The organism is Nocardia cerradoensis NBRC 101014 (assembly GCF_000308535.1).
GTDB lineage: Bacteria > Actinomycetota > Actinomycetes > Mycobacteriales > Mycobacteriaceae > Nocardia > Nocardia cerradoensis.
On the sequence record NZ_BAFW01000202.1, the window covers coordinates 1 to 45,320 of the forward strand.

The window sequence follows — 45,320 nt, forward strand, 5'->3', positions numbered from 1 at the left end:
CGCGCCGAACTGCTGGCGGTCCTGGCCGCCGGGGTCGGGCCCGACGACGAGCCCCTGCTCGAATCCGCCCTCGACGACGCGCGGCCCGAGGTTCGCCGTACGGCCGCCGATCTCCTCGCACACCTGCCGGATTCGGCCTTCGCGGAGCGGATGCGCGAGCGCGCGAGCCGCTGGCTGATCATCCGGTCCGGCGCGCTCGAGGCGCACCTGCCGCACGATCTCGACGACGCGGCCCGCCGCGACGGACTCGGCGACCGGCTCGACCCGGTGGCCTACCGCCGCGACGGTGGGGCCGACGTGGATGCCGAACGGCTGCGCCGCCTGATGGCCGCCACTCCGTTGCGCCATTGGGAACACCTGTGCGGCTCACCGGAGGCGGCCACCGCGCTGCGGCTTCCCGACGACATCCTCGGACCGGTCGCCGCGGGCTGGTCGGAAGCGGCTCTCGCACAGGGTGATTCCTGCTGGGCGACGCCACTGTTCGAGGTGCTGACCACCACGCCGACCCTGGGTGCGGATCCGCGACTGCGGCAACAGTTGTTCGCGCTGCTGCCGGTCGAGCGGCGCGTGCGGTACCTGTGCGGCCTGGACAGCAGTTGGCTGGCCGAACTGGAACTGCTGGTCTCGGCGTTACCGCGGCCGTGGCCGCAGCCGCTGGCCGAACACCTGGTCCGGCTGCTGCTCGATCGGGCCCATCTGGCCGCCGCCCGTCCCGGAGCGGCCGGGCTGTCCCCCGCCTCCTATCGCACGCTGCTGCGCAGTGCCGCGATCAATTTCCCGGTCCGCGCGGTCGCGGCGGTGTCCGTCGCCGCCCGCCGCTGCGCTGACCCCTCCTGGCAAAGCGCCTTCGACCGCCTCGCCGATGATCTGACCCAACGCACCCTGATGCTCGAGGAGCTGGCATGACCACGACCCAGAACCCGCCCGCCGACCTGCTGCGCCCCCATGCCGAACAGGCCTACGCCGACGAACTGCGAGCCCTCGCCGCCGTCGACGACCGTCCGCGTCCACCGTCGTGGCGGCTCTCGCCGTGGGCGGTGGTCACCTACCTGCTCGGCGACACCCTGTCCGACGGCACGGTGATCACCCCGAAGTACGTCGGTCCGCGACGCCTGATGGAGGTGGCGGTGGCGACGCTTGCGACCGATCGCGCGCTGCTGCTGCTCGGCGTACCGGGCACCGCGAAAACCTGGGTGTCGGAACATCTTTCGGCGGCCGTCAGCGGCGCATCCACGCTGTTGGTGCAGGGCACGTCCGGAACCGCCGAAGAGGCGATCCGATACGGCTGGAACTATGCGCGCCTGCTCGCGGAAGGACCCAGCGACGGCGCCCTGGTGCCCTCGCCCGTCATGACCGCGATGCGCACCGGTGCGATCGCCCGGGTCGAGGAGCTCACCCGCATTCCCTCCGACGTGCAGGACGCGCTGATCACGGTGCTGTCGGAGAAGACCCTGCCGGTACCGGAACTCGGTATCGAGGTGCAGGCGGCCAAGGGTTTCAACGTCATCGCCACCGCCAACGACCGCGACCGCGGCGTGAACGAACTCTCCTCCGCGCTGCGCCGCCGATTCAACACCGTGGTGCTGCCGCTGCCCGCCGGCGAGGACGACGAGGTCGCGATCGTCACCCGGCGGGTCGAACAACTCGGCGCCGCACTGCAATTGCCGCCGATCCCGGCCGCGGCCGAGGAAGTGCGGCGCGTGGTACGGGTCTTCCGCGAACTGCGTTCCGGCATCACCGAGGACGGCCGGACCAAATTGAAGTCGCCGTCGGGCACATTGTCGACGGCGGAGGCGATTTCGGTGCTCACCAACGGCATCGCGCTCGCGGCGCATTTCGGGGACGGGGTGCTGCGCGCGAGCGATGTCGCCGGTGCGGTACTCGGCGCGGTGATCAAGGATCCGGTCGCCGACGCCGTCGTGTGGACCGAGTACCTCGAGGCCGTGGTCCGCGAACGCCCGGAGTGGTCCGATTTCTACCGCGCCTGCCGTGAGGTGCACGGATGAGCGGCGAATCCGTCGCGCTCGACGAGCCGCGGACGCAGGTCTTCGGGATCCGCCACCACGGCCCCGGGTCGGCCCGCTCGCTGTCGTGGGCGCTGGAGCGTTTCCGTCCGGATGCGATCCTGATCGAAGGCCCGGCCGATGCCGATCCGCTGGTCGGGTATGTCGCCGCCGAGGGAATGGCACCACCGGTGGCACTGCTGGCCTATGCCCCGAACGAGCCCTCGCGGGCGGCGTTCTGGCCGTTCGCCGTGTTCTCCCCGGAATGGCAGGCGCTGCGGTATGCGTCCGAACACGCTGTGCCCGTGAGCTTCTGCGATCTTCCGGCCGCCACCACCCTCGCCCTCGACACCGAGCCGGGTGACAGCGGTGATCCGCTGGCCGCACTGGCCGCCGCGGGCGGATACGACGATCCGGAGCGCTGGTGGGACGCCGTCATCGAATCGTCGTCTGCTCCCACCGGGGACGGCACCGAGATCTTCGACGCCATCACCGAGGCCATGGGCGCCCTCCGGGCAGCGGCCGGGCCGGCGGCGTCGGATACGGATCCGGGAGCCGCGGCGCCCGCACCGTCCATCCTGGATCAGCACGCCGAAGGTGCCATCGACGATGCGGGAGATGCTGCGCTACAGCCGGATTCATCCGCGTCTGCCCAGCTCCTGCCCGGCGGCATCGACCTGCGGACCCTGCAACGCGAGGCGTATATGCGACAGGTCATACGCCGGACACTCAAGAGCGGCGCCCGCCGGATCGCGGTGGTCTGCGGCGCATGGCATGCCCCGGCGCTGGCGGGCAAACTCGGTCCGGCAGCCGCCGATTCCCGTCTGCTCAAGGGTCTGCCGAAGGTGAAGGCCACACTGACCTGGGTACCGTGGACCCACTCCCGGCTGGCCGGCTCGTCCGGTTACGGCGCCGGTATCACCTCACCGGGCTGGTATCACCACCTGTTCACCCGCACCGACGAACCGATCGCGCGCTGGTTCACCCGGGTGGCCGGTGCGCTGCGCGCCCGCGACCTGCCGGTGTCCAGTGCGCACATCATCGAGTCGGTCCGCCTGGCCGAGACGCTGGCCGCGTTGCGCGGGCGCCCCGCACCGGGATTGTCCGAGGTCACCGATGCCACGCGGTCGGTGCTCTGCGACGGCGACGAGTCGATGCTGCGGTTCGTCAGCAGCGAACTGGTCGTCGGCGAGGCGCTCGGTTCGGTGCCGGAGAACACGCCGACCGTCCCGCTGGATGCCGACCTGCGCGCGCAGGCGCGCACCCTCCGGCTCAAACAGCAGGCCCTGGCCCAGCAGGTGGACCTGGATCTGCGCAAGGACCGCGATGTGGCCCGGTCGCATCTGCTGCATCGGCTGCGACTGCTCGGAATCGACTGGGGCACACCGATGACCGGCGAGGTGCGCAATACCGGCACCTTCCGCGAATCGTGGGCGCTGCGGTGGGAACCCGGCCTCTCCGTCGCGGTCATCGAGGCGTCGCGCTGGGGTACCACCATCCGCACCGCGGCCGAGGCGAAGATTCTCGACCGGGCCGGCGCCGCCGACGCCACGGTCGCCGATATCAGCGCGGCCCTGGAAACCGCGCTGCTGGCCGACCTCGGCGGCGCGGTGGACGGTCTGGTCGCCCGCCTGGAGGCGGTGGCCGCGCTGGATCACGACGTCACCCACCTGCTCGCCGCGCTGCCCGGGCTGATCCGCACACTGCGCTACGGCGACGTCCGCAGCACCGATGTGGGCGCGCTGGCCCGGGTCGCCGACGGCCTGCTCCTGCGCATCTGTGCCGGATTGCCGGGCGCCGTCACCGGTCTCGACACCGATGCCGCCACGCAGCTGCGCGGCCTGATCGATGCCACCCACGTCGCGATCGCGACCCGCGACGAGGCGCACGCCACCCGGTCCTGGCTCGCGGCACTGGGCCTGCTGGCCGACCGCGACGATGTGCACGGGGCGCTGGTGGGTCGCGCCGTCCGATTGCTCTGCGACGCGGGAATCATCGCCGACGCCGATGCCGCGCGCCGGCTGTCGGCGGCGCTGTCGATCGGCCACAGCCCGGCGGAGAAGGCGGCGTGGATCGACGGTTTCCTGGGTGGACGCGGCCTGCTTCTCGTCCACGACCGAGACCTGTTGCGGCGCATCGACTCCTGGCTGCGCGAGCTGGACGAGGAGCAGTTCGTCGCGACACTGCCGCTGTTGCGGCGGACCTTCGGCGCCTTCGAGGCGGGAGAACGCCAGGCCATCGCCCGCGCCGTCCGGGACGGGACGCCGGTGGCCGCACCGCATGACCGCTCCGGGCCGGACGCCGCTCGCGGCATCCTGGCCTTGCACGCGGCGACCGAAATCCTGGTAGGCGCACGATGATTCGAGCGAAGAGGAACCGACGATGACACAGATCGAATCGGACGAGGCGCAGGCCCGGCGCTGGCGGCTGGTCCTCGGTGCTCCCGCAGAGGCCGGACTCGGCGGGCTCGGCGCGGCCGAGGACGCGGCGATGGACCGGGCGTTGTCGGCGCTCTACAACGGCGACGAACACACCCCGTCGGACAAGCGCGCCGCCGGCCTGGGCGGTTCGGCGCCGAAGGTCGCCCGATGGCTGGGCGATATCCGCACCTACTTCCCGTCGACGGTGGTCGAGGTCATGCAGCGCGACGCCATCGATCGTCTGCAACTCACACAACTGCTGCTCGAGCCCGAACTGCTCGAAGCGGTCGAACCCGACGTCCAGCTCGTCGGCACCCTGCTCAGCCTCAACCGCATGATGCCCGAAACCACCCGTGCCACCGCACGAGTCGTGGTGGAGAAGGTGGTGCGCGATATCGAACGCCGGCTCGCCGCGCGCACCGTCGCGGCGGTGTCCGGTGCGCTGAACCGCGCGGCCCGGGTGTCTCGTCCGCGGCTGCGCGATATCGACTGGGACCGGACCATCCGCCGCAACCTCGCCCACTACCTTCCCGAACACCGGACGGTGGTGCCGCAGCAGCTGGTCGGCTACGGGCGCAAGGCGCAGGCGGTGCGGCGGGAGGTGGTGCTCGCGATCGATCAATCGGGGTCCATGGCGGCCAGCGTCGTCTACGCCTCCGTCTTCGGTGCGGTACTCGCGTCGATGCGCTCGCTGAAGACCTCCCTGGTGGTCTTCGACACGGCGGTGGTGGATCTCACCGAGCAGCTGTCGGATCCGGTGGATGTGCTGTTCGGCACACAACTCGGTGGCGGGACCGATATCAACCGGGCCATCGCCTACTGCGGGCAACGGATCACCCGGCCCGCCGACACCCTGTTCGTCCTGATCTCCGACCTCTACGAGGGCGGAATCCGCGACGAGATGTTGCGACGGGTCTCGGCCATGAAGGAGGCCGGCGTCCAGGTCCTGGTGCTGCTGGCGCTGTCCGACGAGGGCGCCCCGGCCTACGACCACGACAATGCCGCCGCCCTCGCCGCACTGGGCGTCCCCGCCTTCGCGTGCACTCCCGACCGCTTTCCCGATCTGCTGTCGGTGGCCCTCGACCGCGGCGATGTGGCGACGTGGGCCCGATCGCACGCGGGCGGCCGGTGAGCCGGGTCCCCGAGGCACGCCCGCATCCGCGGGCATCGAAAGGGGTTGCCGGGCCGTGGTTCTCACGGCCCGCACGACCGCGGCGCGACTACCTGCTGTTCTCGGCGCGGGGCGGGCTTTCGCCCCCGCGCGGGCCGCGCGGATCGGCGGGCCGCGCGTCGGCGCGGAAATCGACGCGATAACTTGGACCGGTGTTGAAGAATTCCGTGGCCACGACGGCAGGAGCATGGCGGGTAGGTGACGGCACTGCGGTGTCATTTCGCGAGGCGGCGGTGGCCTGGGCATTGGCCGCACATGCCGAACTGGCCGAAACCGCGACCGGATACGGGCATTTCATCACTGTGAACGAGTTGGCCGAACGGATTCAGGACGTGTCCGGTGTGCACACCGAGGCGCCGACGCGCACCTGGATGGCCGCGATTCTGCGGAAGGTCGCGCGGCGCTGCCACGGCGCCGGCGAGCCGCCGCTGACCGCGCTGTGCGTACGCCAGAACCACACCGTCGGCGACGACTACAAATACGTGCTCGAACTCGCCGGCCTGCCGATTCCCGACGATCTCGAACTACACGCGGCCTACGCCCGCTGGCAGTGCTATCAGCACTACGGTGCGGAGATGCCCGCCGAGGTCGGCGTTCCGCCGCTGACGCCGAAGGTGGACGCACGCCGCCGCGGTCGCGGTGCGACGAAAACCGTGGTGGCACAGGAGGAGAAATTCTCCGAGCCGCGACCGGCGGTCTGCTCGCAGTGCTTCATCCAGCTGCCCGCCGGCGGCGTCTGCCAGTACTGCGTCTGAGCCCGATCCGGGGCCGGCCGCTGAACGCACCTGCGTCCAGCGGCCGGGTTCCGCACGGGGCTCGTGCGTCACAGATCGGCGATCGCCGCCAGCGGTGGTGTGCGGGCGGCGCGCACGCCCGGCCACAGCGCCGCCAGCACACCGACCACGGCCGAGCCGATCAGCATGCCCACGATCTGACCCCACGGCACGGTGATCGTGCTCAAACCCAGATCCGACAGCGTGCGCAGGAATCCGACGCCGAGTCCGAGACCCAGGACCACCCCGACCACGGCGCCGAAGATCGCGATCAGCATGGATTCGAGATAGATCGTGCGCCGGACCTGTGGTCGCTGCATCCCCACGGCGCGGAGCATGCCGATCTCGCGCCGCCGCTCGACGACCGAGAGGGCCAGCGTGTTCACGATGCCCAGGATCGCGATCACCACCGCCAATGCCAGCAGCCCGTACAGGATGGCCAGCATGGTGTTGATCTGTTTGCCCTGTGCGCCTTTGAATTCCTCGCGGTCCTGCACCTGCACCACCACATAGGAGGCGGTCGCCTTCTCCAGGTTGCCCCGCATCGCGGCGACGTCGGCGCCCGGCGCGGCCTTGACCAGCACGATCAGGTCGGTGCGGAACGCCACCGGCATCACCTGGTTGTAGAGGTCCGGCGCCACCACCAGGGGTCCGAGCAGCTGGCTGTCGGCATAGATGCCGGCGACGGTCACCGAGAACTTCTTGTTGTCCACACTGGTGACCTCGACGCGGTCGCCCGCATGCCAATGACGGTCGCCCGCTTCGGTTTCCGACACCAGCAGGGATTCGCCGGTGACCGGTTGTCGGTGCCTTGGCGGATGTCGTAGTGCAGGACCTGTCCCATCGGCGCGTCCGGCGAGGTGCCGGTGACCTGGTCGTCCCCCACGCGCAGCGCGACGCCGCGGAAGGCCACCACATCGGATACGTCCGGAACCGAGCGCGCCGCCTCCGCGGCGCCCAGCGGCACCCCGATCATCTGCGGTCCGGCCAGCACGTAGTCGGCGTTGACACCCTTGTCGACGAGTTCGCCGACGCTGGCCTTCGCCGAGGCGCCGAGCATGCCGATCGCCGAGACCAGCATCAGTCCCAGGGTGAGCGCGAACGCGGTGGCGGCGGTGCGGCGTGGATTGCGCACGGCGTTGTTGCGCGCCATCGCGCCGATCGCGCCGAACGGACGCACCAGCAGGCCCAGCGCCCCGACCACCGGCCGCGACAGCGCGGGTGAGGCGAACAGCACCGCGAAAATCAGTGCCGCGGCGCCGATTCCGACCGTGGCCGCGGCGTTGCCGCCGGTGTTGCGCGCCCCGAGCACCACCAGGACGACCCCGATCACCGCCAGCACCGCACCGATCACCGTGCGCACGCGCAGCGATTCACCGACCGAGGCGAACTCCTCTCGCATCGCCTCCACCGGCGGAATCTTGGCCGCCCGCCGCGCGGGTGCGTAGGCGCTGGCCACGGTCACCACGAGGCCGATGCCGATCGCCGCCAGCACGGTTCGCGGCAATACCTGCATCGTTCCGGTGGGCAGTCCGAGGTCGAAGGCATTGAGCAGCGCGGACAGTCCGAAGGCCAGCCCGATACCACCGGCCAGTCCGAGCAGGCTGCCGATGAGGCCGATCACGAAAGCCTCCGCCACCACCGACAATCCGACCTGACGCCGTCCGGCCCCGACCGCCCGCAACAGCGCCAGCTCCCGCAACCGCTGCGCCACGATCATCGAGAAGGTGTTGTAGATGATGAACGTGCCGACCAGCAGCGCGATCGCACCGAAGGCGAGCAGGAAGTAGTTGACGAATTTCAGCGCGTTGCCGACCTGCGCCTTCAGGTCGGCACGGACCTGATCGCCGTCCATGACCTTGTAGTCCGGCGCCACCTTCGCGATCCGGTCGCGCAGCGTATCCGGCGAAACTCCCGGCACGGCGGCCACATCCACGTAGGCGACATGCGCTCCGTCGGTGAACAGTTCCCGGGCCTGCGCGTCGTCCAGGAGCAGCCCGATGAATCCGCCGGTATCCGAGGACACGGTGTAGATGCCGCTGACGGTCATATCGATGGTGCCGCGAGAGGGAATCAGCACCTTGGCCTTGTCCCCGACGTGCAATCCGGCTCGGTCGGCCCCGCCGGAATTGATCGCGATCTGCCCCGGTGTCACCGGCGCGACGCCGTCGACGAAATGCTCCGGGTCGGCGATCGCCTTGTCGGGCGGCAGATACGACCGCCCCCAGCTCGGTGCGCCGCCCGTCTGGACCGCATGCCCGTCCTTCAGCAGGACGACCGGCCCCTGCACCGCCGGCGCGACCGCGCGCACGCCGTCGGTCGCGGCGACCTTCGCGACGAGGTCGTTCGGAACCCCCAGCGACTGTGTGTGTTTCGGCTCCACCCGCACGTCGACACCCTTCGCCTGGTCGGCGAAGATGCCGTCGAAGGTGCGCTGCAGGGTGTCGGTGAAGACGAAAGAGCCTGCGACGAAAGCGGTTCCGAGCACGACGGACAGCAACGTCAGCGCCAGCCGCACCTTGTGCGCGGCGAGATTGCGCAAGGCCACCTTGCGCATCGGCGATCCAGCCATGACCTATCCCTCCAGGGACTTCATGCGGTCCAGCACCGAATCCGCTGTCGGATCGCGCAATTCGTCGACGATGCGCCCGTCGGCGAGGAAGATCACGCGGTCGGCGTAGGAGGCGGCATGCGGTTCGTGCGTCACGATCACGACCGTCTGACCGAATTCGTCGACCGCCGCGCGCAGGATCGACAGCACCTCACCGGAGGAGCGGGAATCGAGATTGCCGGTCGGCTCGTCGCCGAAGATGATGTCGGGCCGGCCGACCAGCGCCCGCGCGCATGCGACGCGCTGCTGCTGCCCGCCCGACAGCTCACTCGGCCGATGGTCGAGGCGATCTCCCAGACCGAGACGTCCGATCACGGTGTCCAGCCACTCCTGATCGGGTTTGCGGCCCGCGATATCCAGCGGCAGGGTGATGTTCTCGAGCGCGGTCAGCGTCGGCACCAGGTTGAACGCCTGGAAGACGAAGCCGATGCGGTCGCGGCGCAGGCGCGTCATCTGTTTGTCCGACAGTCCGGTCAGCGCGGTGTCGCCGATGTGCACGGTGCCGGAGGTGGCGCTGTCGAGCCCGGCCAGGCAGTGCATCAACGTCGATTTTCCGGAGCCGGACGGGCCCATGATCGCGGTGAACTCGCGCTGGGCGAAGTCGGCCGAAACCCCGTCGAGGGCGCGGACCTGGGTGTCTCCGGATCCGTACAGTTTCATCAGGTCGGTGGCGCGGGCCGCGAGCGTGGTCGCCGCGGCGGGTTCGGTGCCCAGGGCATCGGCAGTCATGGTCTCCAGTCTGGCCAAACCGGCGTGCGGGCGCCATCAGGATTTCCCCCCAATACCTGGGGCGCACACCCCCGGCCCGCCGGGATGCCGCAGTGCCGGGCGGCGACGCACATATCCTCGTGCCATGGCTGCGCTCACCCCGGTCCTGCTGATGCTCGTCGGCGGGATCGCGCTGGTGCAGCGGGGCATTCTGCGAGGGATGCCGGTGTTGGTGCTGCTCGTGCCGGCCGCGGCGCTCGGCGGCGCCGCGCAACTGAGCCACGACGTGGTCGACGGCGGCGGCGTCACCCGCATCGACCAGCCGATCACCGACTGGGTGGTCGACCATCGCCTCGGCTGGTTGAATCCGGCGATCAGTACCTTCACCGATGCCGGCGGCGTCGCGGCGATGACGACCCTGACCATCGTGGCCTGCGCGTGGTTCGGCGTCCGGCGGCGGTGGGCGCGACTGCTGACCACGGCCGCGGTGGGTATCGGGGTGGCGGTGATCGGTTCGGTGCTGAAGTCGGCGATCGGACGGCACCGGCCGCCCGCGGTCGATCAGCTGGTCACCGAGACCAGTCCGTCGTTCCCGTCCGGTCACACGCTGGGCAGTACCGCCGTCGTCGGGGTGCTCGCCGCCATGGTCGTGCTGTCGTCGCGCGGGCGCGCGGTGCGCGTCGCGGCCGTCGCGGCCGCGGCGCTGTTCGCCGTGGTGATCGGCCTGACCCGGATCTATCTGGGCGTGCACTGGGCAACCGATGTGCTGGCGGGATGGGCGATCGGCCTGGTCTGGCTCGCGCTGTGCCTCGGCCCCTATCTGTGGTGGCGGGCCCGGGTCAGCTCGACAGCGCGGCCAGCAGCACCAGAACCACCAGCAGCAGCACCACCGCGCCGACGATGATGCCGATGATCACCCCGGTATTCGATTTGGGCGCCTGGTTCTGCCGGATCTGATTCATCGGCGGCAGCGGCGGCCGGTGTCCGTAAGGCTGGTTGTACTGGTTGTACTGGCCGGACGCACCGTAGGGCTGTGGCTGATCGACCGGCCGCGCGGCGGTGGCCGGATACGGCTGGGGCACGGCGCCGTGCGGCGGCATCGGTTGCGGCCGGGCCGTGTGCGGCACCGACGGACCGGTCGCGGGCCGGTGCACAACCGGCTGTCCCGGCCCGGTTCCCGGCCGGCCCGTCGTCGGCATCGGCGGACCGGTGTAGGGGCGACCGACCGTCGGCATGCGCGGCGCGCTGGCCGGGGAGATCGCCTGGCGGGCGGCGGCGGCGAAGTCGGCACAGCTGCCGAATCGGTCGCCCGCGCGCTTGGCCATCGCCTTCAGCAGGACCGCGTCCAGACCCGCGGGCAGGCCGGGGCGCACACTGCTCAACGCCGGCGGCGGTCCCTGCAGATGGCCGCGGATCACCGCCGCCGGATTCGGCGCGTTGAACGGCCCCCGGCCGGTGAACAGCCAGAACAGGCTGCACGCCAGCGAGTACTGGTCCGAACTGCCGTCCAGCGGCGCGCCGGTGAGCTGTTCGGGTGAGGCATAGGCCAGGGTCGCGGTGAAGGTTCCGGTCTGGGTGAGATGACCGCCGTCGTCGCGCAGCCGGGCGATGCCGAAGTCGGTGAGATACACCCGCTCGCCTTTGCCGCCGGTGGAGCGCGCGAGCAACATGTTGCCCGGCTTCACATCCCGGTGCATGACCCCGTTGCCGTGCGCGTAGTCCAGCGCCTCGGCCACCTCGGCGATGATCTGCACGGCCCGCTCCGGCGGCAGCTTCTTCGGATCCACGCTGGCGGCGTCGATACCGTCGATGTACTGCATCGAGATCCAGAGCTGACCGTCCTCGAGGCCGCGGTCGTAGACCGTGACGACCTTGGGATGATCGAGTTGGGCGACCAGATCGGCCTCGCGCTCGAAGCGGGCCCGGATCTCCGGATCGGCGACCATCTCGCGGTTGAGCAGCTTCAGCGCGGTCATCCGCGGCAGACGCGGATGTTTGGCCAGATAGACCTGCCCCATACCGCCGCGGCCCAACAGTCGTTCGATGACGTAGCCCGCGAACACATCACCGTTGGCCAGCATGCCCCGCTCCCACTTCCCGTGCCGGAATCACCGAAACCATAGCAGTCCACCGGAACCGGCATTCTCGATCGATCGGGCCGCCGGCCCGCGTGAACGCCCGGTCCCCGCCTGTCGCTGCGGGCTGTCGGTGCGTACCGATACGCTCTCTGCCATGCGTATTGGAGCACACGTCCGTCAAGACAGTGATCCGATCGGCTTCGGCGAGCGATTGGGTGCCGACGTCATCCAGATGTTCGTGGTGGATCCGCAGGGCTGGGACAAACCGCAGCCGCATCCGCGCACGGAGGAGATCAAATCCAGCCCGATCGACGTGGTGGTGCATTCCTCGTATCAGATCAACGTGGCCAGCACGAACAACCGGTTGCGCATGCCCTCGCGCAACGCGGTCGCGCAGCAGGCGCAGGCCGCGGCCGACCTGGGCGCGTTCGGACTGGTCGTGCACGGCGGGCACGTGCGCTCCGATGCCGAGATCGAGGCCGGAATCGTCAACTGGCGCAAGCTGTTCGAGCGTCAGCAGGACAAGGGCGGCTTCGCGGTGCCGATTCTCATCGAGAACACCGCCGGCGGTAATCACGCCATGGCGCGCCATTTCGATTCGATCGCCCGGCTGTGGGACGCGGTCGGCGACTTCGGCGCCGGCTTCTGCCTCGACACCTGCCACGCCTGGGCGGGCGGCGAGGAGCTCATCGGGGTCGTCGACCGGATCCGCGCGATCACCGGCCGCATCGATCTGGTGCATCTGAACTCCTCGCGTGACGACTTCAACTCCGGCGCCGACCGGCACGCCAACTTCGCCGACGGCACCATCGATCCGCAGTTGCTCGCCGAGGTGTGCCGGACCGCCGATGCACCGGTGGTGCTGGAAACACCGGCCGAAGGTGTCGCCGAAGACCTCGCCTACCTGCGCGAACACGTCGGCTGAGCCACGTCGGCCGAGCACAGCGCCGGCACCGTCTTTGTGATCGCGCTGACCGTAAACCTGGTCGCGCTCGGGCCCCGATGGTGTGCTCGGAACGTAGCAAGTTCCGAGCGAAAGGCCCTCCATGTCAAGCGATCACGCAGCAGAGTCCGTGTCCGTGGTGAAACTCGGAACCCACATCGGCGCACGCATCGACGGTGTCCGGCTCGGCGGGGATCTGACTCCGGCGACGGTCGCGACCATCCGGGCGGCCCTCAACGAGCACAAGGTGATCTTCTTCCGTGATCAGCACCATCTCACCGAGGACGGTCAGCACGAATTCGCGCAGCTGCTCGGCAGCCCGACCACCCCGCACCCGACGGTCACGTCCAAGGGTGTGAAGAGCCTGGCGATCGATTCCCACCACGGCCGCGCCAACAGCTGGCACAGCGACGTCACCTTCGTCGACCGCATCCCGAAGGCCTCGATTCTGCGTGCGGTGACCCTGCCCAGCTACGGCGGCTCGACCACCTGGGCCTCGACCGTGGCCGCCTACGCCTCGCTGCCGGAACCGCTGAAGCGCCTGGCCGAGGAGCTGCGCGCCGTGCACACCAACAAGTACGACTACGCCGCCAGCCACGAGGAGCAGCCGGATCCCAACGCGCAGGCCTACCGCGAGGAATTCCAGTCGACCTACTACGAGACCGAGCATCCGGTGGTCCGGGTGCACCCCGAGACCGGTGAGCGGGCGCTGCTGCTGGGACATTTCGTCAAGCAGTTCGTGGGTCTGTCCACCAACGAGTCGCACGCCCTGTTCCGCCTGCTGCAGGATCGGGTGACCCGGCTCGAGCACACCACCCGGTGGAACTGGTCGCTCGGCGACGTGGCGATCTGGGACAACCGTGCCACTCAGCACTACGCGATCGACGACTACGACGGCGCCGAGCACCGCAAGCTGACCCGCATCACCCTGGCCGGCGACATACCGGTCGGCGTGGACGGGCGAACCAGCCTCAGCATCGCCGGTAACGCCGATCACTACTCGATCATCGAGGATCTGGCCGAGGTGGCCTGATCCGCCGGCACCGGCCGGTGGTTGAATCGGTACATGGAGATTCGACCGCTGGCCGGCGTTCGGGTACTGGAACTGGGCAACTACATCGCGGCGCCGACCGCGGGGCGCATTCTCGGCGATTTCGGCGCCGAGGTGATCAAGGTCGAGCGCCCGAAAACCGGTGACGAGCTGCGCAATTGGCGGCTCTACGGCGGCGACACCTCGATGCTGTATCGCACGGTGAACCGCAACAAGAAGTCGATCACCCTCGATCTGCGCACCGAGGCGGGCCGGGCGATCGTGCTGGATCTGATCCGGCACTGCGATGTGCTGCTGGAGAATTTCCGGCCCGGGATGCTGGAGAAGTGGGGACTGGGACCGGAGGCGCTCGACGAGGCCAATCCCGACCTGGTGATCACCCGTATCTCCGCCTACGGGCAGACCGGACCGCTGTCGCAGCGGCCGGGCTTCGCCGCGGTCGCCGAGGCGGTCGGCGGGCTGCGCGAACTGGTCGGCGATCCGGATCGGCCGCCGGTGCGGGTGGGCGTCTCGATCGGGGATTCCATCGCGGGGATCTACGCCGCCTTCGGCACGGTCCTGGCGTTGTTCCAGCGCAAGGGGGCCGCGGAGCGAATTCCGTTGCCACAACGCATCATCGATGTCGCGCTCAACGAGTCGATTCTCTCCGTGATGGAGTCGCTGGTTCCCGACTACGAGGCCTACGGCATCAACCGGCAGCGCGTCGGCGGGAGGATGGAAGGGATCGCGCCGAGCAACGCCTACCCGTGCGCCGACGGCACCAGCATCATCATCGGCGGGAACGGCGACGCGATCTTCCGCCGTTATATGCAGGTGATCGAGCGTCCCGATCTCGCCGAGGATCCGGAATTGCAGGACAACGCCGGCCGCTGGCGCCACCGCGACCGCCTCGACGCCGCGATCGGCGAATGGAGTGGGCGCCACACCCGCGACGAGGCGCTGGCGATCCTCGAGCAGGCGGGCATTCCGTGCGGCCCCATCTACACCGCCGCCGATATCGTCGCCGACGAACAGTATCGGGCGCGCAACATGATTCAGCACTTCCCGGTCGATGTCGGCGCCGCCGAACCGAAACAGGTCGCCTTCACCGGCATCGTCCCGGTGATCGGCGAGCGTTCGCTACCCATCCGCACGGTAGGCCCCGACCTGGGTGAACACACCCGCGAGGTGCTGTCGGAACTGCTGGGAATGTCGGACGCCGACATCGACGGCCTGGAGGCGGGATGAGCGACTTCGTGACCACCGCGGGCGCGCTGCGGGATGTGACTCTGCGGGATGGTCTTCAGTTGACCGGCAAGGTGTTGCCGACCGAGCACAAGGTGGAGATCGCTCGCACCCTGCTCGCCCTGGGCGTGCCGGAACTCGAGATCGGCTCGATGGCGCGCCCGGATCTGGTGCCGCCCATGGCCAACTCGATGGATGTCGTGGCCGCGCTGACTCCCGAAGAGCTGCAACGCTGTTGGGTGTGGGTGGCGACGCCGCGGCAGGTCGCGCGTGCGGCCGAGGCGGGGGTGCGGAAGTTCCAGTACTGCCTGTCGGTGTCGGATGCCCACAACAAGGCCAATATCGGCCGCACGGCCGAAGACAGCGTGGCCGCGATGCCCGAGGCGATCCGGCTGACCGAGGAGGTCGGCGGGTCGATTCAGCTGTGTCTGGCAACGTCTTTCACCTGCCCGTTCGACGGACCGGTGGATCCGGAACGGGTGCTGGCGATCGCCGCCGATCCGCGCACCGACGGGGCCGCGGACATCGTGATCGCCGATACGCTGGGCCAGGCATATCCGGCGCAGGTGCACGCGCTGATCGCGGCGGTGCGATCGGGAACTCCGCTGCGCCGCATTCTCTTTCACGGTCACGACACCTGGGGTATGGGTGTCGCCAACTCGCTGGCGGCACTGGCCGCGGGTGCCGATGCGGTGGATGGTTCCCTGGGCGGTCTGGGTGGCTGCCCCTTCGCGCCGGGTGCGAGTGGCAACACCGCCAGCGAGGACATCCTGTTCGCGACGCGCCCCGGCTGGTTCACCCCGGCGGCCCTGGCGACCATGGTCGACCTCACCGAACGGCTGCTGACCGACCTGGGCGAACCCAATCGCTCCCGCACCGCCGAAGGCGCTCGCTCCGAGGCTCGCGCCTTCGAATGGGTTGTGGCCCGGCCGGAATAGGCACGTTCCGGCCCTATCGGCCACCCGGTTCGTCGAGCCCCATACGCGCGGTGATGCCGTCGAGCAGGCACCGTAGTGTCCACACCACGGGGTCGGCCGGGCCGGAGCCGGTGCGGCCGTGGAACCACCGCGTGAAGGCGGGATAGCGGCCCTCTTCCAGGAGCGGCTCCACCAGTGGTTTCGCGGCCCGGGCGAGCTGGTCGTCGGTGGCCAGCCCCACGCGGGTGCGCATGCGTTGCTCCTCCGCCGCTTGCAGGGCGGCGCCGAACAGATGGCCGTCCACCGCACCGGTCAGCAGTGACAGGTCGTCGGCCGACAGACCCAGCGGTTCGAGCATGGCGAAGCGAAAGTCGAAGTAGCGCAGCGCGTTCGGACCCAGCGGCGGGCGGGTGTGGACGAGTTCGCCGAACCACAGGTGCCGTCGGATCACATCCCAGGTGTTCAGCGCCAGATGTTCCAGCGCGTCGCGCCACTGCGCCGTACTCGCCGAGTCCGGGCCCGCCGACAGCGGTACTTCGCCGTAGACGGCGTCGATCATCAGATCGACCAGGCCGTCCTTGCTGCCCACGTAGCGATACAGCGACATCGGCGTGGACGCGCCGACGGCCTGGGCCACCCGGCGCATCGTCAGCGCCCGCGCGCCCTCGGCATCGGCGATCGCCATCCCCGCGCGCAGAATGCCGGCCCGGCTCAGGTTCGTCGTCGGCCGGCCGGGCGGTTCCGGCAGGGACCAGATGAACGGTCCGGGCACTTCCTCGGTCACCGTGCACACCTCCTTGCCGGAATTCAACCATCGGTGTACAACGTACACATGATGTACGACGTACACGCAGACCCGGTCCTGATCGTCGGCGGCGGATTGACCGGCCTGACGGCCGCACTGTTCCTGAAGCATCAGGGCGTGCCGGTGGTGCTGGTCGAACGCCGGACCACCACCTCGGCCCAGCCGAAGGCGCGCCGGATCAATATCCGCACGATGGAACTGTTCCGCCGGATCGGTATCGCCGAGGCGGTCGAGCAGGCGGCCCGTGGACTCTCGGCGCATCAGGCGATGGCGGCGGGCCCCACACTGGCCCGGGCGCAGCGGCTGCCGTTCACATTCCCGGGCGGTCTGCCGGACTGGGATGCGATCACGCCCGCCTCGGCCTGCCTGTGCGCGCAGGATCGGCTGGAACCCGTCCTGCGCGAGCTGGCGCAGGCACGCGGCTGCGATGTCCGCTTCGGGGTCGAATGCGTCGACATCGCCGAGGACGCCACGGGTCTCACCGCGACACTGTGTACGGGCCCGGAACGCGTCGACACCGTGCGAGCGTCGTATCTCGTCGCGGCGGACGGCGCGCACAGCCCGATCCGCGAGCGGCTGAATATCGGCCGCCACGGCCGCGGCACCCTGGGCCGCGCGGTGAACGTGTATTTCCGCGCGGATCTGGCGGAGTTGGTGCGCGGCCGCGAATTCAACCTGTGCCAGATCGAGAACGACCGCATCCCCGGCGCTTTCGCCTCGGTGGACGGTGCCCGGCGATGGATCTTCACCAGTTCGGCAGAGGTCGACCGTCCCGCCGGCCGCTGGCCCGAACTGCTGCGTGAGGCGATCGGAGTCCCTGACATCGATGTCGAAGTGCTGAGCGTCCTGCCCTGGGAGCCCGGAATGTTCATCGCCGACACGTTCCGGTCGGGCCGGGTTTTCCTGGCCGGCGACGCGGCGCACGTGATGCCGCCCTACGCGGCCGCGGGCGCCAATACCGGTATCCAGGACGGCCACAACCTGGCCTGGAAACTGGCGCTGGTGCTGCGTGGCGCGGCGCCGGCACAGTTGCTCGACAGCTACGACAGCGAGCGCCGACCCGTCGGCCGGTACATCGCGGATCAATCCAGTATCCGAACCGCGAATCTGCGCACCATGACTCGCGAATCCACCGACGGCACACCGCTCGCCGACCCGATCGCCCTGATTCTCGGCACCCGCTACCCCGCGGGCGCGTTCATCGACGACGACAGTCCGCACACCATGGACCACCTGGATCTGACCGGGCAGCCGGGCACCCGGCTGCCCCACCGCTACCTCGCCGACGGCCGCTCCACTCTCGATCTGGTCGGAACGACGTTCACACTGCTGATCGGACCGGATTCGCCGGACTGGCAACTCGGCGATCAGGCCGTCGACATCGTCCGCATGGACCGATCATGCTGCGCCACCGTCGGTGCGACACCGACGGGCGCGCTTCTGGTCCGCCCGGACCAGGTGATCGCGTGGCGGGTCCCGGCCGCGCCGGACGATCCCGCCGCCGCCGTGCGCCGTGCTCTGTCCCGAATCCTGAACGGCACCGGCGACGCCATCGATCCGGCAGCCGTGCGCGCCGCCGACTTGACCTCGAGTTGAGTTGAGCTTCTAGGTTGGCTGTAGCCCGAGCGCCCGACGACACAGGAGCCAGCCATGACACACCGTCCCACCCTCGACGACCCGGCGGCCCGCACCACCGCACAGCGGGTGGCCGCCGATTTCGCCGCGGAGCTGCAACGCGCGGGCGAGACCGGCGATGCCGATCTCTACGACCACTCCTTCGCCGCGGATGTGCTGTGGGGCAGCCCGTTCGGCGCCACCGTCGTCGGCTACGACCAGCTCAATCCGATCCACCACCGCCTGATGGCCGGACAGGTGGCACCGCCCTCGACCTTCGAGGTGGTCACCGCGACCACGCCGGCGCCGGGCGTGGTGGTGGCCCAGATCCGCAGGCGGGCAGCCGATCCCGCCGGCTTCTCCGAGACGGCCCTGTACGTGCTGGTGGAACGCGACGGGCGGTGGTGGCTCGCGGCCGCTCAGAACACCCCGTTCGAGCCGGAGAAGTCGGCACTGCGGCGCACCGCCTAGCCGCCGTCACCGCGACGCGTCGAATACGAACCGCGGGAAATCGCCGACCGGCTCGAAACCGATCTCCTGATAGATCTTGTTCGAGGTCGGGTTGGCGAGATCGGCGAACAGGCACACCTGGGAGCCGCTGTCGCGCAGTACTTTCGACACCTGGGCGGTGGCGGCCGCAGCGTACCCGCGGCGGCGGAATTCGGGCGGAGTGTAGACCGGCCCGATGCGGGTCCAGCCGTATGCGCGCCGCTGATGCGCGACCACGGATACCGGCGTACCCGCGTCCTCCCACAGCCACCACTGCCCCGCGACGATCCGATCGGGGACCGCACGCGGGTCGGGACCGATATCCTCCTCGCGCCGCATGCGCTCGGCCCAGCGAACACACTGATCGATGTCGGCGTCGCCGGCGCGGCGGGCGATACCGGGCACGGCGGGGAGCCGCAGTTCCCCGAGGCGATAGAGCCGCGTCGTCCATTGCAACCGAAAGGCATTGCCGGACAGTCGTTGCCAATGGCCGGCGAATTCCGATGCGGAGCGCGGATCTCCCTCGACCGCGACGACGGCGGGGTCCCGGTCGAACAGGGCCGCGGCCACCCCGGGCAGCGCCGGTGCGGGTATATCACCCAGATATGCGCCGTGCCCGGGAGTGTCGAGGGCGACGCCCACCACCGCATCGCCGTCGCAGACCATGGCGAATACCGGTTCGATCGTCATCGCCCCGGCCACACCGTTGCGGACCATGGTGGCAATCACGGTGTGGCGCAGGGGGTCTCGCGCCAGACAGTGCCCGGCGCGGGTGTGGAACTCGAACGGGTCCGTGGTCAGCTCGATCCGCATGCCGACCAACGGTAGGCCCGTCGGAGCACGTCTCCCACCGATTTTTCCCGACGGGGCGACTCTCAGGCCGATGGTTGCCCGTCGGCGCGAAGTTTCAGCAGGACCAGACCGGCGGTGCAGGCCAGAATCAGTCCGGCGACAGTGATTTCGACACGAAGGCCCGCGATGCCGAGCACCGCACCGACCAATCCGCCGAGGAAGATCAACCAGGCCGCGATGCGGGAGGTGATCGTCCAGGCGCTGCGTCCGGATCCGGCGGCAGCCGAATCACCCTGTGACACCGCGCGCGTGGGGGATGTCGAATAAGCTCCCATCACTACTCCTCGATGACGCCCACCGAGACTGTCGAAACGTCCGTTTCGCCCGGCAAATAACACGCGTCTCACATGTAACTTCGCTCACACGGTACGTGCCCGTCACCGAATCTCCACGCGACACGTGCCCCCGACACGCCGAACGTAATTACTTCGTTATGTGAAGCGTTGGCTTTTCACGTTACCGTCCGGTATTTTGCGGACCGACCGGCATGCCTGGCCCCGGGTTGCGACTCTCGGTTACTGTGAGGCCACTCGGAAACAGTTTGAGGGAGCACCACATCCATGGACGACAGGGCGAGCACGGGGGATCGCGTCGATGAAGAGACCCCGGGCCGTCTGAACATGAAGGTCGCGGGGCCCGCAATGGCCGCCGGTGCGGTATCGCTGGGTTTGGTGTTGATCGGCGCGTGCGGGATCGGCCATAAGGACGTCTACGTCGCACCGCCACCGCTCGCCGCGGATCTGCAGGTGGCCACCACGCCGATCACACGCAGCGGCACCACCACCGCCCCCGCGGTGATCATTCCGCCCTCCCCCACCTGGCGCGTCGCGGTGAATACGCCGGCCCGGCGCACCACCTCCGCGACGTCCACCAGCACCACGACCGAGGCCGACCCGAGCTATACGGCGTTCGCACCGCCCGCGCCGACCACCACGACGCAGACTCCCGCCCCGACCACGGAACCGTCCGCCGGCGAACCCTCCGCCGATTCCGAGTCCCCGACGACCACGCGGCCACATCACACGCCGCGCACGGTCGAGGAATCCGAACCTACGACCGATTCCTACCGCGCGCCGACCATCGAGGACGCCGGCAACTGATCGGCACACCGAAAAGGGTGGCGGCCGCGCGGATTAGCGACGACCACCACCCTCACCGGTGTCCCGGCGTGCGGATCAGAGTTCGACCAGGCCGTAGTCCCCGACCCGGCTGCTCAGCACGCCCAGATGTTCGCGCCGGCCACCGAAGGTCTGGTCCACGGCGGTGAGCCGGGCGACGTAGTGGCTGACCGGATATTCGGTGGTGATACCGATTCCACCGTGCATCTGCACCGCTTCCTGCCCGATGTGGCGGGCGCCGCGGCCGACCTGGAGGCGGGCCCGCGACAGCGCGATCGGATCGACCGTGCCCTCGGCCAGCGAGGCGGTCGCGTAGAAGCTCATGCTGCGAGCCAGTTCCATCGCGACGTACATATCGGCGGCGCGCTGGGTCAGGGTCTGGAACTTCGAGAGCGTGACCCCGAACTGCTTGCGCGTCTTGAGATATTCGGTGGTCAGCCGCAGCGCCTCACCCATCGCGCCGATCGATTCCGCGCACAGGCTCGCCTGGGCGGTCGCGATGGCGGTGGCGACGGCCTCGGTGACATCGCCGGCCTCGGCGGCGCCGAGCAGTTCGGCCGGAGCCGAGGCGAATTCGATCTGCGCACCCCGGCGTCCGTCGAACGTGCGGTAGGCGGTGCGGGACACGCCCTCGGCACCGGCGGCCACCAGGAACAGCCGCAGTACACCGTCGGGTCCGACAGCGGTGACGACCAGCTCGTCGGCGCAATCACCGTGCGGCACCCGGCTTTTCACACCGGAGAGCCGATAGCCGTCGCCATCGGCGGCGGCCGTGGTCGCGACCGTGATATCCGGCCAGCGCGAACCGGCCTCCTCGTGCGCGAAGGCCAGCAGCCGGGATCCACCGGCCACCTCCGGCAGAATCCGCTGCCGCTGGTCGGCGGTGCCGAGCGAGGCGATCAGACCGCCGGGCAACAGGACCGCGTCCAGCAAGGGTTCGGGAGCGAGACGGCGGCCGACCTCCTCCATGACGACCATCGTCTCCACGGGCCCGGCGCCGACGCCGCCGTCCTCCTCGCTGAAAGACAGTCCGAGAACACCCAATTCGGCCAGCTGCGACCAGACGTCGCGACTCCAGCCGAGTTCGGTGTCGAGTACCTTCAGCCGGCTCTCCGGGTCGTAGGCACGGGCCAGCAGATCACGCACCGTCTCACCCAGCATGACCTGTTCATCGGTCAGTTCGAAATCCATGGCAGCGCCTCACAATCCGAGGATGGTGGAGGCGATGATGGTGCGCTGCACCTCGTTCGAGCCTCCGTAGATGCTGGTCTTGCGGTAGTTCAGATAGGTGGGTCCGGTGCGCTGCGCCCAGTCCGGCGCGGCGATGTCGTCGGCGCCGACCGGCACCGCGTCCGGGCCCGCCACATCGAGCATCAGCTCGGTGGCCGCCTGCTGCAATTCGGTACCCCGCAACTTCAGCACCGACGACACCGGATTCGGTTTGCCCTCGGCGGAATTGGCCACCACCCGCAACAGCGTCAGTTCGAGCGCCAGCAGTTCGTTCTCCAACTCGGCGACGCGGGCGGCGAAAACCGGATCCTCCAGCAGCGTGCCGGAGCCCGTCGGAATCTGTGCCGCATGCTTTTTCGCGGTGGCGATGACGACCTTGGTGCGGCCCACGCCGGCAATACCCGTGCGCTCGTTGCCGAGCAGGAATTTCGCGTAGGTCCAGCCCGCGTTCTCCTCACCGACCAGTTGATCGGCGGGCACCCGCACGTTTTCGAAAAAGACCTCGTTGACCTCGTGCCGGCCGTCGATCAATTTGATCGGCCGCACGGTGACGCCCGGTGAATTCATATCGAAGAGCAGCATCGAAATACCGGCCTGCTTCTTCGGCGCATTCGGATCGGTGCGCACCAGGCAGAAGATCCAGTCGGCGTACTGGGCCAGCGTCGTCCAGATCTTCTGGCCGTTGACGATATAGGAATCACCGTCGCGCACCGCGGTGGTGCGCAGCGAGGCGAGATCGGATCCGGCGTCGGGCTCGGAGAAGCCCTGGCACCACCAGATGTCGAGGGCGGCGGTCGGCGGCAGGAATCGCTGCTTGAGTTCCTCCGAGCCGAATTGGGCGATGACCGGGCCGATCATGTTCGCGTTGAAGGTCAGCGGCTCGGGCACGCAGGCCAGCTGCATCTCGTCTTCCCAGATATGGCGCTGCATCGAGGTCCAGTCCTGGCCGCCCCACTCCACCGGCCACTTCGGCACCGCGATGCCCTTGGCGTGCAGGAGTTTGTGGGCGGTGACGATGTCCTCGCGGGAGAGCTCCCGGCCGTTTTCGACCTTGTCCCGGATCTCGGCCGGTATCTCGGTCCGAAAGAACGTGCGTAGTTCGTCCCGGAAGGCCACCTCGTCGGGTGACAGGGCAAGTTTCATGGGCATCTCCCACCGTATTTCGTAGGTCCGAATCGAATCTACGCCTCGAATCGAACCGCTCGTCGACCGGATCATAAACGACGAATCGCGCCCGATGCCGCGATCCCGAGTGGTCCGCTTCCGCGGCTCTCAGGAAGGAACCTTTAGGTTGCGGCGAAATGGCCGTACCCTGCGCAATTCGCCATGCACGGATTAAGTTAATCGAAATTCGCATGGGTTCCGACGGTTTCCCCGCCACGGTAAACGCTCTGGGCGAGCCACGCCGGATCGCGGACCGGTTTGCCGTTTCGGCAAGAATTCTTGCCGGATTTCCGGCGCGCCGGTGATTCTGGGCGCAGGTGCCGCCCGGGCGCCCCGAGCGACGAGGAGTCTCATGTCCGCCACATCACCCACCGAGCCCGCGGTGTTCTGGGAGCAGCGGTATCGCGGCAGCGACCGAGTCTGGAGCGGGAATCCGAATCCGTTGCTGGTCCGCGAGACCGCGGAGCTCCGGCCGGGCCGCGCCCTGGATCTGGGCTGCGGCGAAGGCGCCGACGCGGTCTGGCTGGCCGGGCAGGGCTGGCAGGTGACCGGCGTCGACATCTCGCAGACCGCGCTGGAACGCGCCGCGGCCCATGCCGAGCAGGCCGGCGTGAGCGAGCGCGTCTCGTGGGAACGCCACGAACTCGGGCGCACCTTCCCGGACGGCGGCTACGACCTGATCAACGCCCAGTTCCTGCAGTCACCGGTGGCCCTGGATCAGGACGGCGTCCTGCGCCGGGCCGCCGACGCGGTGGCACCCGGCGGCACGCTGCTGATCGTCATGCACGCCGGTTGGCCGACCTGGATGACGCCCGAGGAACATCCGTTCGACGCCATCTTCCCCACCCTCGACGGCGTGCTGCACGCCCTGCGCCTCGGTGCGGAATGGACCGTTCGCACCTGCGAGCCGGTCGAACGCACGCTGACCTCCCCCGACGGCCGCTCCGGCACCCGGGCCGACAACGTCTGGCGCCTCTTCCGCGCCGGTGACTAGCTGCGCGGCTTACGGCGGTCGTATTTGCGCGGACCCTCGCGGCGCGGGCCGCGGCTCAGGGAACGATGCGACGGCGGGCCCTGGTCCAGCTGCAACTGGATGAGGACGCCGCTGATCCTGGTGCGGCGCAACGCGTCCAGGGTCTCCGAGGACAGATCGGCGGGAAGCTCGACCAGGCTGTGGTCGGGGCGGATGCTGATATGGCCGAAGTCGCTGCGACGCAGACCGCCCTCGTTGGCGATGGCACCGACGATCGCGCCGGGGACCACACGGTGCCGTTTGCCGACCGCGATGCGGTAGGTGGCCATCTCCGCGTCGGTGGCGCGATGGCGCTGCGGACCGCCCTCGGGACGACGCTCCCGGTCCTCGCGCGGGGCGCGTTCGCGGCGCGCCGGGCGGATCGGCTCGGGCTCGGCCTCCATGAAGAAGTTGTCCCCGTCGTGGCCACCCACCGCCAGCGCGGCGGCGATATCGGCCAGCGGGATGTTGTGCTCGGCCTCGTAATCCTCGATCAGCTTGCGGAACAGCGCGAGATTCGACGACGACAGATTCTCCGTGATCGCGTCGTGGAATTTGACCACACGCTGGGCGTTCACATCGTCGACGCTGGGCAGCTGCATTTCGGTCAGCGGCTGGCGGGTGGCCCGCTCGATCGCGTCCAGCAGCCGGCGTTCGCGCGGCGCGACGAACAGCAGCGCCTCACCGGTGCGCCCGGCCCGGCCGGTGCGGCCGATGCGGTGCACATAGGACTCGGTGTCGTGCGGTATGTCGTAGTTGACCACATGCGAGATGCGGTCGACGTCGAGCCCGCGCGCGGCCACATCGGTGGCGACCAGGATGTCGAGGGTGCCGGACTTCAACTGGCCGATGGTGCGTTCACGCTGGTTCTGCGCGATGTCGCCGTTGATCGCGGCGGCCGAGTAACCGCGCGCGCGCAACTTCTCGGCCAGCTCCTCGGTGGCCTGCTTGGTGCGCACGAAGATGATCATCGCCTCGAACGGCTCGACCTCGAGAATGCGGGTCAGCGCGTCGAGTTTGCGCTGATGCGAGACGTGCACCCAGCGCTGGGTGATGTTGGTGTTGGTCGAGGTCTTGGACTTGACCGTGATCTCGACCGGATCCTTGAGGTACTGCTTGGAGATCTTGCGGATCACCGACGGCATGGTGGCCGAGAACAGCGCGACCTGCTTCTCCGCGGGAGTATCGCGCAGAATGCGTTCGACGTCCTCCTGGAAACCCATCTTCAGCATCTCGTCGGCCTCGTCGAGCACGAGATACCGCAGCTGGGTCAGATCGAGGGTGCCGCGTTCGAGGTGGTCGATGACCCGGCCCGGTGTACCGACGACGACCTGCGCGCCGCGCCGCAGTCCCTGCAGCTGAACCGCGTAGTTCTGACCGCCGTAGATCGGCAGCACATGGATACCCGGCAGATGTGCCGAATAGCGGCCGAACGCCTCGGCCACCTGGATCGCCAGCTCGCGGGTCGGCGCGAGCACCAGCGCCTGCGGCGGCTTCGGCCGCTTGTCCAGGCCCATCAGAATCGGGATCGCGAAGGCCGCCGTCTTACCGGTACCGGTCTGGGCCAGGCCGACGACGTCGGCGCCGGCGAGCAGCGGCGGAATGGTGGCCGCCTGGATCGGCGACGGAGACTCGTAGCCGACATCGGCGATCGCCGCGAGCAGCCGATCGTCGATGCCGAGGTCGGCGAACGACGGCTCGGTCACGTCGCCGCTGTCGCCGGGGTACCCGGTGGCGGCGTCCGCGGGCCCTTCGTGGTTGCGCTCGTCTGCGCCTTCGGGCCTGTCGCCCCCGCCGCCGGGCACGCTGTCGACCGATGAGTTGTTCATATTGACCAGCAGTTTAATGCCTTGCGGTGGCCGCCCGGACCATCGGGCCAATACGGTGAGACCTATGCAACCGCAGCAGCCGCCCTTGCGCGACGTTCCGGAATCCGCCGAACCCCTGCGGCCCACCGCATCTGCGCCCGCCGAGCCGAATTCTCACGACGGCGCCGGCGCACTCGTGAGTGACGAATCCGACACTGCGGACGCACCCGGAACCGCCCGCCCCGACGCCGGAACCTCCACCGCCGACCCGATCGGCAGCCCCGTCCCGATCGTGATCACCTACTCCACCACCGCGGAGGCCGGGCGGCCCGCTCCCGCGGTGGCCGGTGGACTCGAATCCCGGCCCGCCGCCCGACCCGCACCCGCCCCGGCTCCTGCGCAGGCGGTCGATATCGCGGTCGTGCAATTCGGGCCGTACACCGACAAGGCCGCCAACCTCGCCGCGCTACGCGACCATGTTCGCGCCGCCGCCGAGCACGGGGCGAAAGTCGTTGTCGCACCGGAATATTCGATGTTCGCGGTGAAACGGCTGGACGAACGGGTGGTGGCGGCGGCCGAGCCGATCACCGGCCCGTGGGTGAGCGAATTGCGCGGGCTCGCCGCCGAATTCGGGGTGCACGTGGTCGCCGGCGTCGTCGAGGCGCCGGGCGGGCAGATCACCGACCGCATCTACAACACCCTGATCGCGGCCGGTCCCGATGCCGAGTTCGCGGCGGTCTATCGCAAGGTGCATCTCTACGACGCGTTCGGATTCCGCGAATCGGAGGTGGTCGCACCCGGCCCGATCGAGGATCCCGCCACCTTCACCGTCGACGGCGTCACCTTCGGCCTGCAGACCTGCTTCGACCTGCGCTTCCCGGAGGGCTGCCGCCGGGTGGCCACCGCGGGCGCGCAGGTGTTGCTCCTTCCCGCGCAATGGATTCCGGGACCGGGCAAGCTGGATCAGTGGACCACGCTGCTGCGCGCCCGTGCCATCGAGAACACGGTCTACGTGGCCGCGGCGGACCACTGCGCCCCGCGCGGCGCGGGTGCGTCGATGATCGTGGACCCCTCCGGCAATCTGCTCGCCGAACTCGGTGATGCCCCCGGTATCGCCACCAGCCGCGTCGACCTCGATCACCTGCGGCAGATCCGCACCACCAACCCGAGCCTGAGCCTGCGCCGATTCACGGTCGAGCCATAGACTGGTGGCACCATGATCTATCCGGATCGTCGGTCGGCCGGTCGCACGCTGGGTGAATCGCTGTCGCACCTGCGGGCGTGGCATCCCCTGGTGCTGGGACTGCCGCGCGGCGGGGTGCCGGTCGCGGCCGCGGTGCGCGAGGTCATCGGCGGGGATCTGGATGTGCTGCTCGTCCGGAAACTCGGGGTGCCGTGGCAACCCGAACTGGCGATGGGGGCCATCGGCGAGGACGGGGTCCGGGTCCTCAACGAGGACGTGCTGCGTCAGACCGGCGTGCGAGCCGAACAGATCGCCGCCGTGGAAGAGGCCGAGCGCGCGGAACTGTCGCGCCGGCAGCGCATGGTGCGCGCGCAGGTGCCGCGGGTGCCGATCGGCGATCGCACGGTGGTGATCGTCGACGACGGAATGGCCACGGGCGCGACGGTCGCCGCGGCGTGCCGCGTGGCGCGGTCGCACGGGCCCCGATGGATCACGGTGGCGGTCCCGGTCTCCTCGATCGAGGCGATGGAGCGGCTGCGCGGCCTGGCCCGGGAGACGGTGTGCCCGCTGATTCCGCGCTCCCTCGGCGGAGTCGGCGGGGCGTATCGCGATTTCCATCAACTCGACGACGAGGAGATGCTGGACCTGCTGCCGACCGCGCATCAGCCCGGCGGCTGACGACCCTCGACGGCACGAATCACTCGCTCTCCGAGTCGATCTCGCGCACCCCTTTCCGATGCCGCTGCGCGAGGTCGGCGTAGTAGCCGGGATTGATCTTGACCCAGCCTTCGGCCTGGGTGCCGGCGATGGGACGTTTGACCTCGGCCGGGGCTCCCGCGGCCAGGACCCCCGCGGGGATCTCGGTACCGGGCTGGACCAGCGAGTGCGCGGCGATCATCGAACCGGCGCCGATCGTGGCCATATCGAGTACCGTGCTGCCGTTGCCCACGATCGCCTCCGCGCCGACACTCGCGCCGTGCAAGACCACGCTGTGCGCGATCGTGGCGCCGGGCCCCACCTCGACGGGCACGTCGGGCGGGGTGTGAATCACGGCGTTGTCCTGCACATTCGCCCGTTCGCGGACGATGATCGGCGCGAGGTCGGCGCGCAGCACGGCCCCGTACCAGACCGACGCGTTCGCCTCCACGCGCACATCGCCGATCAGGGTGGCGGTCGGCGCGATGAACGCGGTCGGATCCACCTGGGGCCGTTTACCTTCGAATTCGTAGCAGGGCATGCGTTCTCACCATTCGTTGTCGTCGGCGACCACTCGTTCCGCGGCCGCGACCATCGGGCGCAGTTGCGCGGCAAAGGTTTCCGCGGTGACACCGACGATATCCACGTCCGCACGGGTGCGGACCGCGTAGCGGCCGTCGCCCGCGACGTCGATCCAGCACAGCACGCCCAGCGGGCGCACGCTGTCGTCGGCGCGGCGCGCGGAGACCACGATCTGACCGATGCCGTCGCGGGGCTGTTTGAGCAACCGCCGCATCCGGGCGGTCGTGGAGGGACCGGCGACCGGCACCGTCACCAGATCGCGACTGTCCTCACGCACCCGGTCCAGTGGCGCCGTGCGGCGCGGTTCGCTTCCGGCCGGATACTCCGGCAGCAGCGAGACCACCCGCGCCGCGAGGGAGGCGGAATTTCCGACGAACAGCCGCACGTCGCCACCGCGATCGGCCGCGTCGCCGTGACGCTGGGCCGCGACCACCGTGATGTGGCCGGCGGCCGCGCCGAGCACCCGTACGGGGCGGGCCTCCTCCGCGCCGCATTCGCCGAAGACCTCGACGCATACGGTGGGCCGGGCGAGCAGCCGCAGCGCCGCCTCCAGATCGGGATCCACGGTGCGGTCGCACCACTCGGTCAGCTCCGGCAACTGCGCGGCCCGTTCGGCGCTGTCGCGGGCGGACGATCGCACCGCGAGCGGATACGGGATCCGGTCACCGTCGATCCGTTGCCAGGCCATCGCGAATTGATCGGGTGTCAGCGTCCATTTCACCGCCGCCGGCCCGCCTCGTCCCCCGCCGTCACCGCGCGGTCAGTCATCCTCGGACCATTCGCCCAGCACGGGCGGGGTGGTCGGGTCGAGGATTCCGACCAGTTCGCCACCCGGCTCGGCCGGTTCGAGGAAGGTCGGCTCGTCGTCGAATTCGGAGTAGTAGTCCTCGTCCTCGTCCTCGTCGTCGCGGCGGATCGGCTTCGCCGCCACCGGAGTCGCCGGGCCCGGCCGCACCGCATCGCCCGCGGCGAACGCGCCTCCGGCCAGGCCGCCCACGATGCCCGCACCCATTCCGGACATCGAGTCGGCGCCGGGGTTGCGGTCCTGGTCGTCGTCGCGCTTGGTCGAATCGGAGTTCTGCGCGGCCGTCGCCGGGGTGGTGGCCGACCCGGCGGGACCGACGGCGGCGGCCGCGGGGACCACGCCGCCGGCGGGTGCCGATGCCGCAGGGGCGGGTTGCGCGGTGCTCGGTGGTCTCGGCTGTGTCACAACTGAATTCGAGACCAGCGGCGCCTCGGGAACCGCGGCGGCCGCGAGCGTGCCGTGCACGGGAGTGGGAACCGGGGTGGACGGCTCCGCGAGCGTCGGTACGGCCGCGGCGGGTGCGACGGCCGCGGGACGATCGGTTGCCTGCTGATCACCGCCGGGCCGATCACCACCAGGCCGATCACCGCCGGAACGATCACCACCGGCCGGGTCGTCGGCGGGTGCGGCGGGCCGATCCGCCGCCGCTTCCGGGGCCTGCGGTCCGTCCACCGTCGGCGCCACCCGGGCGCCCGTCGCCCGCCCGATCAGATCCGCACTGCCCCCGCCCGGCGCGGTCGCCTCGTCACCCGGTTGTACGACAGCGGGATTCGGATACATACCGCCGTCGGGAAACGCCGGCACACTGTCGCCGGTGCGCAGGAAGACACCGGCGTAGACCGAATCCATCACCCGCACGGCGTCCTGACGCACGTTCTCGGCGCTCTTCTGCACGGCGACGTTGGCGGTGGCCTGTTTCGGATCCAGCAGCGCCGCTTCCAGATCCGGATGGGCGGTCACCTGCTGCGAGACCGAGGCGCGCAATGTCTCGGCTGCGTCGTTGGCCTGCGCGAGTCGTTGTCCGACAACCGCCATCACGTCGGAGAGCTGCTGGCCCAGTCGTTCGAAGGCGGTCACCGCGTCGGCGGCCAGCTGCGCGGCGCCACCGCGCCAGCCGTCGGCGATGGCGCCACGAATTTCGGTGTGCGCGGACTGGACCGCGTCGGCCATGGCGGCCGCCGAACTCTGCCAGGCCTGGCGGCCCGCGGTGATGATCTCGGGATTCAATTCCTGCACCCCACGCTGGATATCGCGATGGGTGAGGTGGTCGAACATCTCGACCGTCGGGGCGTAATCCGGATCGGTATGTCCCTGCGCCGGCGGTGTCCCGTTGCCGCTGACCCTATGCATGTCCCACCCCCACCGGCTGCGACGGCGCGACGACCACCGGCGGTGGTGCGGCCTTGCCGATCGCCGCGGCGGCATCGGCATCGTGCTGGGCGTAGGCGGCCGCGGCCGCGCGCAGGGTCTGTGCCAATTGCCGTGCGGCATCGGCGTATTCGCGTAACCGATCGACCGCGTCGGCGGCTTTGCCCTCGAAGCCGCGGCGCAGCGAGTGTCCCGACTCGAAACCGCCGAAGCCCGGCAGGGACGTGGCCGCGGCGAGCGTCCGGATCTGCTGCTCGACCTGATCTGCCAGCGACTCGTAGCGGCGCGCGCAGCGCTCGTGGGTGCCGTCGCCGACGAGTACGCCGTCGATCCACAGCTCTCCGTCGTCGACCGCCTGGACCAGCGCACCGACATCGTTGCGCAGATCCCCGGCCTCTTGTGACTGCATCGCGGTCCCCCTTTCTCAACCCACTTCCGCGGCGCCGTGACGACGGTCCGCGACCTCGCGGATCCACTCCGCGATATCGGCGGTGACTGCCGCATGCACCGGCTCGTGCAGCAAATCGTGCCCGGCATCGGTGTACTCGTGCAACCCGACCGACGGGTGCCGGGCCGACCACGCCCGCGCGGCGTCGATCGGTGCGCGACGGTCGTCGACGCCGTGCAGCGCCAGAATCGGCAGTCCGGGCGGGAGGGCGGCGGGCGATTCGACGGCCCGCTTCGGGGTCCCGGTCAGCACCATGCCCGCGCACCCGGACATCTCCGGCAGCGACATCGATGCGAGACAGGTCGCCGCACCGAGCGAGTGGCCCGCCAGGAACAGCGGCGGATCGGGCCGCTCGGCGCGCAACACCCGGACCAGCGCGGCGGCGTCACCCGCGAGTTCGGGCAGCGTTCCCGGCGCCTCCGGATCGCCTTCGCTGAGCCCCTGACCAGCGGTGTCCAGGCACCAGACCTCGACACCGCGTGCGCCCAGGCCGCGCCCGAGCCGATGGTAATGCCCGCTGTGCTGGCCGGTTCCGGGCAGGAACGCCACCAGCGCCACCGGCCGCTGCACCGGCCACCGCCGATAGTGCAGTCGACCGCGGGCACCCTGGAAGTACGGCATCGGCCCATTGTCACGGGCGGGCCGGCCGAGAGCCGTCCCGGCCCGGCGAAGTGAGACCGATGTCCGACACGCCCCCCTCACGCCACGCCGTACGACCTCGAATGATTACGCTGTTGCGCGACTCGGCACGCGAGCGGGCGTCGGCCGCGTGCGGGTGTCCGGACTCAGGAGGGCCGCGATTGATTCTGTTCGGTGATCGTGTCGTGTGCAGCACCCATGACCTGGTGAGGGCAGCGCGCTGCGAATTCGCGCTGCTGCGCGCGCTCGATACCGAACTGGGCCTTGTCCTTTCGCCCGATGCCACTGATTCGGCGCACTTCCCGCTCGGCTCGGACGCACTGCCGGACGAGGTGTTCGACGATGTGTACGCGGCCCTCGGTGCCGGCGTGATCACCATCGATCCGCCGGCCGCCGCCACCGCCTCGGAGTTGCGCGGTGCGCACGACCGCACCGTCGCCGCCCTCGGCACCGACGCGCCGGCGATATTCGGGGCGACGTTCTTCGACGGAACCTTCGCCGCCGGATGCGCCGTTCTCGTCCGCCGCGACGACCCCGCACCGGTGCGCGCGCCGCGGCCCGTGACGCTGCCCGAGATCGGCGCGTCCGGCGAGGCTGGGGCGATGGCCGGCGTCATCGAGGTCGGCGAAGCACCACCGATCCCGAGTACCACCTTCGTACTGTACGTCCGCTCGTCGTCGTCCGATGTGGCGGCGCTCATGGAGGCTGCCGCGTGTGCGCGCCTGGTGCGGGACAACGGGTTCGACGTCGATCCGTGGGTCCGGATCCGGGACGCCGCGGGCGCGGAGCGGATCCACGAACTCGGACCGGCCGAGACCGTCTACGCGGCGCGGCGGATTCGGCTCGCCGCGATCCTCACCGCCAAACAGGACGAACTGCTGCCCGTGCAGTGGGGAGACCGCCGCTACCTCGCCTGCGGGCGATGCGCGAGCTGCACCGCCGAACTGGTGGCCGGGCGCGATCTGCTGCTGGTGGCCGGCATGCGGCCGTCGGTGCGGGCACAGCTGCGTGATGCCGGCATCACCACGGTCGATCGCCTCGCCGCGGCGGATTCGTCGGTGACCGGCGTTGCGGTGCAGACGTTTTCGACGCTGCGCCGGCAGGCCGAACTGCAGTTGCGCCGCGAGCGCACCGGACGCCCGGCCTACGCGGTCACGGATGCGGCCGCCTTCGGTGAGCTGGCCCCGCCCGATGCCGGCGACGTCTTCGTCGCGGTCGCCGGGTCGGCCGTCGGCGTCGGCGTCGCGGCCCGCAGTGCGGACGGCGGCGATGGGGTGTTCCTGTTCCACGCCTTCACCACGCACGATCCGGTGGCGCTGCTCGAATTTCTCGCCGATCGCCAGCAGCACCACCCCGACCTGCGGATCTACCACTTCTGCTCGCCGATCCGGACGCTGCTGGCCGACCTGTGCGCGCGCTGCGGCGCCGACGAGGAGACCGCCGACGATCTACTCGGCGCCCTGCTGGACCTGTATCCGATCGTGCGTTCCGCGCTGCTGATCGGCGCCCGGACCTACGATCTGCCGGAAGTGCTCGGCCTGCTCGACCCCGGCGCGGAACCGATCCGCGCCGACCTCGAATCGTCCTGTGCGGCAATACTGCGCCTGCGCGAGCGACTCTGCGAACTGGCCGCCGAGCACGACATCCAGCCCTGCCCGGTGCCGCGTCGCACCCTCGCCGAACAACCGGCCGCGGTGGAGGCGGCGCTGCGCGAATTCGCCTTCGACTACGACGAAACCCGCAGCGCCGGACAGCAAGCCGCTGCCATGATGGCCGCGGTACTGGGGTACCACCGGCGCGAGCGGCAGCCGCTGCACTGGGCGCACGAGGACCGCCTGCACCGGCCGATCGGCGAATGGGCCGATACGCCAGGCGTTCTCGTCGCGGACTGGGCCAGCGTCGACACCAAATGGCAGCACACCGACGACCGGCCGATGCGGCGCTATCTGAAGCTGACCGGCCGGCTGGGCACCGGTCGCCCGCCGCCGCCGGGCACCGCGGTTCGCACGCTCTACGATTCGCCGGTGCCCGACCTACCGGCCACCCCCGGCCGGCGCGCCACCGCCGCGGCGACGGTGCTCGGTTTCGCCCTCGACGACAACTTCGACGACGTGGTGCGGGTGGAGGAACTGCTGCCGCCGGGGTGTGCCCCCTACGACGAACTGCCCGTCGCCATCGTGCCCGATCCGCCGGGCCGCGACGACAATCTGGAACAGGCGCTGAACGCCGTGGCGCACGATCTGCTGGTCAGCCTGCCGGACGTCCCGCTGACGGCCGCCTTCGACCTGCTGTGCCGGCGACGGCCCCGGCTGCACGGATCGACCGCGCTACCACAGGTTTTCGGCGACTACGCGGCCGCGATCACCGCCGCGGTGCTCGATCTCGACTGCTCGTATCTCGCGGTGCAGGGGCCCTCCGGAACCGGAAAGCTCGACACCACCGCGCGGGTGATCGAGCGGCTGGTCACCCGCTACAAATGGCGCGTCGGTGTGGTGGCGCAGACACATTCGGCCGCCGAGGTGCTGCTCGACGCCGTGGTCCGTGTGGGCGTCCTGCCCGAACTGGTCGCCAAATCGGATGTGCACAGCGTGGCGCCGGAATGGCTGGGCATCGCCGCCGACCGTTATCCGCGCTTCCTCGACAACGCGGTCAACGGTTGCGTGATCGGCGGTCTCACAGCGGATTTCACCGATGCCGAGCAGGTGGCGCCGCAAAGTCTGGATCTGCTGGTGATCGCCGACGCCGGGTATTTCCCGCTGGCGCAGGCGATCGCGGTGGGTGCGTCGGCACGGAATCTGCTGCTGGTCGGCGATCCGGCGCCGTTACCGGGCACCGGCGTGCACCCGGAGCGTGTACACGAATCGGCCCTGGGCCGCATCGTCGGCGACAACCCCACGGTGCCCACGGCTTTCGGTTATTTCCTGGAACGCACCTGGCGCATGCATCCGCAGGTGTGCGGTCCGGTGTCGTCGCTGCGCTACGGCCGCCGGCTGCGCTCCAACGAGACGGTGACCCTCGCCCGCGAACTCGAGGGCGTCGCGCCGGGCGTGCGCGCGGTACCGGTCGAACATCACGGCAACAGCACCGAATCCGCCGAGGAGGCCCGCGAGATCGTCCGTCAGGTCCGGTCCCTACTGGGCCGCACGTGGCGCCAGGGCGTGCTCACCCGGCGGCTGCATCCGCACGACATCCTGGTGGTTACGCCCTATCACGCGCAGGTGGCGCGCATTCGAATGCTGTTGTCGCGGGCCCGGATCGAGGATGTGGTGGTCGGCACCGCCGATCGCTTCCGCGGCCGGGAGGCGGCGGTCGTCCTGATCTCGATGACGACCTCGGCCCCCGCCGACGCACCGCACGGAATGGACGAGCTGCTCTCCCGGCACTGGCTGACCACCGCCGTCTCCCGGGCGATGTGGTCGGCGATCGTCGTCGCCTCGCCGTTGCTCACGGACTATCTGCCCGAGACACCCGAGCAGCTGCCCGATCTGGCCGCCTACCTCGAACTGACCGGGCGCGGCTAGCCGAAGTTGCGGCCCTCGCCCCGATACGTCGGCACTGTGGTGCGCCGGTCGTCGGCATCGACGACGTGGATGGCGTCGAACCGTTCGCACAGCTCACCGGCCTTGGCGTGGCGCATCCACACGCGGTCCCCGACGGCCAGGTCCGCGGCGCCCGTGAACGGCGTCTGCACCTCCCCGGCCCCCTCGGTGCCGATCAATCGTAAACCCTTGGGCCACACCGGCTTCGGTACGCGCGACGCACCGGCCGGACCCGAGGCGATATAACCGCCCGCAAACACGGTGGCGATATCGGCGGCCGGGCGGCGCAGCACGGGCAGCGCGAAATACAGCGCCGGACGGGGTGTGAACGCGCGATATCCGTCGAACAGCGTCGGCACGTAGAGTCCGGATCCGGCGGTCACCTCGGTGACCTCGGGCGCTGCCACACTGACCTCGATCGACCCGCTGCCGCCGCTGTTGACGATCTCGAGTTCACCGGCCACCGCACGCACGGCCTCCAGCACCTGCGTACGGCGCGTGCCGATTTCGGCCGCGGAGAGCCGCTTGACCAGCCGCACCGCGGGATTGGTGTCGGGCAGCCCGGCGATCTGGGCCTCGTAGGTCATCACACCCACGACCCGGAACCCCCGCTCGCGCGCGACCCGGGCCAGCCGCTCGGCCTGTTCGGGCGTCCGGATCGGCGATCGGCGCACGCCCAGGTGCAGCGGGCCGACTCGCAACGAGGCATCGACGTCCAGGCACACGCGCGGGCTGATTCCGGCGCCGCCGACCGCGGCGCGAATCAGATCCAGCTGCGCGACGTCGTCGACCATCAGCGTGATCGAGTCGAGCAGGGTGGCGTCGGCGCCCAAGTCGGCCAGTGCGGCGCGATCGACGCTCGGATAGCCGAGCAGAATGTCGCGCGCCCCGTGGCCGGCCAGCCACAGCGCCTCGCGCAACGAATAGGACATGATGCCGGCGAATCCGCCGCGGCCGGTGAGCTGGGGTCCGAGTACTTCCTCGAGGACCGCACGGCAGCGCACCGATTTACTGGCCACCCGGATCGGCACGCCGCGGGCCCGGCGCACCAGGTCCGCCGCGTTGGCGCGCAGCGCGCTCAGGTCCAGTGCGGCCAGGGGCGGGTCGAGGTCCGCGGTGGCGGCGTGCAGGTCGGCGATGGGCGACGCGTGTGTCACCACATCAGCCAATCACGAAACTGGTCACACGTCCAGGAAGAGTGGGCGCGTCGTTATCGATCGACCGCCTTGGTGATGAGGGTCGAGACCAGATCGTCCAGCACCACGAGCGTGGTCTCGTCGTCACCGTCGGCGAGCCAGCGCAGCACCGCACCCTGGATCACGGCCAGCACATACGCCGAGATCGCCGTGACCGGCTCGATCCACTGGGTGTTCGAGCGCTCGGCACAGGCGTCCAGCGCCGCACCGACCTCGGCGTCCAGATCGCGCAGCCACTCCGTCGCCGAGAGCCCGGAACAGTCGGCCTCCCCCTCCCAGCGGCGACGTAAGGCGCTGATCGTGAGATCGAGCGTGTGCACCTGCCGTTGCGGCGTGGCCCGGATAGCCGACCACATCGCACTCACACCGGCGTGCAGCACCACCCGCAACGCGCGCGTGCCCGTGCAATCGCAGGCGGCCGACGCGGCGTCGATGGCCTCCTGCACGATCGGCCGCGGCCGAACCTGAATCATCTCTCCACTAGCGCTCAACGACGACTCCCTCGGCGAAAGAACTCGCGCACCTCGCCTGCGCGGCTCGCTCAACGGGCATCCGATCCGCGGTGATCTCTTCCGAGCTCTACCTCGGGCGACCCGTTCAACATCAGTCAATGTTAGAGGGTTTTCGGGGATCGCGACCAGGTTCGATAGGCCGTTCCGTACTGAAAGATTGTTTTGTTACCTCCCCGACACACCTCCCGCGGTGGTTCGGCGGCGGATCCGCCACGGTCAGCGCGGGCGGCGCGCGGGCGCAAACGCCCAGAACTCTACGGCCTCCCGGCCGGAATCGTTATATCGATGTGGGCGAGCACACAGGTGACCCAACGCCACCCCACCGCCGCGAACCCGCCGATAACCTGGAGTCGTGACAACGGTGCGCCCCGATCATCTCCACATTCCCGGCACCTTCAACTACCGCGACGTCGGCGGATTGCGCACGGCGAGCGGGTCCAGGATTCGCAGCGGAGTTCTGCTCCGGTCGGCCCAGCTGTGCCGGCTGGACGAACGCGGACACGACATCCTGCGCCGGCTCGGCGTCGCCACCGTGCACGATCTGCGCGGCCCCGGCGAGGCAGACCGGATGGGCGTCGACATCCTTCCCGACGGCGTGCGCCTGGAAATGACCCCGTTCCACTCCGGCGTCGGCGCCGCCCGCGCCCCGCACGAGGCCCCGCAGGAACCGGCACTGCCACCACACGAGGCAGCGGCGCGCGACGACGGCTCGTCGACCGGCCGCCATCTCGATCTGCTCGAGGTCTACGCCGAATTCCCCTCGATGCCGGAGGCGGGCGTCGCGATCACCGCCATGGCACGGTCGCTGGCCCGCGGCGACGGCGCGGTGCTGGTGCACTGCGCGGCCGGTAAGGACCGCACCGGCTGGGCGGTCGCCACCCTGCTGCGCGCCGTCGGCGTCACCGAGGACGACGTGCTGGCCGACTACCTGCTCAGCAACGAGGCGGTCGAATCGCTCGCTGCCGACATCGCGCGCAATGCCGGCGAGCCGCTGCCGCCCGCGTTGCTGGGGGTGAGCATCGAATACCTCGCCGCCGGCACCGAGGCCATGCATCGCCGCTACGGCACCATCGACGGCTATCTCGAGTCCATCGGCATCACGCCGCAGCTGCGGGCCGCCCTGCACACCCGCCTGCTGGAGTGAACCGGTACCGGCACATCGCATGGGCTATCCGGTGCGGTGGACCAGTCCGTCGGTATCGATGCTGACCTGATTTCCGGTGTGGAACCAGCTGCCCGTGAACCGCGATTCGGTGGTCTGCGGGTCGTTCCAGTAACGCGGGGTGATATTCGGTCCGCGACAGAGCAATTCGCCGCTGCCGACCTCGGCCCGCGGCCCCCACAGCGCCAGTTCCGTACCGCCGAACGGGAATCCGAGAACGTCGCGGCCGGGTGTCGTGCCGCTGTCCACCAGCGCGAGTCCGATACCGCTGGTTTCGGTCGCACCCCAGACCGACCACTGCCGGGCCAGCGGGAACACCTCGCGCAGCGCCTCGGCGACGATTTCCGCGGTGCCGGCGTCGGTCGCGGCCAGTTCGGCGCGATGGCCCGCACTGCACACCTGGCGCACGCCCTCCGCCCGCAATCCGGCGAGTTCGGGCAGCAGGCCCGCGAAGATGCGCGGCGTCGCGGCCACCATATCGATGCGTTCGGCGACGATCGTCTCGGCGATCATGGCGGGGTCCGGGGCGAGGACGACCGTGCCGCCCACGGCGAAGGTCGGCAGCAGTTGATCGACGCAGCCGCTCGCGTGGGCCAGCGGGCTCAGGACCAGATTGCGCAATCCCTCGGTCGGCAGATCGAAGGCTCCCACCACCGAACGCACCGCCGACAGCAGATTCTCGTTGGTCAGCTCGACACCGCGCGGACCGCCCGGCGCCTCCGAAAAACCCTGGCCCGCAGCGCCGCTGGTGTAGCACAGCAGGGCGAGCTCGCTCAGCGAGGCGCCGTCGTCGATGAAGGCCGCACCGTCGGGGAAGTCGGCGTAACCGGCTTCGGCGCCGCCGCCGTCGAGAACGAAATCCGCGCAGCTGTCCGCGATCACCTGGGCGGCGACGGCATCGGGCAGTCCGTCGTGCACCAGCACCGGCACCGCACCGGACAGCAGGGCGCCGAGGAAGGCCTGCACCCAGCGCGCACCCACCGGCATCCGCACGGCAACCCGGTCGCCGTAGCCGATTCCGTGTTCCTGCAGCCCGCCGGCGATCCGGGAAGCGGCATGCCACAGCTGCCGGTAGGTCAGCCGCGGCCCGCCGATTTCGACGACCGCTTCCCGGGCCGAGAACGCGTGGACCTGCACATCGAGTAGTTCGGTGAGGGCCGGATTGAGATTTCCGTACCGCAGCACGCCGTCGGCTCCGCGAGCAAGAGGGTTGCCGCACCACGGATTTCGCGTCTGCGGATATTCGATCAGAAGCTGCGTCATCAAGTCCCTCCGGATGCCTCGATCAACAGGCATCTGTGACTATATGACGCAGATCACAATCATGGGGCGTTAGGCGACAAAGATGTCCGAGCGATCACCGCCCGATGTAGCTCGCCTTTCCCGGGCCCACCTCGAGGAAGCTGCGCACCGCACCCCGCAAATCCTCGGTGTCGAACAGTTCGCCGGAGACCTTGGGCGTCACCGAATCGGCATGTTCGACGCCGCCGGACCGCCAGGCCTCGATGATCTGCTTGGTGGCCGCGTGCGCCCGAGTCGGGCCGTCGGCGAGGCGGGCGGCCAGTGCCCGGGCCGCGGCGTCGACATCCTCGTGCACCGCGTTGACCACACCCCAGTCGGCCAGGGTGGCCGCGTCGTACAGGTCGCCGGTCATGACCAGTTCGCGGGCCCGGCCGGAACCGGCGCGCTCGGCCAGTCGCTGCGGGCCGCCCATCGACGGCGTCAGGCCCACGACCGTCTCCACCAGCCCGAACTTGGCCTTCGGCCCGGCCAGCAGGATGTCGCAGGCCAGCGAGATCTCGAAGGCGGCGGTCAGGGTAAGTCCGTGCGCGGCGAAGACCACCGGGCACGGCAGCGCCTCGACCGGGTGGATGATGCTCCGGAACAGGCGCTGCCACAGCTCGGCGCCCTGATCCACGCTCAATCCGTCGAATTCGTGGACGTCGACGCCACCGGAGACGACCTTGCCCTCGGCGCGGATCAGCAGCGCGCGCGGCGGGTTCGCGGTCAGCTCGGCGAGATCGGCGGCGAGCGATCCCAGCAGCGCCGAATCGAACAGGTTCAACGGCGGATGGTCGATGGTGATGATCGCGAGCTGGGCGCCGGCCTCGGTCTCGGTCCGCTCCAACCGGGTGGGTTTCGAATCGCTCATCGGCCGAATCTATCCAGAAGGGGACGTAACCGGTACCCCGGCCGCCGGTCTGCCAGACTGGTGCGGTGGATACCTCGCCGACCGAGCACGCCGGTTCGAACACCGCGACCTATGTCGAGCCCGGCGAATTCAAGCGCGACACCAACTACATCACCACCCGGATCACCGCCGACGGCCGCGACGGCTATCCCGTCGAACCGCAGCGCTATCGGCTGATCGCGGCGCGGGCCTGCCCGTGGGCCAATCGCACCCTGATCGTGCGGCGGCTGCTCGGTCTGGAACAGGTGATCTCGCTGGGATTGTGCGGGCCGACCCACGACAAACGCAGCTGGACCTTCGACCTCGATCCGGGCGAGGTGGATCCGGTACTGGGCATCCACTTCCTGCGCGATGCCTACCTCGCGCGCGATCCGGAGTATCCGCGCGGGATCACGGTCCCGGCGGTGGTGGACGTGCCGACCGGACAGGTGGCCACCAACGACTACCCGCAGATCACGCTCGATTTCTCCACCGAATGGACGCAGTTCCATCGGCCGGGCGCGCCGCAGCTGTATCCCGAACCCCTGCGCGCCGAGATCGATCAGGTGAATCGGCGCGTCTACACCGAGGTCAACAACGGCGTCTACCGCTGCGGCTTCGCCGGCAGCCAGGACGCCTATGACGCCGCCTACGACCGGCTGTTCACCGCGCTGGACTGGCTGTCGGAACGGTTGAGCGAGCAGCGCTATCTGGTCGGCGACACCATCACCGAGGCCGATGTGCGGCTGTTCACCACGCTGGTGCGGTTCGACCCGGTGTATCACGGCCATTTCAAGTGCAATCGGAACAAGCTGACCGAACAGCCGGTGCTGTGGGCGTACGCCCGAGACCTGTTCCAGACTCCCGGCTTCGGCGATACCGTCGATTTCACCCAGATCAAGCGGCACTACTACGTCGTGCACAGCGATATCAATCCGACCGGGATCGTGCCGAAGGGCCCGGAACTGTCGGGCTGGCTCACCCCGCACGGTCGAGAAGCGTTGGGCGGCAAGCCCTTCGGCGACGGCACCCCGCCTCCGCCGCCCCTGCCCGCGGAACGCGTTCCGGCCGCCGACCGGGTCTGAGCGTCACCGGTCGCGGAGGCGGCCGGTCCGCCTCCGGATCGGATCGTCGTTTCGTTATGCGGTGGTTCCCGCGTAGGTGCCGAAGCTCCAGAACACACCCTCGGGATCGCGGCAGGTGAACCCGCGCGAGCCGTAGTCCTCGTCGCGGAGTCCGCGCACGATGGTCGCGCCGGCGTCGCGGGCGCGTTGGAAGAGGGCGTCGGGATCGTCGACGACGATGTACACCGAGCCGGTCCCCGGCGGCTGCTCGCAGAGCGCGGAATCGTCGCGCTGCGAACCGAGCATGATCCCGCCGCCCCCGGGCCAGCCGAGTTCGGCGTGCTGGACCACGTCGCCGGCGCCGTAGCGGGCGACTTCGACGAAGCCGAAGGCGCGCTGCAGGAAGTCGATCGCCGCCGGGGCGTCACGGTAGATGAACGTCGGCCACAGCGGAGCCGACGTCGTCGCGGTTTCGGTCGTTGCGGTATGGGTTGTTTCGGTCATGCTCCCAGCCTTTCTCGCTCGGCACCCCGTCGTCTTGGACGAATGGGAACACCTCGCGGGCACGCCACACCGAGGGCGGGCAACCGGCCGATTCGCGCCATTCGCGGGCCATATGGGCCTGGTCGTAGTAGCCGGTCGCGGCGGCCACCTCGGCGATGCTCACCTCGGGGCGGCGCAACAGACGATGGGAGACCTCGAACCGGGTCAACCGCGCGGCCTCCTTCGGCGTGATGCCGAATTCAGCGGTGAATCGCGCGGCCAGATGCCTTCTGCTCCAGCCGATGTCGTGCGCCACCCGGGCGACCGCGGGTGCGCCCGCGGGGTCGGTCAGCAGCCGCCAGGCCCGGCGGAGATTGGCGTCCATCTCGAGCCGGCGCGGATCCAGCGCGGCGACCCGCGCGCAGAGGATCTCGTCCAGCACCGCGAACCGCGCCCGCCAGTCGGTGGTCGCGGCGATCCGCTCACGCACCCGCTCGGCGTCGGACCCGAGCAGATCCGACAGGTCGACGATCCACTCCCCCAGCTCACCGGCGGGAATTCCGAACAGTGCCCGCGCACCCAGCGGTGTGACCGCCAATTGGATGCCGTGCTGGTAGCCGTTGTGCGCGATCAGGGTCGGTCGCAGCGTCAATCCGCCGGCCAGCGCGTCCCAGCGGCCGCCGGCCTGATCGGGATGGGAGGACACCGGCACATCGATCGGCTCGTCGATGGTGAGGATCACGGTGATCGTGGTACTCGGCATACCGACGTGCACGCCCGGGTCGAAGCCGTGCAGCAGATAGCCGTCGTAGCGGCCGAGGTAGGGCCGCAACGACGGGGCCGGCAACCGGCGCGCTCCCGCGGAGACACCACTCATCTCCTCCACGGTAGGCGTCGCGCGGGCTCGGCGGAACCGGACCCGGGTGCGATTCGTTGCACGGTCGACGGCCGTATCGGCCACCGTCGCCGACTTCGTCCGCGGCCGTCGGACCGGCACCACTAGAGTTTGTGCCGACCGGACGAGAGGGGTGCGTTACCGATGTTCGACAGCGGCGTGGAAAAGGCCGTGCGGTCACTGCTGGACAACGGGGCACAAGTGCAGGCTCCCGCGGTCGCCAAGTACGTCGACCGGTTCCGCCGAGCCCATCCGGACGAAAGTCCGGCCCAGATCCTCGACCGGCTGGAGAAGATCTATCTCACGACCGTGACCGGCAGCGGCACCGCGGTCGGCGCCACCGCCGCCGTCCCGGGTGTCGGCACCCTGACCTCGCTCGCGGCGATGAGCGCGGAAACCACCTTCTTCATCGAGGCCTCGGCCGTTTTCACCCTCGCCGTCGCCGCCGTGCACGGCATCGCCCCCGAGGACAAGGAACGCCGGCGCGCGCTGGTGCTGGCGGTGGTGCTCGGTGAGAGCGGTATGGAGATCGTGCAGCAGAGCGTGGGCCATTCGGCCAAGAACTGGGGCACCCTGCTGGCGGAGCGGATACCGGGCATCAAGGGGATGAACGAGTCACTGATGAAGCGATTCGTCGTCCAGTTCATCACCAAACGCAGCATGCTCATGTTCGGCAAGGTGCTGCCGGCCGGAATCGGCGCGGCCATCGGCGGATTCGGTAACCGGGCCCTGGGGAAGAATGTGATCGCCAACGCGCACAAGGCGTTCGGGCCCGCTCCGATGCGGTGGTCCGGCGGTACCGCGCGCGGCACCGTGATCGACGCGGATCCGCTTCCCGCACTGGGTAATCCGGACGGCACGGCCTCCGGTTCGACGGCCGAGCAGCGATGAGCGCGGCCCGCTCGCTCGCCGTCTCGATCAGCGGACTGCACAAGCAGTTCGAGGGGCTCGTGGCCCTGCGCGACGTCTCGTTCACCGTTCCGGCCGGCACCACCGCGGCCCTGGTCGGCCCACCCGGATCCGGGAAATCCACGCTCATCGACATTCTGCTCGGATTGCTGCGCGCGGATTCCGGTATCGCCGAGGCTCCGGGCGGCGGCGGGATCGGCGCGGTGCTGCAACCGCGCGGTCTGCATCCGGCCCGGACCGTGCGAGCCCAGCTGCGGGTCTACGCGGCGGCGGCCGGTGTGGACGACGATCGGGTGGACGCGATGCTCGCGACCCTGCGCCTCGGCGAGGCCGCCACGACGCGGGTGCGGGATGTCTCCGAAGGCCTGCGCACGCGGCTCGCCCTGGCGCAGGCACTGCTCGCGCAGCCCCGCCTGCTGGTACTCGACGATCCGTTCGACGGCCTCGAAACGGTCGAGCGGGCATGGCTTTTCGATTATCTGCGGGCTCACGCCCGCCGTGGTGGGACCACGCTTTTCACCTCGCAGAGCCTGGCCGCGGCCGTGCCGGTATGCGATCAGGTCATCGTGCTCTCGGCCGGTTCGGTGGCCTATCAGGGCAGTCCGCGGCGGCTGCGGCGCAACCACCCGGATCGGCTGGTGGTCGCGGCGTCGAGTCCGATCGCGCTGGCCACGACGCTGGCCGCGCAGGGTTTCACCGACGCGGTCATGCGCAGTGACGGCAGGCTCGCCGTCGCCGACGCGTCGCGCACCGAGATCGAGGCCGCCGCGGCGCTGGCTCGGGTTCACCTGGGCGAGGTGGTGGCCGAACCCGTCCATCCGGATCGGGTCCTGGCCATCCTCACCAAATCGTCCGCGCCCCCGGCCTATCCCGCCCCCGCCCCCGCCCCTGCGACCATGTACGGAACGCGATGATGCTGCCGACCCTGCCCACCGTTCCCGCCGAGGTGAGCCGGGCGGCGACCGCCGAACTCCGCAAGATCACCGCGGTGCGCTCGGGATGGCTGCTGCCCCCGGTGCTCGCGGCCGTCGCCTTCGTCGTCGCCTCGGCGTCAGCGGTGCGCGGCTCGGGTCCGCAACCGCACGAGGCGCTGGCGACCGGGACGGCGACCGTCGGTCTGTATCTGGCGATCGCGGTGGCGGTGGGGGCGGCGGCGATCGGCGGCGCGGTCACCGCGGGTGACGAATACCGCTACCGCAGCATGGGACTCACCGCCCTGTTCACACCCGACCGAGATGTGCTCTTCGGCGCGAAAGCCGGTGTGGCCGCGGCCTATTCGCTGGTGCTCGCGGCGTGCGCGGAGGTCGGCGCGGCGGTGGGCCTGCTGGCGTTCGGGCGGCACACCGTCGAATTCGGCTGGCGACTGGTCGGAGTATTCGGCGGTGGCCTGCTCGCGGCGGTGTGCTGGGGCGTGATCGGCGTGAGCCTGGGGTTGCTGGTGCGATCGCCGAATCTGGCCGTGATCGCGATGGCAGGATGGTTGTTCATCCTGGAACCGCTGATCTGGCTGGTCGCCAAGGGCGCGGGAATCGCGGGCGTCGTGGTGCTGCTGCCGGGTTCGGCCACCATCGGCTCGGTCGCGGTCGGTTCCTTCCCGGAGAGTCCGTTCCTGCCGCCCAATGCGGCCTCGGCCGTGGTACTGGTGATCTGGGCCGTCGCCGCCGGGGCGGCCGGCTGG

The 45,320-nt window shown here is 69.8% G+C and carries 41 protein-coding genes and 1 pseudogene; 22 read left to right on the forward strand and 20 right to left on the reverse strand.

Annotated elements, in window-relative coordinates:
- The 5 genes from ON23_RS21600 to ON23_RS21620 form a co-directional block, all read left to right on the forward strand.
- A partial coding sequence (locus tag ON23_RS21600; RefSeq protein ID WP_039780389.1) for a DUF5691 domain-containing protein occupies window positions 1-906 on the forward strand: 906 nt, incomplete at its 5' end.
- Window positions 903-2,006 carry an ATP-binding protein gene (locus ON23_RS21605; protein WP_039780390.1) on the forward strand — a complete coding sequence of 368 codons (1,104 nt, stop codon included), beginning with the start codon at window positions 903-905 and terminating at the stop codon, window positions 2,004-2,006. The genes ON23_RS21600 and ON23_RS21605, both read left to right, overlap by 4 nt.
- Window positions 2,003-4,363 carry a DUF5682 family protein gene (locus tag ON23_RS21610; protein WP_039780392.1) on the forward strand — a complete coding sequence of 787 codons (2,361 nt, stop codon included), beginning with the start codon at window positions 2,003-2,005 and terminating at the stop codon, window positions 4,361-4,363. The genes ON23_RS21605 and ON23_RS21610 overlap by 4 nt, the downstream gene beginning before the upstream one ends.
- Before the next feature lie 22 nt (window positions 4,364-4,385).
- Window positions 4,386-5,555: a VWA domain-containing protein gene (locus ON23_RS21615; RefSeq protein WP_039780393.1), complete on the forward strand. Its 1,170-nt coding sequence runs from the start codon at window positions 4,386-4,388 to the stop codon at window positions 5,553-5,555.
- Window positions 5,556-5,806: 251 nt separating this feature from the next.
- Complete coding sequence (locus ON23_RS21620; protein ID WP_039780419.1) at window positions 5,807-6,349, forward strand: hypothetical protein; 543 nt, start codon at window positions 5,807-5,809, stop codon at window positions 6,347-6,349.
- Window positions 6,350-6,417: 68 nt separating this feature from the next.
- Here ON23_RS21620 and ON23_RS21625 read toward each other — a convergent pair.
- Together ON23_RS21625 and ON23_RS21630 are read right to left on the reverse strand one after the other, a co-directional pair.
- Window positions 6,418-8,939 (reverse strand): annotated as a pseudogene (locus ON23_RS21625) (ABC transporter permease).
- A 3-nt stretch (window positions 8,940-8,942) separates the two neighbouring features.
- Complete coding sequence (locus ON23_RS21630) at window positions 8,943-9,707, reverse strand: ABC transporter ATP-binding protein (protein ID WP_051043039.1); 765 nt, start codon at window positions 9,705-9,707, stop codon at window positions 8,943-8,945.
- A 124-nt stretch (window positions 9,708-9,831) separates the two neighbouring features.
- On the opposite strand from ON23_RS21630, the gene ON23_RS21635 reads away from it, so the two are divergent.
- Window positions 9,832-10,590, forward strand: coding sequence for a phosphatase PAP2 family protein (locus ON23_RS21635; protein ID WP_051043041.1), 759 nt, complete (start codon window positions 9,832-9,834; stop codon window positions 10,588-10,590).
- On the opposite strand, the gene ON23_RS21640 is transcribed toward ON23_RS21635, so the two are convergent.
- Window positions 10,526-11,767, reverse strand: a complete 1,242-nt coding sequence (locus ON23_RS21640) for a serine/threonine-protein kinase (RefSeq protein ID WP_051043043.1) — start codon at window positions 11,765-11,767, stop codon at window positions 10,526-10,528. The two genes, ON23_RS21635 and ON23_RS21640, sit on opposite strands and share 65 nt — an antisense overlap.
- A 151-nt stretch (window positions 11,768-11,918) precedes the next feature.
- On the opposite strand from ON23_RS21640, the gene ON23_RS21645 reads away from it, so the two are divergent.
- The 4 genes from ON23_RS21645 to ON23_RS21660 all read left to right on the forward strand — a co-directional run bounded on the left by ON23_RS21645 (window position 11,919) and on the right by ON23_RS21660 (window position 15,920).
- Window positions 11,919-12,689 (forward strand): deoxyribonuclease IV, encoded by a 771-nt coding sequence (locus ON23_RS21645; RefSeq protein WP_039780394.1) that lies wholly within the window; start codon window positions 11,919-11,921, stop codon window positions 12,687-12,689.
- A gap of 121 nt (window positions 12,690-12,810) precedes the next feature.
- A complete protein-coding gene (locus ON23_RS21650) occupies window positions 12,811-13,740 on the forward strand; it encodes a TauD/TfdA dioxygenase family protein (protein ID WP_039780395.1) in 930 nt (309 codons plus the stop codon).
- Window positions 13,741-13,773: 33 nt separating this feature from the next.
- Entirely contained in the window at window positions 13,774-14,985 is a 1,212-nt protein-coding gene (locus ON23_RS21655) for a CaiB/BaiF CoA transferase family protein (RefSeq protein ID WP_039780396.1), read from the forward strand.
- Window positions 14,982-15,920, forward strand: coding sequence for a hydroxymethylglutaryl-CoA lyase-like TIM-barrel protein (locus ON23_RS21660; RefSeq protein ID WP_039780397.1), 939 nt, complete (start codon window positions 14,982-14,984; stop codon window positions 15,918-15,920). Before ON23_RS21655 ends, ON23_RS21660 begins: the two co-directional genes overlap by 4 nt.
- A gap of 13 nt (window positions 15,921-15,933) precedes the next feature.
- On the opposite strand, the gene ON23_RS21665 is transcribed toward ON23_RS21660, so the two are convergent.
- Window positions 15,934-16,683: a TetR/AcrR family transcriptional regulator gene (locus ON23_RS21665; RefSeq protein ID WP_245556055.1), complete on the reverse strand. Its 750-nt coding sequence runs from the start codon at window positions 16,681-16,683 to the stop codon at window positions 15,934-15,936.
- A 48-nt stretch (window positions 16,684-16,731) separates the two neighbouring features.
- Between ON23_RS21665 and ON23_RS21670 the strand changes: the two genes are divergently transcribed.
- Window positions 16,732-18,300, forward strand: a complete 1,569-nt coding sequence (locus ON23_RS21670) for an FAD-dependent monooxygenase (RefSeq protein ID WP_244969924.1) — start codon at window positions 16,732-16,734, stop codon at window positions 18,298-18,300.
- Window positions 18,301-18,354: 54 nt separating this feature from the next.
- Window positions 18,355-18,789 carry a Cif family virulence factor gene (locus tag ON23_RS21675; RefSeq protein WP_039780398.1) on the forward strand — a complete coding sequence of 145 codons (435 nt, stop codon included), beginning with the start codon at window positions 18,355-18,357 and terminating at the stop codon, window positions 18,787-18,789.
- Window positions 18,790-18,795: 6 nt separating this feature from the next.
- Here ON23_RS21675 and ON23_RS36060 read toward each other — a convergent pair whose 3' ends face one another.
- Window positions 18,796-19,620 carry a GNAT family N-acetyltransferase gene (locus ON23_RS36060; protein WP_143860314.1) on the reverse strand — a complete coding sequence of 275 codons (825 nt, stop codon included), beginning with the start codon at window positions 19,618-19,620 and terminating at the stop codon, window positions 18,796-18,798.
- A 62-nt stretch (window positions 19,621-19,682) separates the two neighbouring features.
- Window positions 19,683-19,934 (reverse strand): hypothetical protein, encoded by a 252-nt coding sequence (locus ON23_RS21685; protein WP_157170261.1) that lies wholly within the window; start codon window positions 19,932-19,934, stop codon window positions 19,683-19,685.
- 285 nt (window positions 19,935-20,219) lie between these two features.
- Between ON23_RS21685 and ON23_RS38025 the strand changes: the two genes are divergently transcribed.
- On the forward strand, window positions 20,220-20,759 hold the full coding sequence (locus tag ON23_RS38025; RefSeq protein ID WP_157170262.1) for a hypothetical protein: 540 nt from the start codon (window positions 20,220-20,222) through the stop codon (window positions 20,757-20,759).
- Between the two features lie 75 nt (window positions 20,760-20,834).
- On the opposite strand, the gene ON23_RS21695 is transcribed toward ON23_RS38025, so the two are convergent.
- Entirely contained in the window at window positions 20,835-21,968 is a 1,134-nt protein-coding gene (locus tag ON23_RS21695) for an acyl-CoA dehydrogenase family protein (RefSeq protein WP_039780401.1), read from the reverse strand.
- A gap of 9 nt (window positions 21,969-21,977) precedes the next feature.
- Window positions 21,978-23,150, reverse strand: a complete 1,173-nt coding sequence (locus ON23_RS21700; protein ID WP_039780402.1) for an acyl-CoA dehydrogenase family protein — start codon at window positions 23,148-23,150, stop codon at window positions 21,978-21,980.
- Window positions 23,151-23,523: 373 nt separating this feature from the next.
- Here ON23_RS21700 and ON23_RS21705 point away from each other — a divergent pair, with 373 nt between their 5' ends.
- Complete coding sequence (locus ON23_RS21705; RefSeq protein WP_039780403.1) at window positions 23,524-24,165, forward strand: class I SAM-dependent methyltransferase; 642 nt, start codon at window positions 23,524-23,526, stop codon at window positions 24,163-24,165.
- Here ON23_RS21705 and ON23_RS21710 read toward each other — a convergent pair.
- Window positions 24,162-26,012 (reverse strand): DEAD/DEAH box helicase, encoded by a 1,851-nt coding sequence (locus ON23_RS21710; protein ID WP_083904146.1) that lies wholly within the window; start codon window positions 26,010-26,012, stop codon window positions 24,162-24,164. The two genes, ON23_RS21705 and ON23_RS21710, sit on opposite strands and share 4 nt — an antisense overlap.
- A 391-nt stretch (window positions 26,013-26,403) precedes the next feature.
- On the opposite strand from ON23_RS21710, the gene ON23_RS21715 reads away from it, so the two are divergent.
- Both ON23_RS21715 and ON23_RS21720 read left to right on the forward strand, forming a co-directional pair.
- Window positions 26,404-27,195 (forward strand): carbon-nitrogen hydrolase family protein, encoded by a 792-nt coding sequence (locus ON23_RS21715; protein ID WP_039780432.1) that lies wholly within the window; start codon window positions 26,404-26,406, stop codon window positions 27,193-27,195.
- A gap of 12 nt (window positions 27,196-27,207) precedes the next feature.
- Window positions 27,208-27,852, forward strand: a complete 645-nt coding sequence (locus tag ON23_RS21720) for a phosphoribosyltransferase (RefSeq protein WP_039780404.1) — start codon at window positions 27,208-27,210, stop codon at window positions 27,850-27,852.
- A 19-nt stretch (window positions 27,853-27,871) separates the two neighbouring features.
- On the opposite strand, the gene ON23_RS21725 is transcribed toward ON23_RS21720, so the two are convergent.
- The 5 genes from ON23_RS21725 to ON23_RS21745 are packed head-to-tail and all read right to left on the reverse strand — an operon-like array spanning window position 27,872 to window position 31,694.
- Window positions 27,872-28,411 (reverse strand): gamma carbonic anhydrase family protein, encoded by a 540-nt coding sequence (locus tag ON23_RS21725; RefSeq protein ID WP_039780405.1) that lies wholly within the window; start codon window positions 28,409-28,411, stop codon window positions 27,872-27,874.
- A 6-nt stretch (window positions 28,412-28,417) separates the two neighbouring features.
- On the reverse strand, window positions 28,418-29,173 hold the full coding sequence (locus ON23_RS21730; RefSeq protein ID WP_039780406.1) for an ESX secretion-associated protein EspG: 756 nt from the start codon (window positions 29,171-29,173) through the stop codon (window positions 28,418-28,420).
- 39 nt (window positions 29,174-29,212) lie between these two features.
- The gene (locus ON23_RS21735) at window positions 29,213-30,607 is read right to left on the reverse strand and encodes a WXG100 family type VII secretion target (protein WP_039780407.1); all 1,395 of its coding nucleotides are present in this window, start codon (window positions 30,605-30,607) and stop codon (window positions 29,213-29,215) included.
- On the reverse strand, window positions 30,600-31,034 hold the full coding sequence (locus tag ON23_RS21740; protein ID WP_051043050.1) for a hypothetical protein: 435 nt from the start codon (window positions 31,032-31,034) through the stop codon (window positions 30,600-30,602). Before ON23_RS21740 ends, ON23_RS21735 begins: the two co-directional genes overlap by 8 nt.
- Window positions 31,035-31,049: 15 nt before the next feature.
- Window positions 31,050-31,694 carry an alpha/beta hydrolase gene (locus ON23_RS21745; protein WP_039780408.1) on the reverse strand — a complete coding sequence of 215 codons (645 nt, stop codon included), beginning with the start codon at window positions 31,692-31,694 and terminating at the stop codon, window positions 31,050-31,052.
- Between the two features lie 224 nt (window positions 31,695-31,918).
- Here ON23_RS21745 and ON23_RS21750 point away from each other — a divergent pair, with 224 nt between their 5' ends.
- The gene (locus tag ON23_RS21750; protein ID WP_245556057.1) at window positions 31,919-35,233 is read left to right on the forward strand and encodes a bifunctional RecB family nuclease/DEAD/DEAH box helicase; all 3,315 of its coding nucleotides are present in this window, start codon (window positions 31,919-31,921) and stop codon (window positions 35,231-35,233) included.
- Here ON23_RS21750 and ON23_RS21755 read toward each other — a convergent pair.
- Together ON23_RS21755 and ON23_RS21760 are read right to left on the reverse strand one after the other, a co-directional pair.
- Window positions 35,230-36,408 (reverse strand): amino acid deaminase/aldolase, encoded by a 1,179-nt coding sequence (locus tag ON23_RS21755; protein ID WP_039780434.1) that lies wholly within the window; start codon window positions 36,406-36,408, stop codon window positions 35,230-35,232. The genes ON23_RS21750 and ON23_RS21755 overlap by 4 nt on opposite strands.
- Before the next feature lie 53 nt (window positions 36,409-36,461).
- Entirely contained in the window at window positions 36,462-36,938 is a 477-nt protein-coding gene (locus tag ON23_RS21760) for a TetR family transcriptional regulator (protein ID WP_223273813.1), read from the reverse strand.
- Window positions 36,939-37,311: 373 nt separating this feature from the next.
- Here ON23_RS21760 and ON23_RS21765 point away from each other — a divergent pair, with 373 nt between their 5' ends.
- Window positions 37,312-38,103, forward strand: a complete 792-nt coding sequence (locus ON23_RS21765) for a tyrosine-protein phosphatase (RefSeq protein ID WP_039780412.1) — start codon at window positions 37,312-37,314, stop codon at window positions 38,101-38,103.
- Between the two features lie 24 nt (window positions 38,104-38,127).
- Here ON23_RS21765 and ON23_RS21770 read toward each other — a convergent pair whose 3' ends face one another.
- Together ON23_RS21770 and ON23_RS21775 are read right to left on the reverse strand one after the other, a co-directional pair.
- Window positions 38,128-39,384 carry a class I adenylate-forming enzyme family protein gene (locus tag ON23_RS21770; RefSeq protein WP_039780413.1) on the reverse strand — a complete coding sequence of 419 codons (1,257 nt, stop codon included), beginning with the start codon at window positions 39,382-39,384 and terminating at the stop codon, window positions 38,128-38,130.
- A gap of 94 nt (window positions 39,385-39,478) precedes the next feature.
- Window positions 39,479-40,273, reverse strand: a complete 795-nt coding sequence (locus tag ON23_RS21775; RefSeq protein ID WP_039780415.1) for an enoyl-CoA hydratase/isomerase family protein — start codon at window positions 40,271-40,273, stop codon at window positions 39,479-39,481.
- A gap of 65 nt (window positions 40,274-40,338) precedes the next feature.
- On the opposite strand from ON23_RS21775, the gene ON23_RS21780 reads away from it, so the two are divergent.
- Complete coding sequence (locus ON23_RS21780; protein ID WP_039780416.1) at window positions 40,339-41,376, forward strand: glutathione S-transferase family protein; 1,038 nt, start codon at window positions 40,339-40,341, stop codon at window positions 41,374-41,376.
- Window positions 41,377-41,430: 54 nt separating this feature from the next.
- On the opposite strand, the gene ON23_RS21785 is transcribed toward ON23_RS21780, so the two are convergent.
- Both ON23_RS21785 and ON23_RS21790 read right to left on the reverse strand, forming a co-directional pair.
- The gene (locus ON23_RS21785; protein ID WP_039780417.1) at window positions 41,431-41,859 is read right to left on the reverse strand and encodes a VOC family protein; all 429 of its coding nucleotides are present in this window, start codon (window positions 41,857-41,859) and stop codon (window positions 41,431-41,433) included.
- Window positions 41,780-42,715 carry a helix-turn-helix domain-containing protein gene (locus tag ON23_RS21790; protein WP_083904153.1) on the reverse strand — a complete coding sequence of 312 codons (936 nt, stop codon included), beginning with the start codon at window positions 42,713-42,715 and terminating at the stop codon, window positions 41,780-41,782. Before ON23_RS21790 ends, ON23_RS21785 begins: the two co-directional genes overlap by 80 nt.
- 162 nt (window positions 42,716-42,877) lie before the next feature.
- On the opposite strand from ON23_RS21790, the gene ON23_RS21795 reads away from it, so the two are divergent.
- The 3 genes from ON23_RS21795 to ON23_RS21805 form a co-directional block, all read left to right on the forward strand.
- The gene (locus ON23_RS21795; RefSeq protein WP_051043052.1) at window positions 42,878-43,624 is read left to right on the forward strand and encodes a hypothetical protein; all 747 of its coding nucleotides are present in this window, start codon (window positions 42,878-42,880) and stop codon (window positions 43,622-43,624) included.
- The gene (locus ON23_RS21800; RefSeq protein ID WP_039780418.1) at window positions 43,621-44,556 is read left to right on the forward strand and encodes an ATP-binding cassette domain-containing protein; all 936 of its coding nucleotides are present in this window, start codon (window positions 43,621-43,623) and stop codon (window positions 44,554-44,556) included. Before ON23_RS21795 ends, ON23_RS21800 begins: the two co-directional genes overlap by 4 nt.
- Window positions 44,553-45,320: ABC transporter permease (locus ON23_RS21805; RefSeq protein ID WP_051043054.1), on the forward strand; the 768-nt coding region annotated here is incomplete at its 3' end. The genes ON23_RS21800 and ON23_RS21805, both read left to right, overlap by 4 nt.

Excerpts from the sequence above, each read along its gene's own strand:
- ON23_RS21700 (WP_039780402.1), bottom strand. The coding sequence starts at position 23,150 with ATGAAACTTGCCCTGTCACCCGACGAGGTGGCCTTCCGGGACGAACTA.
- ON23_RS36060 (WP_143860314.1), bottom strand. The coding sequence starts at position 19,620 with ATGCGGATCGAGCTGACCACGGACCCGTTCGAGTTCCACACCCGCGCC.
- ON23_RS21650 (WP_039780395.1), top strand. The coding sequence starts at position 12,811 with ATGTCAAGCGATCACGCAGCAGAGTCCGTGTCCGTGGTGAAACTCGGA.
- ON23_RS21790 (WP_083904153.1), bottom strand. The coding sequence starts at position 42,715 with ATGAGTGGTGTCTCCGCGGGAGCGCGCCGGTTGCCGGCCCCGTCGTTG.
- ON23_RS21735 (WP_039780407.1), bottom strand. The coding sequence starts at position 30,607 with ATGCATAGGGTCAGCGGCAACGGGACACCGCCGGCGCAGGGACATACC.
- ON23_RS21635 (WP_051043041.1), top strand. The coding sequence starts at position 9,832 with ATGGCTGCGCTCACCCCGGTCCTGCTGATGCTCGTCGGCGGGATCGCG.
- ON23_RS21775 (WP_039780415.1), bottom strand. The coding sequence starts at position 40,273 with ATGAGCGATTCGAAACCCACCCGGTTGGAGCGGACCGAGACCGAGGCC.
- ON23_RS21630 (WP_051043039.1), bottom strand. The coding sequence starts at position 9,707 with ATGACTGCCGATGCCCTGGGCACCGAACCCGCCGCGGCGACCACGCTC.
- ON23_RS21720 (WP_039780404.1), top strand. The coding sequence starts at position 27,208 with ATGATCTATCCGGATCGTCGGTCGGCCGGTCGCACGCTGGGTGAATCG.
- ON23_RS21685 (WP_157170261.1), bottom strand. The coding sequence starts at position 19,934 with ATGGGAGCTTATTCGACATCCCCCACGCGCGCGGTGTCACAGGGTGAT.
- ON23_RS21770 (WP_039780413.1), bottom strand. The coding sequence starts at position 39,384 with ATGACGCAGCTTCTGATCGAATATCCGCAGACGCGAAATCCGTGGTGC.
- ON23_RS21605 (WP_039780390.1), top strand. The coding sequence starts at position 903 with ATGACCACGACCCAGAACCCGCCCGCCGACCTGCTGCGCCCCCATGCC.
- ON23_RS21660 (WP_039780397.1), top strand. The coding sequence starts at position 14,982 with ATGAGCGACTTCGTGACCACCGCGGGCGCGCTGCGGGATGTGACTCTG.
- ON23_RS21785 (WP_039780417.1), bottom strand. The coding sequence starts at position 41,859 with ATGACCGAAACAACCCATACCGCAACGACCGAAACCGCGACGACGTCG.
- ON23_RS21615 (WP_039780393.1), top strand. The coding sequence starts at position 4,386 with ATGACACAGATCGAATCGGACGAGGCGCAGGCCCGGCGCTGGCGGCTG.
- ON23_RS21710 (WP_083904146.1), bottom strand. The coding sequence starts at position 26,012 with ATGAACAACTCATCGGTCGACAGCGTGCCCGGCGGCGGGGGCGACAGG.
- ON23_RS38025 (WP_157170262.1), top strand. The coding sequence starts at position 20,220 with ATGGACGACAGGGCGAGCACGGGGGATCGCGTCGATGAAGAGACCCCG.
- ON23_RS21740 (WP_051043050.1), bottom strand. The coding sequence starts at position 31,034 with ATGCAGTCACAAGAGGCCGGGGATCTGCGCAACGATGTCGGTGCGCTG.
- ON23_RS21655 (WP_039780396.1), top strand. The coding sequence starts at position 13,774 with ATGGAGATTCGACCGCTGGCCGGCGTTCGGGTACTGGAACTGGGCAAC.
- ON23_RS21745 (WP_039780408.1), bottom strand. The coding sequence starts at position 31,694 with ATGCCGTACTTCCAGGGTGCCCGCGGTCGACTGCACTATCGGCGGTGG.
- ON23_RS21705 (WP_039780403.1), top strand. The coding sequence starts at position 23,524 with ATGTCCGCCACATCACCCACCGAGCCCGCGGTGTTCTGGGAGCAGCGG.
- ON23_RS21610 (WP_039780392.1), top strand. The coding sequence starts at position 2,003 with ATGAGCGGCGAATCCGTCGCGCTCGACGAGCCGCGGACGCAGGTCTTC.
- ON23_RS21695 (WP_039780401.1), bottom strand. The coding sequence starts at position 21,968 with ATGGATTTCGAACTGACCGATGAACAGGTCATGCTGGGTGAGACGGTG.
- ON23_RS21795 (WP_051043052.1), top strand. The coding sequence starts at position 42,878 with ATGTTCGACAGCGGCGTGGAAAAGGCCGTGCGGTCACTGCTGGACAAC.
- ON23_RS21670 (WP_244969924.1), top strand. The coding sequence starts at position 16,732 with ATGATGTACGACGTACACGCAGACCCGGTCCTGATCGTCGGCGGCGGA.
- ON23_RS21640 (WP_051043043.1), bottom strand. The coding sequence starts at position 11,767 with ATGCTGGCCAACGGTGATGTGTTCGCGGGCTACGTCATCGAACGACTG.
- ON23_RS21800 (WP_039780418.1), top strand. The coding sequence starts at position 43,621 with ATGAGCGCGGCCCGCTCGCTCGCCGTCTCGATCAGCGGACTGCACAAG.
- ON23_RS21645 (WP_039780394.1), top strand. The coding sequence starts at position 11,919 with ATGCGTATTGGAGCACACGTCCGTCAAGACAGTGATCCGATCGGCTTC.
- ON23_RS21675 (WP_039780398.1), top strand. The coding sequence starts at position 18,355 with ATGACACACCGTCCCACCCTCGACGACCCGGCGGCCCGCACCACCGCA.
- ON23_RS21725 (WP_039780405.1), bottom strand. The coding sequence starts at position 28,411 with ATGCCCTGCTACGAATTCGAAGGTAAACGGCCCCAGGTGGATCCGACC.